The 55,418-nt window shown below is 64.5% G+C and carries 58 protein-coding genes, 1 tRNA gene and 1 pseudogene (1 of these 60 running past the window's edge); 35 read left to right on the forward strand and 25 right to left on the reverse strand.

Translation table 11 applies throughout. The features are described 5' to 3' along the window. Together AC1RQP_RS00005 and AC1RQP_RS00010 are read right to left on the reverse strand one after the other, a co-directional pair. Window positions 1–235 (reverse strand): annotated as a pseudogene (locus AC1RQP_RS00005) (hypothetical protein); the annotation flags it as partial. 649 nt (window positions 236–884) lie between these two features. Further along, window positions 885–1,640: an SDR family NAD(P)-dependent oxidoreductase gene (locus tag AC1RQP_RS00010; protein WP_239623931.1), complete on the reverse strand. Its 756-nt coding sequence runs from the start codon at window positions 1,638–1,640 to the stop codon at window positions 885–887. Between the two features lie 214 nt (window positions 1,641–1,854). Here AC1RQP_RS00010 and AC1RQP_RS00015 point away from each other — a divergent pair, with 214 nt between their 5' ends. Beyond that, window positions 1,855–2,748, forward strand: a complete 894-nt coding sequence (locus AC1RQP_RS00015) for an AraC family transcriptional regulator (RefSeq protein ID WP_492935504.1) — start codon at window positions 1,855–1,857, stop codon at window positions 2,746–2,748. A gap of 66 nt (window positions 2,749–2,814) precedes the next feature. On the opposite strand, the gene chrA is transcribed toward AC1RQP_RS00015, so the two are convergent. Together chrA and AC1RQP_RS00025 are read right to left on the reverse strand one after the other, a co-directional pair. Next, the gene (gene chrA, locus AC1RQP_RS00020; protein WP_492935505.1) at window positions 2,815–4,200 is read right to left on the reverse strand and encodes a chromate efflux transporter; all 1,386 of its coding nucleotides are present in this window, start codon (window positions 4,198–4,200) and stop codon (window positions 2,815–2,817) included. Then, on the reverse strand, window positions 4,201–5,019 hold the full coding sequence (locus tag AC1RQP_RS00025; protein ID WP_492935506.1) for a chromate resistance protein ChrB domain-containing protein: 819 nt from the start codon (window positions 5,017–5,019) through the stop codon (window positions 4,201–4,203). Between the two features lie 196 nt (window positions 5,020–5,215). Between AC1RQP_RS00025 and dmeF the strand changes: the two genes are divergently transcribed. Continuing rightward, window positions 5,216–6,175, forward strand: coding sequence for a CDF family Co(II)/Ni(II) efflux transporter DmeF (gene dmeF / locus AC1RQP_RS00030; RefSeq protein ID WP_492935507.1), 960 nt, complete (start codon window positions 5,216–5,218; stop codon window positions 6,173–6,175). Between the two features lie 99 nt (window positions 6,176–6,274). Beyond that, window positions 6,275–7,153 carry a DMT family transporter gene (locus AC1RQP_RS00035; RefSeq protein WP_492935508.1) on the forward strand — a complete coding sequence of 293 codons (879 nt, stop codon included), beginning with the start codon at window positions 6,275–6,277 and terminating at the stop codon, window positions 7,151–7,153. Here AC1RQP_RS00035 and AC1RQP_RS00040 read toward each other — a convergent pair. Both AC1RQP_RS00040 and AC1RQP_RS00045 read right to left on the reverse strand, forming a co-directional pair. Then, entirely contained in the window at window positions 7,150–7,341 is a 192-nt protein-coding gene (locus AC1RQP_RS00040; protein ID WP_028179050.1) for a hypothetical protein, read from the reverse strand. The two genes, AC1RQP_RS00035 and AC1RQP_RS00040, sit on opposite strands and share 4 nt — an antisense overlap. Before the next feature lie 31 nt (window positions 7,342–7,372). After that, window positions 7,373–8,530, reverse strand: coding sequence for an MFS transporter (locus AC1RQP_RS00045; protein WP_492935509.1), 1,158 nt, complete (start codon window positions 8,528–8,530; stop codon window positions 7,373–7,375). A 171-nt stretch (window positions 8,531–8,701) separates the two neighbouring features. Here AC1RQP_RS00045 and AC1RQP_RS00050 point away from each other — a divergent pair, with 171 nt between their 5' ends. Then, window positions 8,702–9,961: an adenylate/guanylate cyclase domain-containing protein gene (locus tag AC1RQP_RS00050; protein ID WP_239623922.1), complete on the forward strand. Its 1,260-nt coding sequence runs from the start codon at window positions 8,702–8,704 to the stop codon at window positions 9,959–9,961. A gap of 114 nt (window positions 9,962–10,075) precedes the next feature. On the opposite strand, the gene AC1RQP_RS00055 is transcribed toward AC1RQP_RS00050, so the two are convergent. Next, the gene (locus AC1RQP_RS00055) at window positions 10,076–11,320 is read right to left on the reverse strand and encodes an MFS transporter (protein ID WP_492935510.1); all 1,245 of its coding nucleotides are present in this window, start codon (window positions 11,318–11,320) and stop codon (window positions 10,076–10,078) included. Between the two features lie 169 nt (window positions 11,321–11,489). On the opposite strand from AC1RQP_RS00055, the gene AC1RQP_RS00060 reads away from it, so the two are divergent. After that, entirely contained in the window at window positions 11,490–12,842 is a 1,353-nt protein-coding gene (locus tag AC1RQP_RS00060) for an Nramp family divalent metal transporter (RefSeq protein ID WP_492935511.1), read from the forward strand. A gap of 6 nt (window positions 12,843–12,848) precedes the next feature. On the opposite strand, the gene AC1RQP_RS00065 is transcribed toward AC1RQP_RS00060, so the two are convergent. The 4 genes from AC1RQP_RS00065 to hemB form a co-directional block, all read right to left on the reverse strand. After that, window positions 12,849–13,196, reverse strand: coding sequence for a hypothetical protein (locus AC1RQP_RS00065; protein ID WP_492935512.1), 348 nt, complete (start codon window positions 13,194–13,196; stop codon window positions 12,849–12,851). A 65-nt stretch (window positions 13,197–13,261) separates the two neighbouring features. Then, the gene (locus tag AC1RQP_RS00070) at window positions 13,262–14,038 is read right to left on the reverse strand and encodes an arginyltransferase (RefSeq protein WP_239623918.1); all 777 of its coding nucleotides are present in this window, start codon (window positions 14,036–14,038) and stop codon (window positions 13,262–13,264) included. Window positions 14,039–14,157: 119 nt separating this feature from the next. Next, entirely contained in the window at window positions 14,158–14,700 is a 543-nt protein-coding gene (locus AC1RQP_RS00075; protein WP_028179044.1) for an RDD family protein, read from the reverse strand. 296 nt (window positions 14,701–14,996) lie between these two features. Further along, complete coding sequence (hemB, locus tag AC1RQP_RS00080; RefSeq protein ID WP_492935513.1) at window positions 14,997–16,058, reverse strand: porphobilinogen synthase; 1,062 nt, start codon at window positions 16,056–16,058, stop codon at window positions 14,997–14,999. Between the two features lie 122 nt (window positions 16,059–16,180). On the opposite strand from hemB, the gene AC1RQP_RS00085 reads away from it, so the two are divergent. The 13 genes from AC1RQP_RS00085 (at window position 16,181) to AC1RQP_RS00145 (ending at window position 28,748) form a co-directional block, all read left to right on the forward strand. Then, window positions 16,181–16,684: a DUF6163 family protein gene (locus AC1RQP_RS00085; protein WP_035674874.1), complete on the forward strand. Its 504-nt coding sequence runs from the start codon at window positions 16,181–16,183 to the stop codon at window positions 16,682–16,684. Window positions 16,685–17,187: 503 nt separating this feature from the next. Further along, entirely contained in the window at window positions 17,188–17,706 is a 519-nt protein-coding gene (gene ldtR, locus AC1RQP_RS00090) for a transcriptional regulator LdtR (RefSeq protein ID WP_025036696.1), read from the forward strand. Window positions 17,707–17,906: 200 nt separating this feature from the next. After that, window positions 17,907–18,143, forward strand: a complete 237-nt coding sequence (locus AC1RQP_RS00095; protein WP_492936349.1) for a hypothetical protein — start codon at window positions 17,907–17,909, stop codon at window positions 18,141–18,143. 37 nt (window positions 18,144–18,180) lie between these two features. Then, window positions 18,181–18,402, forward strand: a complete 222-nt coding sequence (locus AC1RQP_RS00100) for a hypothetical protein (RefSeq protein ID WP_492935514.1) — start codon at window positions 18,181–18,183, stop codon at window positions 18,400–18,402. A gap of 266 nt (window positions 18,403–18,668) precedes the next feature. Then, a complete protein-coding gene (gene glyA, locus AC1RQP_RS00105; protein WP_028179041.1) occupies window positions 18,669–19,967 on the forward strand; it encodes a serine hydroxymethyltransferase in 1,299 nt (432 codons plus the stop codon). Between the two features lie 15 nt (window positions 19,968–19,982). Further along, window positions 19,983–20,465: a transcriptional regulator NrdR gene (gene nrdR, locus AC1RQP_RS00110; RefSeq protein WP_011087793.1), complete on the forward strand. Its 483-nt coding sequence runs from the start codon at window positions 19,983–19,985 to the stop codon at window positions 20,463–20,465. Then, window positions 20,462–21,610, forward strand: a complete 1,149-nt coding sequence (gene ribD / locus AC1RQP_RS00115; RefSeq protein ID WP_239623915.1) for a bifunctional diaminohydroxyphosphoribosylaminopyrimidine deaminase/5-amino-6-(5-phosphoribosylamino)uracil reductase RibD — start codon at window positions 20,462–20,464, stop codon at window positions 21,608–21,610. The genes nrdR and ribD overlap by 4 nt, the downstream gene beginning before the upstream one ends. Further along, window positions 21,610–22,233, forward strand: coding sequence for a riboflavin synthase (locus AC1RQP_RS00120; RefSeq protein WP_239623914.1), 624 nt, complete (start codon window positions 21,610–21,612; stop codon window positions 22,231–22,233). The genes ribD and AC1RQP_RS00120 overlap by 1 nt, the downstream gene beginning before the upstream one ends. A gap of 181 nt (window positions 22,234–22,414) precedes the next feature. Then, complete coding sequence (gene ribH, locus AC1RQP_RS00125; RefSeq protein WP_492935515.1) at window positions 22,415–22,906, forward strand: 6,7-dimethyl-8-ribityllumazine synthase; 492 nt, start codon at window positions 22,415–22,417, stop codon at window positions 22,904–22,906. A gap of 4 nt (window positions 22,907–22,910) precedes the next feature. Continuing rightward, window positions 22,911–23,408, forward strand: a complete 498-nt coding sequence (nusB, locus tag AC1RQP_RS00130; protein WP_194393592.1) for a transcription antitermination factor NusB — start codon at window positions 22,911–22,913, stop codon at window positions 23,406–23,408. Between the two features lie 154 nt (window positions 23,409–23,562). After that, window positions 23,563–24,564, forward strand: coding sequence for a thiamine-phosphate kinase (thiL, locus tag AC1RQP_RS00135; RefSeq protein WP_492935516.1), 1,002 nt, complete (start codon window positions 23,563–23,565; stop codon window positions 24,562–24,564). Between the two features lie 339 nt (window positions 24,565–24,903). After that, entirely contained in the window at window positions 24,904–27,024 is a 2,121-nt protein-coding gene (locus AC1RQP_RS00140; protein WP_239623912.1) for a sodium-translocating pyrophosphatase, read from the forward strand. Window positions 27,025–27,197: 173 nt separating this feature from the next. Beyond that, entirely contained in the window at window positions 27,198–28,748 is a 1,551-nt protein-coding gene (locus AC1RQP_RS00145) for a peroxidase family protein (protein WP_492935517.1), read from the forward strand. Window positions 28,749–28,797: 49 nt separating this feature from the next. On the opposite strand, the gene AC1RQP_RS00150 is transcribed toward AC1RQP_RS00145, so the two are convergent. Together AC1RQP_RS00150 and AC1RQP_RS00155 are read right to left on the reverse strand one after the other, a co-directional pair. Beyond that, window positions 28,798–29,799, reverse strand: a complete 1,002-nt coding sequence (locus tag AC1RQP_RS00150) for a Bug family tripartite tricarboxylate transporter substrate binding protein (RefSeq protein ID WP_239623910.1) — start codon at window positions 29,797–29,799, stop codon at window positions 28,798–28,800. A gap of 219 nt (window positions 29,800–30,018) precedes the next feature. Beyond that, window positions 30,019–30,504: an outer membrane protein assembly factor BamE gene (locus AC1RQP_RS00155; RefSeq protein WP_239623909.1), complete on the reverse strand. Its 486-nt coding sequence runs from the start codon at window positions 30,502–30,504 to the stop codon at window positions 30,019–30,021. A gap of 98 nt (window positions 30,505–30,602) precedes the next feature. On the opposite strand from AC1RQP_RS00155, the gene AC1RQP_RS00160 reads away from it, so the two are divergent. The 7 genes from AC1RQP_RS00160 (at window position 30,603) to AC1RQP_RS00190 (ending at window position 35,329) form a co-directional block, all read left to right on the forward strand. Next, the gene (locus AC1RQP_RS00160) at window positions 30,603–31,166 is read left to right on the forward strand and encodes a ubiquinol-cytochrome C chaperone family protein (RefSeq protein WP_239623908.1); all 564 of its coding nucleotides are present in this window, start codon (window positions 30,603–30,605) and stop codon (window positions 31,164–31,166) included. Continuing rightward, the gene (locus AC1RQP_RS00165; protein WP_492935518.1) at window positions 31,163–31,732 is read left to right on the forward strand and encodes a YceD family protein; all 570 of its coding nucleotides are present in this window, start codon (window positions 31,163–31,165) and stop codon (window positions 31,730–31,732) included. The genes AC1RQP_RS00160 and AC1RQP_RS00165 overlap by 4 nt, the downstream gene beginning before the upstream one ends. Before the next feature lie 296 nt (window positions 31,733–32,028). Beyond that, window positions 32,029–33,090: a phosphate acyltransferase PlsX gene (gene plsX / locus AC1RQP_RS00170; RefSeq protein WP_239623906.1), complete on the forward strand. Its 1,062-nt coding sequence runs from the start codon at window positions 32,029–32,031 to the stop codon at window positions 33,088–33,090. Further along, window positions 33,087–34,067: a beta-ketoacyl-ACP synthase III gene (locus AC1RQP_RS00175; protein ID WP_239623905.1), complete on the forward strand. Its 981-nt coding sequence runs from the start codon at window positions 33,087–33,089 to the stop codon at window positions 34,065–34,067. The genes plsX and AC1RQP_RS00175 overlap by 4 nt, the downstream gene beginning before the upstream one ends. A gap of 133 nt (window positions 34,068–34,200) precedes the next feature. Next, window positions 34,201–34,545, forward strand: coding sequence for an integration host factor subunit alpha (locus AC1RQP_RS00180; RefSeq protein WP_239623904.1), 345 nt, complete (start codon window positions 34,201–34,203; stop codon window positions 34,543–34,545). Window positions 34,546–34,568: 23 nt separating this feature from the next. Continuing rightward, window positions 34,569–35,144: a MerR family transcriptional regulator gene (locus AC1RQP_RS00185; protein WP_492935519.1), complete on the forward strand. Its 576-nt coding sequence runs from the start codon at window positions 34,569–34,571 to the stop codon at window positions 35,142–35,144. 107 nt (window positions 35,145–35,251) lie between these two features. After that, window positions 35,252–35,329, forward strand: a tRNA-Pro gene (locus AC1RQP_RS00190). 123 nt (window positions 35,330–35,452) lie between these two features. On the opposite strand, the gene AC1RQP_RS00195 is transcribed toward AC1RQP_RS00190, so the two are convergent. Further along, entirely contained in the window at window positions 35,453–36,262 is an 810-nt protein-coding gene (locus AC1RQP_RS00195) for a hypothetical protein (RefSeq protein WP_492935520.1), read from the reverse strand. Further along, window positions 36,259–37,344: a tyrosine-type recombinase/integrase gene (locus AC1RQP_RS00200; RefSeq protein WP_492935521.1), complete on the reverse strand. Its 1,086-nt coding sequence runs from the start codon at window positions 37,342–37,344 to the stop codon at window positions 36,259–36,261. The genes AC1RQP_RS00195 and AC1RQP_RS00200 overlap by 4 nt, the downstream gene beginning before the upstream one ends. A gap of 398 nt (window positions 37,345–37,742) precedes the next feature. Between AC1RQP_RS00200 and AC1RQP_RS00205 the strand changes: the two genes are divergently transcribed. Further along, window positions 37,743–38,453, forward strand: coding sequence for a hypothetical protein (locus AC1RQP_RS00205; protein WP_492935522.1), 711 nt, complete (start codon window positions 37,743–37,745; stop codon window positions 38,451–38,453). Between the two features lie 36 nt (window positions 38,454–38,489). Here the strand turns inward: AC1RQP_RS00205 and AC1RQP_RS00210 are convergent, their stop codons facing one another. Beyond that, window positions 38,490–38,675 (reverse strand): hypothetical protein, encoded by a 186-nt coding sequence (locus AC1RQP_RS00210; protein WP_492935523.1) that lies wholly within the window; start codon window positions 38,673–38,675, stop codon window positions 38,490–38,492. Continuing rightward, window positions 38,672–38,839, reverse strand: a complete 168-nt coding sequence (locus AC1RQP_RS00215) for a hypothetical protein (protein WP_492935524.1) — start codon at window positions 38,837–38,839, stop codon at window positions 38,672–38,674. Before AC1RQP_RS00215 ends, AC1RQP_RS00210 begins: the two co-directional genes overlap by 4 nt. 193 nt (window positions 38,840–39,032) lie before the next feature. Between AC1RQP_RS00215 and AC1RQP_RS00220 the strand changes: the two genes are divergently transcribed. Further along, complete coding sequence (locus AC1RQP_RS00220; protein ID WP_492935525.1) at window positions 39,033–39,350, forward strand: hypothetical protein; 318 nt, start codon at window positions 39,033–39,035, stop codon at window positions 39,348–39,350. A 711-nt stretch (window positions 39,351–40,061) separates the two neighbouring features. On the opposite strand, the gene AC1RQP_RS00225 is transcribed toward AC1RQP_RS00220, so the two are convergent. Beyond that, window positions 40,062–40,622 carry a TetR/AcrR family transcriptional regulator gene (locus AC1RQP_RS00225; protein WP_492935526.1) on the reverse strand — a complete coding sequence of 187 codons (561 nt, stop codon included), beginning with the start codon at window positions 40,620–40,622 and terminating at the stop codon, window positions 40,062–40,064. A gap of 185 nt (window positions 40,623–40,807) precedes the next feature. Between AC1RQP_RS00225 and AC1RQP_RS00230 the strand changes: the two genes are divergently transcribed. Then, a complete protein-coding gene (locus AC1RQP_RS00230) occupies window positions 40,808–41,782 on the forward strand; it encodes an alpha/beta fold hydrolase (RefSeq protein ID WP_492935527.1) in 975 nt (324 codons plus the stop codon). Between the two features lie 137 nt (window positions 41,783–41,919). On the opposite strand, the gene AC1RQP_RS00235 is transcribed toward AC1RQP_RS00230, so the two are convergent. Next, entirely contained in the window at window positions 41,920–42,159 is a 240-nt protein-coding gene (locus AC1RQP_RS00235) for a hypothetical protein (protein ID WP_028178804.1), read from the reverse strand. Between the two features lie 419 nt (window positions 42,160–42,578). On the opposite strand from AC1RQP_RS00235, the gene AC1RQP_RS00240 reads away from it, so the two are divergent. Then, window positions 42,579–43,550, forward strand: a complete 972-nt coding sequence (locus AC1RQP_RS00240) for an SDR family NAD(P)-dependent oxidoreductase (protein ID WP_492935528.1) — start codon at window positions 42,579–42,581, stop codon at window positions 43,548–43,550. A gap of 250 nt (window positions 43,551–43,800) precedes the next feature. Beyond that, complete coding sequence (locus AC1RQP_RS00245; RefSeq protein WP_492935529.1) at window positions 43,801–44,913, forward strand: alpha/beta hydrolase family protein; 1,113 nt, start codon at window positions 43,801–43,803, stop codon at window positions 44,911–44,913. A gap of 27 nt (window positions 44,914–44,940) precedes the next feature. Here the strand turns inward: AC1RQP_RS00245 and AC1RQP_RS00250 are convergent, their stop codons facing one another. Then, entirely contained in the window at window positions 44,941–45,447 is a 507-nt protein-coding gene (locus AC1RQP_RS00250) for a MarR family winged helix-turn-helix transcriptional regulator (protein WP_239623898.1), read from the reverse strand. 404 nt (window positions 45,448–45,851) lie between these two features. Here AC1RQP_RS00250 and AC1RQP_RS00255 point away from each other — a divergent pair, with 404 nt between their 5' ends. After that, entirely contained in the window at window positions 45,852–47,375 is a 1,524-nt protein-coding gene (locus AC1RQP_RS00255) for a porin (protein ID WP_239623897.1), read from the forward strand. A 273-nt stretch (window positions 47,376–47,648) separates the two neighbouring features. On the opposite strand, the gene AC1RQP_RS00260 is transcribed toward AC1RQP_RS00255, so the two are convergent. From AC1RQP_RS00260 to AC1RQP_RS00270, 3 genes are all read right to left on the reverse strand, one after another. Next, window positions 47,649–48,128, reverse strand: coding sequence for a GcrA family cell cycle regulator (locus AC1RQP_RS00260; protein WP_239623896.1), 480 nt, complete (start codon window positions 48,126–48,128; stop codon window positions 47,649–47,651). A 74-nt stretch (window positions 48,129–48,202) separates the two neighbouring features. Next, on the reverse strand, window positions 48,203–48,400 hold the full coding sequence (locus tag AC1RQP_RS00265) for a hypothetical protein (RefSeq protein WP_024341172.1): 198 nt from the start codon (window positions 48,398–48,400) through the stop codon (window positions 48,203–48,205). Window positions 48,401–48,600: 200 nt separating this feature from the next. Next, window positions 48,601–49,542 (reverse strand): acetamidase/formamidase family protein, encoded by a 942-nt coding sequence (locus tag AC1RQP_RS00270; protein WP_492935530.1) that lies wholly within the window; start codon window positions 49,540–49,542, stop codon window positions 48,601–48,603. 170 nt (window positions 49,543–49,712) lie between these two features. On the opposite strand from AC1RQP_RS00270, the gene AC1RQP_RS00275 reads away from it, so the two are divergent. Genes AC1RQP_RS00275 through AC1RQP_RS00285 form a run of 3 tightly spaced genes read left to right on the forward strand, consistent with a single transcriptional unit; the run spans window position 49,713 to window position 52,509 of the window. Continuing rightward, entirely contained in the window at window positions 49,713–50,480 is a 768-nt protein-coding gene (locus AC1RQP_RS00275; protein WP_492936350.1) for a YdcF family protein, read from the forward strand. 58 nt (window positions 50,481–50,538) lie between these two features. Further along, entirely contained in the window at window positions 50,539–51,321 is a 783-nt protein-coding gene (locus tag AC1RQP_RS00280; protein WP_492935531.1) for a DUF169 domain-containing protein, read from the forward strand. A gap of 9 nt (window positions 51,322–51,330) precedes the next feature. Next, window positions 51,331–52,509 carry a saccharopine dehydrogenase family protein gene (locus AC1RQP_RS00285; RefSeq protein WP_492935532.1) on the forward strand — a complete coding sequence of 393 codons (1,179 nt, stop codon included), beginning with the start codon at window positions 51,331–51,333 and terminating at the stop codon, window positions 52,507–52,509. A 99-nt stretch (window positions 52,510–52,608) separates the two neighbouring features. Here the strand turns inward: AC1RQP_RS00285 and AC1RQP_RS00290 are convergent, their stop codons facing one another. Beyond that, entirely contained in the window at window positions 52,609–53,805 is a 1,197-nt protein-coding gene (locus AC1RQP_RS00290) for an FAD-dependent monooxygenase (protein ID WP_492935533.1), read from the reverse strand. Window positions 53,806–53,953: 148 nt separating this feature from the next. Between AC1RQP_RS00290 and AC1RQP_RS00295 the strand changes: the two genes are divergently transcribed. Next, entirely contained in the window at window positions 53,954–54,424 is a 471-nt protein-coding gene (locus AC1RQP_RS00295; protein WP_239629796.1) for a MarR family transcriptional regulator, read from the forward strand. On the opposite strand, the gene AC1RQP_RS00300 is transcribed toward AC1RQP_RS00295, so the two are convergent. Further along, window positions 54,399–55,418, reverse strand: the 3' portion of a protein-coding gene (locus tag AC1RQP_RS00300) for an O-antigen ligase family protein (RefSeq protein ID WP_492935534.1). It continues 231 nt past the right edge of the window; the window shows 1,020 of its 1,251 coding nt (coding positions 232–1,251); its start codon lies off the right edge, out of view — the gene reads right to left on this strand; it ends in the stop codon at window positions 54,399–54,401. The two genes, AC1RQP_RS00295 and AC1RQP_RS00300, sit on opposite strands and share 26 nt — an antisense overlap.

Here is a 55,418-nt window from a genome sequence, read left to right on the forward strand (position 1 = left end):
AATTGAAGGTGGCGATGCCAGCCGGGATGATGCTGACATAGAGGCCCCGGCACTTGCGGTCATAGACCTTGGTGCGCTCGGTGACGCGCTTCTGGCAGATGCGGTCGGTGAGGATGACGCTGGTGCGGGCGGGGCGCTGGGCAACTGCGGATTTGTCCGCAGTTGGTTCCGTGGCGATGGTACGTTTGGCAACTGTCTCATCTGAGACAGTTGACTCGATGATGTCGGTCGTCATGTGCTTTGGCTCCTGCTTGGACTAGGGCCCGGCCCTAGATTTGGCGAAACCCGCAGAAACAGCCCGCGACAAGCCTACGCGAAAAGGGCTTGTTTTGTAGGGTTTTCGTTGTCTCCGCTTGTCTCACAGGAGCTCAAAATATAGTCCACACGACTTCTCCGTCCGCGCACGTCTTCGCTGGGAATCCGAGGGGTGGCGTGTGCTCGCCCTCGAAGCCATGCGAAGACGCTGTCAGCGTCGTGTCGTATGCGCGAAGACGATTGCTCACGGTGTCCCGCCCTGCAATGCCCGTTGCGCCCGACGCCGTCGCGTCCATCGCTGCCCGGCCCGCGGTTCGTGACGATCGCGATCCGCCCCTTGTCTCGGGCCAGGGTGTTTCGTTCATACGATAAATCCGAAATTCGGTAAAGTGGAATATTTTTGATCGGCAGGGCTTGACAGACGGCGTGGTCAAACCGACCTGGCTGTTTTGCCCGACGGGGACCGTGCACCGCATGACGCGCTGTCGTGCGAAATTCCGGTTCCGATCTCTTCACCAACCAATATTTGCGGACACGAAACGGACCCGGGGCCGCATAGAGCTTGGCCGACCAAGGCCGCCGCAAGCTCTTGCAGCGACCCTTGCATGTCGTAAGGCAATGTTCGGCGTTCAGATCATCTGCCCGCCTGATACTTCGATCCGTTGCCCCGTAACCCAGCGATTGTCCTCGCTCAGCAGGCTCGCGACCATCGGACCGATGTCATCCGGGACACCAACGCGGCCCAGCGCAGTCATGGCGGCGAATTGCTTGTTCACGTCGGGATTGTCACGTACCAGGCCACCGCCAAAGTCGGTTTCGATCGCGCCGGGCGCAACGCTGTTGACGCGGATGCCGCGCGGCCCAAGTTCCCTGGCCATGCAGACCGCCATCATGTCGGCGGCGGCTTTCGCCATGGTGTAGACGGCGAAGCCCGGATAGGTGACACGCGTCAAGCCACTGCCGATGGTGACGATCGAGCCACTGTCTGCCATCAGCGGCAACAAGGCCTGGGTGAGGAAGAATACGCCTTTGACATGCAGGTTCATCTGCTGATCGAACTGAGCCTCGGTGGTCTCGCCGAGCGGAGCGAAGAGGCCGTCGCCGGCATTGTGCACGAGGTGGTCGAAGCTCTCGCGAGCAAATGTCTCCTTCAGCGTCTGGCCCAGTCTTCGCGCGAAGGAGGGAAATTTGGCGAGGTCGGCGCTGTCCAACTGAAAGGCCACGGCCCGGCGTCCCAGCGCCTTGATCTCGGAAACGGCACTCTCCGCGAGGTCCGCACGGCTCCGGTATGTGATGATGACATCGCTGCCCTTGCGCGCGATGTTGACGGCCATGTTGCGGCCAAGGCCGCGGCTCGCACCGGTGATGATTGCAATTTTTGCCATGTGATGTCTCCTTCGTTTGACACGGCGAAGGTGGCAGACACCGCAGCATTCGAGTTGCCGGATCCTTGAGCCTTCTTGCCTATTCCTCCAAATGGCCGCGAGCGTCGCTCAGGCGGGGCCGACGCTGCGTTGAACGATCAATTCACATGCCCCAAGTTGAAGCAGTCCGGCCATGTCCGGTTGCCGTGGCCCGCGGCTGGTATAAATTCGCGGAATGACGACGACCTTGCTCGAAACTGTTCGCCGCTATGCGGACTTGCATTCCGACCAAAACGGCACGGCCAGGACGCCGATTCCGGGCCTTACGGCCATACGGGCAGCGACGCGGGGCCAGCTCCAATACGCAATCAACCGACCGCTCGTTGCGCTTATCCTGCAGGGCCGAAAACGCGTGACGATGGGAGCGCATACCTTCGATTTCGGCGCGGGAGAGTCGCTCCTGATCTCGGCGGATGTGCCGACGGTGAGCCAGATTACCCGCGCCAGTGCGCAGCTCCCATATTATTCCCTGGTCGTTGAGCTCGACCCGGCGGTGATCGCGAGCCTGATCGTGGAGATGAACCTTGCTCCCGAGCAGCAAGGCATTCCCGTCCGCGTCGATCCGACCGAATCCGAGGTTGCCGATGCCGCGCTCCGCTTGATGCGGCTGCTCGAGCGTCCGTCATCCTTGCCGGTTCTGCAGTCTCAGTTCGTTCGCGAAATCCACTATTGGCTGCTGGCTGGGCGACACGGCGCGGCGATAAGGGCTCTCGGGGTCGCCGACAGCCACGCGCAACGCATCGCGCGCGCCGTGGCGATCATTCGTTCCGACTATGCAAAGCCGCTGCGTATCGAGCGCCTGGCGGAAGCGGCCGCCATGAGTCCTTCCTCGTTTCACCAGCACTTCCGGGCGATTACATCACTCAGTCCCTTGCAATTTCAGAAGCAGCTGCGGCTCATCGAGGCGCGTCGGATGATGTTGTCGGAGGGCTCTGACGTGAGCAGCGCGGCGTTCGGGGTAGGTTACGAAAGCGTCTCGCAGTTCACGAGAGAATATGGGCGCATGTTCGGGCTGTCGCCTGCCAAGGATATCAAGGCTGCGCTCGGTCAACTGGACACCGCAGCCTGAAGCCGAGCCGGGCCATCGACCACCCGGGACATGCGAGGCGGGATGGGTAGCGGCGATCTCCTCTTCCTAGATCATTCCCGCCAGCCTCAGCGCCACCCCCGCCACGCAGCTCCCCGCCAGCACCGTCAGCATCCCCAGCTTGAAGCGGAAGATCGCGGTCGCCGCCGCGATCGCCAGCACGAGCGCCGGCACGTCAACGCTGGTCAGCACCGGCCTATCGAAGTTCAGCGGGAACGCATGTACCGGCACGGTCTCGCGGAACAGCGTGTGCAGCGCGAACCAGATCGAGAGGTTGAGGATCACGCCGACGACGGCGGCGGTGATCGCGCTGAGCGCGCCGGCAAGGCCAATGTGGCCGCGCAGGCGCTCGATATAGGGGGCGCCGACGAAGATCCAGAGGAAGCACGGGGTGAAGGTGACCCAGGTCGCGAGCAGTCCGCCGAGCGTCGCTGCCAGCATCGGCGACAGGCCGCCGGGATCGCGGTAGGCAGCCATGAAGCCCACGAACTGCAGCACCATGATCAGCGGGCCCGGCGTGGTCTCGGCCATGCCGAGGCCGTCGAGCATCTCGTGCGGCTTCAGCCAGTGATAGTGCTCGACCGCCTGCTGGGCGACGTAGGCCAGCACGGCGTAGGCGCCGCCGAAGGTGACCAGCGCCATCTTCGAGAAGAACAGCGCGATCTGGCTGAACACATTGGCCTGTCCGACGAATAACAGCAGCGCGATCACCGGGACCAGCCAGAGCGCGAGCCACAGTGCGCTGAGGCGGATCGCGCGCGCCGTGCTGGGACGCACGTGCTCGGGCACGGCCTCGCCGAGCATGCTGTCGATCGCGGCGCCGCTGCCGCCAGGACCGTGACCGGCCGGCGCGAACTCCGGACGGCCAGCTCGCGCGCCGGCATAGCCGATGATGGCGGCGGCGATGATGATGATGGGGAAGGGGACCGCGAAGAAGAAGATCGCGACGAAGGCCGCGGCCGCAATCGCGATCATGATGCGGTTCTTCAGCGCGCGCTTGCCGACGCGCACCACGGCCTCGACGACGATGGCGAGCACGGCGGCCTTGAGGCCGAAGAACAGCGCCTCGACGAAGCTGACATTGCCGAAGGCGGCATAGATGTAGCTGAGTCCCATGATGGCGATGATGCCGGGCAGGATGAACAGCCCGCCCGCCATCAGGCCACCGGCGGTGCGATGCATCAGCCAGCCGACATAGGTCGCGAGCTGCTGCGCCTCAGGTCCCGGCAGCAGCATGCAGTAGTTCAGCGCATGCAGGAAACGGCCCTCGGAGATCCACCTCTTCTCCTCGACCAGGATGCGGTGCATCACCGCGATCTGGCCCGCGGGCCCGCCAAAGCTGAGGCAGGCGACGCGGAGCCAGACGCGAAAGGCCTCGTTGAAGCTGACGCCGTGACCGGCGTCAGCTCCTGCTTGAACGTTACGCGTGTCCATCTACGCCTTCACCTTGTTGGTCGGCCAGTTGTGGGTCTCGGCGGTGGCGTCGCGGCACCAGCGGTAGAAGGCGTCGTAGAGCAGCATGCCGGCTTCGAGCTGTTCGAGGTCGTCGTCATACATCCGGGACAACCCGAGCGAGGCTGCGAGCAGGCCCGGTGCCTCCGGCGCCAGATCCGGCCGCGCGGTGTCGGCGCCGCGCACCAGCGTTGCGAGGCGAAGCAAAGCCGGCGTTGCGATCCCGAACTCCTCGATCATCACGTCGAAGGTGCAGAGCTCGCCACGGTGGCTCCAGAACACGTTCTCGATATCGAAGGGGGCCGCGCCGAAGCGTTCGCCGACGCCGACCACCTCCGACGGCGCGACATAGAGGAACACCGCATTGGGATCGACGAAACGGCGGATCAGCCACGGGCAGGCGATGCGATCGACCTTCGGTCGCGCCCGCGTCACCCAGACGGTGCGCCCCTTGGCATCGCGCGGCGGCAGCTTGCGGGCATCGACCAGCGGCAGCCTGGCCGCCTTCCAGCCCTCGAAGCCGCCCTCCAGCGTTTCGGCTTGCACGCCGAGCTGGCGCAGCCAGGCCGCAGTGCCTTGCGCGAGCTTCTCGCCGCGGAAGCAGGAGACGACGGCGCGGCGGCCCGCGAAGGCGCCGCCCCAGTCCGTCACATTGTCGTGGCTGAGCTTGACGGAGCCGGGGATCAGCCGCGGGTCGGCGGCAAAATCCTCCTCGGTGCGCACGTCGATCAGCGCAGGCGCGTTCGCCGTTCCGATCAGCCGTGCCAGTTTGTCAGATGAGATGGTCGTGAATGTTGACATGATGCGTCCTCGCAAGAAACGAACGGGACGCGATGCTTGGGCCTGTCGCCTCGTGGGGAGATCGCTCAAATCCCCATGGCACAGATTACAGCGAAACTAAGTTGCACTGTCAATCCGCGGGACGATTGGACCTTAGAAAATTGGTGCCCGCCGTCTATATTGCGCGCCGACAGACCTGAATCTTCCGGAGAATTCGATGCATTCCCATTCCATCGAGCAATGGACCCATGACCACGCGTTCCTGGGCGAGAAGCACGACGAGAACGAACGCCGCACCTGGTTCGTGGTCGTCCTGACGCTGGTCATGATGGTCGGCGAGATTGTGGCAGGCTCGCTGTTCGGCTCGATGGCGCTCTTGGCCGACGGCTGGCACATGGGCACGCATGTGGCGGCGCTCGGCATTGCCGCCTTCGCCTATCGTTTCGCGCGCCGCCACCTGGGGAATGCGCATTTCACCTTCGGCACCGGCAAGTTCGGGGATCTTGCCGCCTTCGCCAGCGCGATCATCCTGGGCCTGATTGCGGTCGAGATCGCCTATGAGAGCGTGCTGCGGCTGTTCACGCCGGTGCCGATCGTCTATGGCGAAGCCATGGCCGTGGCTGCCCTCGGCTTGTGCGTCAATCTCGCCAGCGTGTGGCTGCTGCGCGATAGCCACGATCATCACCATCACGGTCACGACCATGGCCATGCGCATGACCACGACGATCACGGCCATCATCATCACCACCAGCACCACGACAACAACCTTCGCGCCGCCTATGTCCATGTCATGACCGATGCCGCGACCTCTGTGCTGGCGATCGCAGCGCTCGCCGTCGCCATGTATTCGGGCTGGGTCTGGGCCGATCCGGCGGTGGGCCTGGTCGGCAGCGTCGTGATCGCGAGCTGGGCGTTCGGCCTGATCAAGTCATCGGGGGCGGTGCTCCTCGACGTGCGCGCCGACGAGAAGCTGGAGCGGGTGATCCGGGCCCGCATGGAGGTCGGCGACGATCGCGTGACCGACCTCCATCTCTGGCAGGTCGGCCCCGGCCATTGTGCCGTGCTGCTCTCGGTGGTGTCGGACAAGCCGAAGCAGCCGGCCATCTACAAGCGGCGGCTCGCGGGGCTGAAGGGCCTCAGCCACGTCACGGTCGAGGTCGAGACCTGCCCGCATTGACGGGCCGCGCGAACGGACCTGTCGCGTCGTGCTACTGCCACCAGGCTGGCAGCAGCGATGTGCTAGCGCCACGGAGGAACTCCGTGACGGGAGATGGTGGTGGGCGAGTGGGCCGGGGTTGCGATCGCGCTGGCGTCGAGCAGCTTCGGCGGGACCGCTGCGGCCATTACGCGCTATCTCGTCGACGGCGCCGATCCCATCCTGCTCGCGATCCTGCGCTGGGGGATCGGCTTTCTCTGCTTGTTGCCTTGCGCGCTTCTGCTCGGCGTGCGGTGGCCGCAACGGCCCGACTGGCCGGTGGTGATGCTGCTTGGCATCTGCTTCTTCGGCCTGTTCTTCATCCTCTATAACATCGCGGTCTCCTACACGACCGCCGCGCGCGCCAGTCTCGCGCTGGCGACGTTGCCGCTCCACACCATGATGGTCGGCGCGCTGCTCGGCGTGGAGCGCCTGTCCGCGCGGAAGGTCACGGGCGTCGGCATCGCCGTGCTCGGCGTGGCGGCGGCGCTTGCCACAGGCCTCGCGCAGAGCCCGCCCGGCGCCTGGCGCGGCGAGTTGATCATGACCGGCGCCGTGTTCTGCATGGCGTTCTACAACGTGTTGTCGCGTCCGCTGATGCAGCGCTCCAGCGCGCTCGGCTTTCTCACCGTCGGCATGGGCGCGGGTGCCGTGGTGCTGGTGCTCGCGGGTCTGGTGAACGGCAGCTTTGCGGCGCTCTCGCACTTCACGGCGGCGCAGTGGATTGCCGGCGTCTATCTGGGCATTGGCGGCGGCGCGCTCGCCTTCATCCTCTGGGTCATGGCGCTGGCGCGGGCGACGCCGACCCGGGTCGCCAATACGATGACGGTCAATCCGATCGCCGCCGCCCTGCTGGCGGTGCTGCTGATCGGCGAGCCGATCACGGCAAATCTCCTGGTCGGGCTGGTCGCGGTGTTCGCCGGTATCTGGATTGCGACCAGCGAGGCAAAGGCGGCCTAGCTCCGCGGCGCGGTCACCGGCGGCGGGCTCGCTTCGGGGGTCTTCTTTGGCTTCAGCGTGCCGGCATAGAACGAGAGCAGCCACACCAGGAGGACGGCGAGGAGGTAGACGCCCCAGGCCTGCGGCGGCGTGGTCGCCCAGCGCAGGAGGCCTTTGAATGTGCGGGGCGGGCCGGCATCGTCGCTCATGGCTCGCTTCTGCGCGAAAGCGGCTGCGCCGTCAATCCGGCGGCCGCTCGGGGCGGATCAGGAACAGCGCCACGAGCGCCGAAAGGCTGAGCGCAGACGAGACGATCAGCACCTTGGCGCCCATGAGGTCGATCAGCAGGCCGAAGGCGAGCGGCGCCACCGCCTGCGCCATCCGTGCCGGGGCGCCGATGATGCCGAGACGATAGCCAAAATCCTTTGGGCCGAAGATCGACAGCGGCAACGTGCCGCGCGCGATCGTCAAGATGCCGTTGCCGGAGCCGTGGAACAGCGCGAACGCGCTTGCCGCGGCGCCGCCGAAGATCGCAACGATCACCGCTCCGAGAGGGTGGGTGACGCAGGCGAGGCGCGTCGACCACAGCGGATGGAAGCGGCTGAGGAAGCCGGCCTCGAGCATGCGCGCCCCGACTTGCGCCGGGCCGATCAGTGCGCCGGCCGCGATCGCCTCGGCCGGCGTCGCCCCTGTCGCCTCCAGGATCCGCGGGAAATGCGCGGCCATCGCGCCGGTGACGGTCCAGACCGCGGCAAAGATGAAGGCCAGCAGGAGCATGGTGCGGTCGAGCGGCAAATGCGGCTTCTCGGCCGTGGCCGCGGCCTGCTTCGCGCCCTTGATCGCCGGCAGCATGAAGAAATTGAGCGGCAGGCCGATCAGGACGTTGGCGGCGGCCCACGCAAAACAGGTGTCGCGCCAGCCGATATGGGCGATGCCCCAGGCGGTGAGCGGCCAGCCGACGGTGGAGGCGAAGCCCGCCATCAGCGTGATGCCGGTGATGGGCCGGCGTGCCTCGGTGCCGTAGATGCGGCCGAGCGCTGCGAAGGCGGCGTCATAGAGCCCCATCGCCATGCCGATGCCGAGCACGAGCCAGGCGATCGCCATCACCGCGATCGATTGCGAGAACCCAAGGAGCACGAGGCCGGCGGCGATGATCAGGTTCGAGGCCGACAGCACCTGACGGCCGCCGACGAGATCGATCTGCCGTCCGATGCGTGGGCCGAGCAGGGCCGAGATCACCAGCGCGGCCGAAAACGCGCCGAAGATCCAGTTGGAGGAGACGCCGAGGTCGTGTGCCATGGGATCGGCGAGCAGCGCCGGCACATAATAGCTCGAGGCCCAGGCCAGGGTCTGCGTGGTGCCGAGCGCCAGGATGATCGGAAGCTGGCGCTGGGTCATCCGCGCGGGCTTCCGATTTCGGCCGACGAGGTCATCATCGCCGACATTTGCCGTTCGCGCGGCGAGGGCGTCAACCGGCGCTGCGACATATTCGACCTGCAGGGGACGGGAGCCTGGTGCTTACGCGTGTCTGCGCCTTTCGCTCGTCACGAATGCACGCCATAATGGCGCATGCAATTGACCTCCCGCCTTGGGCTGATGAACTGGCTGACCGGCCAGGGGCTGACGGGCCTGCCCGAGAACGAGTTGCTCCGCGGCTTCTGCGAGCGCTGCTGCGCCGAGGGGCTGGAACTGTCGCGCGGGCTCGTCGTCATCGACACGCTGCATCCGATCTATGAGGGTCGTGGCTTCCGCTGGAGCGACCGTCCCAGCAACGAGAGCGATGCGTTCGAATACGGCTCGACCGCCGACGGCGATGCGGCCAGGAGCTGGCGCCGCTCGGTGTTCTTCCACATGCTCGAGAATGGCCACGACGAGATGGTGATCGATCTCGCGGAGGCGCCGTCGATGGATTTCTCGCAGATCGGCGAGCTCGCGGAAAAGGGCCACAAGCACTATCTCGCCTTCGTGCATCGGTTCGGCGAGAATGGTGCGCTCGGCCTGATGGATTGCCTCTATTCCTGCTGGACCACCCGCCGCGAGGGCGGTTTCTCCGGACTGGAGCTGGAGGCGCTGCGCGATCTCGTGCCGGTGCTGGGTCTCGCGATCAAGTCGGCACAGCAGGTCGACATCGTGCGCACGCTCGGCCGGGTCTATCTCGGCCGCGATGCCTCCGAACAGGTTCTGCGCGGACGCATCTCCCGCGGCGTGACCGAGCGCATCAACGCGGTGCTGTGGTATTCGGACCTGCGCGGCTCGACCGGGATCAGCGAGAGCATCGGCCCCGACGAGATCATTCCGTTCCTCAACGACTATGCACAGACGGTGATCGACGCGATCCACCACGCCGGCGGCGACGTGCTGAAGCTGATCGGCGACGGCGTGCTTGCGATGTTCTGGGGCGAGGATATGGCGGATGCGCGGCGGGCCGCGCTGCGGGCCGAGCACCTGTTCCGCAAGAATGTCGCTGCGCTGAACAAGCGGCGGGCGGCGGAGGGCCGTCCGACCACGTCGGCCTATGTCGGCCTGCATGTCGGCGAGGTCTTTTACGGCAATATCGGCAGCGAGGACCGGCTCGATTTCACCGTGGTCGGCCCGACCGTCAACGAGGTCAGCCGCATCGCCTCGATGAGCCGGTCGGTCGACCGCGAGCTGCTGGCCTCATCCGAGTTCTATGGTGGCCTCGATGCCGCCGGCCGGCGCTATCTCGTCTCCACCGGCCGCTACGCCCTGCGCGGCATCGGACGCGCGCAGGATCTCTATACGCTCGATCCGGAGGTCGACGCGAACGAGCCGGTCACGGGGAGCTACGAGAGGTATCTTGCGGGTTAGGCCTCGCTGCTTCGACATACTCTGTCATTGCGAGCGCAGCGAAGCAATCCAGCATCTTTCCACGGAGGGATTCTGGATTGCTTCGTCGCTACGCTCCTCGCAATGACGGCGTGGCTAGCATTGCGCCGCCGCTTCGTCCCCCACCATGTCCGGCTGCCGGTCCAGCGTCACTGCCGGTGACAGCAGGATCACCAGCGCCTGCAGGCCGAAGACGGCGGCGGCGAGATAGAGGCACGCTTCCGCGCTCCAGACGCCGCCGACGATCGCGCCCAGCGCCGAGCCGAGCGGACGGGCGCCATAGCTCATGATGTTGATGGCGGAGACGCGTCCCAGGAGGCGCGGCGGCGTCACCGACTGGCGCAGCGTCGTGGTCGAGATCACCCACAGGATCGGACCGACGCCGAGCAGGAAGAAGCTCAAGGCCGCAAGCCACGGCGAGGGCAGCAGCACCGTCAGCGCCATCACCAATGCGGCGACGAAGCCGGTGACGGGGCCGAGTCCGACGACGGTGCCGAATGCAATGCGCTGCATCACGCGCGTGGCGAGGAGCGCGCCGATCACCATGCCGACACCGTACATCGTCAGCACCGCGCCGACACCGGCCGCCGTCAATCCGAGATGACGCACGGCATAGGGCACGAACACGGCGATCTGCAGGAACCAGCCGGTGTTGAAGATGAACTGGGTGATGAACACCGGCCGCAGCAGCGGATGGTGGAACACGAAGGCCGCGCCCTCGCGGATCTCCTGGAACGGATGGCGCCGCGGCGCCGGCCCGCGCGCGGGCTCGTAGATGCCGGAGAGCAGCACGACGGCGATGGCCGAGAGTGCCGCGGCAAAGCCGAAGGCCGGGCTGGCGCCCCACCATCCCACCAGCGCGCCGCCGAGCGCAGGGCCGCTGGCGAAGGCGATGGTGCGTGCGAGCTCGATCCGCGCATTCGCCGCCGGCAACAGCTCCGAGCTCACCAGCGAGGGCACCAGCGCCGGCGCGGCGACGCTGTAGACGACGGTGCCGCACACGGCAGCGAAGCCGAGCAGGGCCAGCAGCGGCAAGTCGAGGGCCCCCAGCGCCAGCAGGAGCACGATGGCGGCGAGCGCGGCGGCCCGCAACGCCTCGGCGCCCGCCATCAGCCGGCGCCGGGAGATGCGGTCCGCGAGCACGCCGGCGGGAATGGCGAACAGGACGAAGGGCAAGGTGAGCGCAGTCTGGAGCAGGCCGGTCTGACCTTCGGCCACTCCGAGCGTCAGCACGGCGACGATGGGCGCAGCGGCGAGCGCGATCTGCTCGGCCGATTGCGCCGCGAGATTCGACCAGGCGAGGCGATTGAAGGTGTCTGGGAGACGAGGGGGCGTTGACATGGCTCATATCCTGCAAAGGCGAATTGGCGCCAATGTCCACCCTGACGACCACCGGACCCACCCGCTTCCCGACAACAGGCGGGGCCGCCAACAGGCTGGGCGTGAACGGTGCGGCTAGATGCAGTTGCAAATGAGTTGCAATAAGAAAGAACTTGGGTATTGTGCCGGCATGGATGCCCTATCGCCTCACCTGAACCCCGATTCCGCCGGCTGGCGTGCCGACGCGCCCACCACCAAGAGCCTCGCTGAGGTCAATGCCACGGTCGCAGTTCCGCGAGCCGGCCATTGGTCACGGCGGCTGCTCGCCTTTGTCGGTCCGGGCTATCTCGTCTCGGTTGGCTACATGGACCCCGGCAATTGGGCGACCGACCTCGCCGGCGGGTCGAAGTTCGGCTACACGCTGCTCTCCGTCATCCTGCTCTCGAACCTGATGGCAATCCTGCTCCAGTCGCTGGCCGCGCGGCTCGGCATCGTCACCGACCGCGACCTCGCGCAGGCCTGCCGCGCCACCTATTCACCGGCAGTGAACTTCCTGCTCTGGATCGCCTGCGAGGCGGCGATCATCGCCTGCGATCTCGCCGAGGTGATCGGCACCGCGATCGCGCTGAAACTGCTGTTCGGCATTCCCCTGATCGGCGGCGCATTGCTCGCCGCGCTTGACGCCTTCCTGCTGCTGCTCCTGATGAACCGCGGCTTCCGTTTCCTGGAAGCCTTCGTCATCGCGCTGCTGGCGGTGATCGCGGTCTGCTTCGCGATCCAGATCGTGGCTGCGGCGCCGCCGGTGGCGGAGGTCCTGCGCGGCTTCGTGCCGAAGAGCGAGATCTTCACCAACTCCGACATGCTCTACATCGCGATCGGCATCATCGGCGCGACCGTGATGCCGCATAATCTCTACCTGCACTCCTCGATCGTGCAGACGCGTGCCTACGAGCGCGACGACACCGGCCGCCGCGAGGCGATCAAATGGGCGACGACGGACTCCACCATCGCCCTGATGCTGGCGCTGTTCATCAACGCCGCCATCCTCGTCGTCGCTGCCGCGACCTTCCACAAGAGCGGCCATTCCGACGTCGCCGAGATCGGTCAGGCCTTCGAGCTCTTGTCGCCGCTGCTCGGCCTCGGCATCGCCTCGACGCTGTTCGCGGTGGCGCTGCTTGCCTCCGGCCTCAACTCGACGGTGACGGCGACGCTCGCCGGCCAGATCGTGATGGAGGGCTTTCTCGACCTGCGCCTGCCGAGCTGGGCGCGCCGCCTGCTGACGCGCGGCATCGCCATCATTCCCGTGATCATCGTCACGGCGATCTATGGCGAGCGCGGCACGGCGGATCTGCTGGTGTTCAGCCAGGTCGTGCTGTCGATGCAGCTGCCTTTCGCCGTGATCCCTTTGGTGCGCTTCGTCTCCGACCGCCGCAAGATGGGTCAGTTCGCGATACCCAAGTCCGTCGCCGCGATCGCCTGGATCGTGGCGGGTGTCATTGTGGTTTTGAATCTGAAGCTGCTCGCCGATACGCTGTTCGGGTGAGAGGGATCACTGCCCGAGGCGACGTCGCGGCGCGTAGGGGCTGAGCGGATTGACGTCGAGATCGACGTCTTTCACACATTGCTGACGTTCGCGGTGAATTGAGCCCGCGTGCCACTCTCCTGCGCGAAGCTCGACCTTTCTCATCTCTGCGATCTTTAGGCATTTCCACTCGCCTGTGCGGGGAAGCCCCTTGCTGGAGCCACCAGCGAACTGGAAGGCGAGCGTGTATTCCTCGCCGTTCGTGTGCCCCAGCAATGCCGGGCAGATCGCGCGCCGGTAACCCTGATAGAGACAGTGGACCTGTTGTCGTTCGATGATCGCGCGTGCGATCAAATCGTAGGTTTGGCTCGCCAAGGATACCTCCGTATCCACTCGCCCTCTACGGTCTTGGGACGACGCAAGCGAGACGGCTGTGCTCGTCAATCCTGCGGCTCGGATGCCACGTCGCCCTGCGCGTCGATGCGCAGCCAGCCTGAGGGGGCGAGGCGCTGCTGCGGCAGGAAGCGGGCCTTGTAGTCCATCTTCTTGGAGCCTTCGATCCAGTAGCCGAGATAGACGTAAGGCAGGCCTTGGCGGCGGGCGCGCGCGATGTGGTCGAGGATCATGAAGGTGCCCATCGAGCGGCTGACCTGGTTCGGCTCGAAGAACGAATAGACCATCGATAGGCCGTCGCTGAGCACGTCGGTGAGGGCGACCGCGATCAGTTCCTCGCCGCGGCCGGTGAGGCCGCTGTCGGGGCCGCGCTTGCGGTACTCGATGATGCGGGTCTCGACGTGGCTGTCCTCGACCATCATGGCGTAGTCGAGCACGGTCATGTCGGCCATGCCGCCGTGGCGGTGGCGGGCGTCGAGATAGGCGCGGAACACCGAATATTGCTCGGAGGTGGGCACTGCGCTGCGCTGCTCGCCGATGATGTCGGCGTTGCGCGCCATCACCTTCCGGAAGTTGCGGGAGGGCCGGAACTCGTTGGCGATCACCCGGACCGAGACGCAGGCGCGGCACTGGTCGCAGGCCGGCCGGTAGGCGATCGACTGGCTGCGGCGGAAGCCGCCGTGGGTCAGGAGGTCGTTGAGGTCGCCGGCGCGGTCGCCGACGAGGTGCGTGAACACCTTGCGCTCATGCCGGCCGGGCAAATAGGGGCATGGCGAGGGCGCCGTGAGGTAAAATTGGGGGGTGTCGCGCGAGTGCTGGGTCAAGGGACGTCGTGGGCCTCCGAACTGAGCATCAGCATCGCGCTACGAAAGCCCCTGGTCAATCGGTCTGCTCGGCAGGTCAGATCACTCAGCTTAGTCGGTCCTGGTTGATAGGTTCTTGATCAGTACGGTCTTGCCGCCTGAGGCACGGGAGCGCGGACGGAATTGTTGATCACGACCGTGCCCAGCACGAAATCGTGCAGCAGGCGACGGCGGCCGTTGAACAGGCCGACCAGCACCACGAAGGGCGACAGGAACGAGACCGTGATCCAGAACAGCACAGCATGGGTGGCGCCGAGCACGAAGTAGCCGGGCGCGCCGTACCAGGTGCGCAATTCCAGGTCCATGACCCGCATGCCGATCGTCGCCGACGACGGACCGCCGATGCAGGCGCCGTAATAGACGATGGCCCAGATGACGGAGGCCGGCCAGGCGATCCAGAACAGTGCCCAGCCGATGCCGAGGGTGACCACGCCGAACAATGCGATGAAGACGTAGCCGAGGATCACGGGCACCGAGATCACGACCATGTCGATCAGGAACGCGAACACCCGCCGCGTCGCCACGCCGCGGAACAGTTCCGGATGCAGGTAGGGGTCGTAGGCGTGCGGCTGCACCCCGCCGTCATTGCGCCAGACGCCTGAATCACTCGAGTCATACGACATCGTCCGTCCTCCCGGGAGGAAAACCCCTCGTGTCACGACATGGGAGCAGACCATGCCCGTGCCAAGGGCGCGCGGGCGTCAGCAAACCGAAATATTCCGGCGATTCGGGGGCGGGGCCTTGGTGGTGACCGGCGCAGCTATTGCCGCGAATTCCCACTTCTTTCGGCGTTCGCCGGGGCGACGAAGGAGAGGCAGCCGTTGGGTGGGCAAAGGCGCATGAGCGCCGTGCCCATCATCATTCCGCGATTGCTAGCCGGGAGGATGGGCGCGCTTCGCTCTGCCTACGCTGCGATGCCTTAAGCTTGGTTTCGCAGCTTCTCCGCTGCCTTCGGCGCGAAATAGCTCAGCACGCCGTCCGCGCCGGCGCGCTTGAAGGCGAGCAGGCTCTCCATCATGGCACGTTCGCCGTCGAGCCAGCCGTTGTTCGCGGCGGCCGCGATCATCGCGTATTCGCCGGAGACCTGATAGGCGAAGGTCGGCATCGCGAATGTATCCTTCACGCGGCGGATCACGTCGAGATAGGGCATGCCGGGCTTCACCATCACCATGTCGGCGCCCTCGGCGATATCGAGCTCGACCTCGCGCAGCGCCTCGTCGGTGTTGGCGCTGTCCATCTGATAGGTGCGCTTGTCGCCGGTCAGCGTCTTGGCCGAGCCGATGGCGTCGCGGAACGGGCCGTAGAAGGCGGAGGCATATTTGGCCGCATAGGCCATGATCTGCACGTCGAGCAGGCCGTTGCGGTCCAGCCCCTCGCGGATCGCGGCGACGCGGCCGTCCATCATGTCGGAGGGCGCAATGATGTCGCAGCCGGCCTCGGCCTGCACCAGCGCCTGGCGCACCAGCACCGCCACCGTCTCGTCGTTCAGGATCTTGCCGTCGGAAATCAGGCCGTCATGGCCGTGGCTGGTGAATGGATCGAGCGCGACGTCGCAGAGGATGCCGATCTCCGGAAACTCCTTCTTGATCGCGCGCACCGCCTGGCAGACCAAGTTGTCGGGGTTGGTGGCTTCCGAACCTTCCTCGTCGCGCAGGGAGGGGTCGGTGTAGGGAAACAGCGCGATGCAGGGGATGGTCAGCTTCATCGCGCGCTCGGCCTCGCGCACGGCCTGGTCGACGCTGAGGCGGTCGACACCCGGCATCGAGGCGACCTGCTCGCGCTTGTTGTGGCCGTCGATCAGGAACAGCGGCCAGATCAGATCGTCGGTGGTGAGGATGTTCTCGCGCACCATGCGCCGGGCCCACTCGGCCTTGCGGTTACGGCGCGGACGGACGGTCAGATCGAGGGCATGGGGCACTGCCGTGCTATCCCGGCGCGAAACCTCGCGCAATTCGATCGGACGCCCGTATTTGATCGCCATCACTCTTCCTCCGGCTGGAATTATTCTTATACCAGCTCGCACGGTTCCCGTCACCGCGGCTTGACCTGCCGCAAGGGATGGCAGCCGATTGATTTTGCGGGGCGAAGCAGCCAGAAGGGGCCATGTCCGAGATCTCCACCCGCGATGCGGCCCGCGACGGCGCCCAGGCCAGGGACGCCGCCCGAGACAATGCCAGAGAGAGCGCGTTGTCGGTGGCGGCGATCTCGTCGGAGCGCACCCAGTCCGATGACAATGTCTGGACGCGCAGGCTGGTGCTGTTCCTGCGGGTGATGGCGCTGCTCTCGATCCTGAAGGGTCTCTATCACTGGGCCCAAGTGACGGGGTTCGTCGGCGGCGAGGACGAGGCATTCGAGAACCAGTCGATGGCCTGGCAGGCCGCGACCGTCTACTTCGCCGTGATCGAGCTCGTGGCCGCGGTCGGCCTCTGGCTCGCCACGCCCTGGGGCGCGGTGGTGTGGCTCACGACCGTGGTGTCGATGGCCGTGATCGAGCTGATGTTCCCCGGAATCTACGGCGGCAGCCTCGTCGTGGTCGGCGTCGAGGTCTTTATGCTCGCCGCCTATCTCGCGCTCGCCTGGATGGCCGCGCGCGAACGGCCGCCGTAGCGGCGTTTCTCGACGCGCGAGCACTCGTGCCCCGGACGCAGCGCAGCACGTAGTGATGCACTGCTGGGCCGGGGCCCATTTCTCCGTGACCTCACTTGCGACATCCGGATCCCGGTTCTGCGCTCCGCTTCGCGGCGCTGGTCCGGGACCTGAGAGTGTTGCTCTTGGTTGACCGTTGGTTGCGTAAAATTCGACGTAAGTTTTCGCTAACCAGCCGCTTTCGCCACAGCTCTTACGCGCGCGTTTCGAAACGGGGCGGGGCTGTTCTGGAATGCGACAACAGGGGCGGACGGAGGGTGAACAGGACCTTGCGAAGGTCAACAGAGGGTTGCGAAAAGTGCTTGTGGCACAGGCTTAATCCGCAATTCACTGTCTTAAATTCATGATCTCTTTATTCTCTTATTTAAGCCGATCTTCAAACGCGCCCCTTAAGTTGCACCTATCAGGCGGGACACAAGTTTCGTCGAATAAGTGTCGATAAAAACGACAACAGGGGAAGTGTCATGATGAAAGCCGTCGCAACTGCGGCAGATACCGCAGAGCGCGTCTCCGGCCAGCAGGGTTCGGTGCAGTCGCTCTATCTGGAAGCTTTGACTCTGGTGGAGCGGCTGCATCGCCGGCTCCTCGACGTGATCAAGGATGAATTCGATCGTCGCGGCCGTGCGGACATCAACTCGGTCCAGGCGCTCCTGCTCTACAACATCGGCGACAAGGAGCTGACCGCGGGCGAGCTGCGCACGCGCGGTTACTATCTCGGCTCCAACGTCTCCTACAATCTGAAGAAGCTCGTCGAGCTCGGCTTCCTCGATCATCAGCGCTCGCGCGTTGACCGCCGCTCGGTGCGCATCCGCCTGACCCCGCAGGGCCAGGAAGTCCGCCGCATCGTCGATGCGCTCTACCAGAAGCACGTCAAGACGGTGGAGCAGGTCGGCGGCATCTCCGGCGACGAGTTTGCGACCCTCAACAAGTCGCTGCACCGCCTCGAGCGGTTCTGGACCGACCAGATCCTCTATCGCCTCTGAGTTTTCCGAAGGGATCAAGGCCAAGCCGGCCCGCAACAAGACCGGCAGCCTTCCCGAACGTGCCTGACCTCCCCAAGCGCGCCGGCCCGGATTTTCCGGACCGGTGCGTTTTGTGTTCTCGCACCTGCGAAAAAAAGCGCCGGCCGTGAGGAACCAGTTCCGGGCTGGGCGCTTATCTCCTTCGGATCGGAGAGATGTCGATGCTGGTCGAGCGCGGGCTTCGGGCGATGAACGTGGAACTCGTCAGCGAGGCCTATGGCATCGCCGCGAATTACCTTCGCCGTTCCGGCGCGATCCCCGACTCGCTCGTCACTGACGAACGCCTGCTCGGCCTCATCGTCAAGCTTCTCGATCAAGGCGAATTCAACAAGATCAGGCTGGCCAACAAGGCGATTGCCCGGTTCCAGGCGCAGATCGAGGCCAAGGCGGTTGCCTGATCGAAACTCCCAAAATCGCGACCAACCAGAGGATGCCATGGAAGCTGCCATCGACCGCATCATGCAGACTTATGACCTGCTCGCCAACCGCACCGCCGCGGCGAGCGCGGAGGCCCGGGCCAAGGTCACGAACTATCTCAATACGTTGATGGAAGCCGGCGAGAAGGACCCTCACAGGTTGACGGTTTGCGGCCTGACCTATCTGCGCCAGCTCGACGGCAGCGTGGATCCGGTGAAGGCGGGGTATACCGGGCTGTGAAACGCCGCCGGCTCGAGCCGGTGGCTGTTGGCGGAGATGAGGCCCGCAGCGGCCCGTCGAGACAGTGCAGAGGAGTGGTTCCATAGAACCGCTCCCGCGCTCAAAACATCCAATCCGCCACCACATCTTGCATAAATATCAGGCTCGACCCGCAAATGCTTGGCCTGTTGCGGGCGATGTGGTAGATCGCGCTCGCCGCTTCCGATCGCCACACCAGACCCGTCCGTAGCCCGCCACAAGGCTGCGGCGGTGGAGATATTCGCAAGATGACCGCACCCAAAACCGCTTCCGCGCCCGATTCGTTTTTCACCGCCTCGCTCGAGCAGGCCGATCCGGAAATCGCCGCCGCCATCAAGGGCGAGCTCGGCCGGCAGCGCCATGAGGTCGAGCTGATCGCCTCCGAGAACATCGTCAGCCGGGCCGTGCTGGAAGCGCAGGGTTCGGTGATGACCAACAAGTACGCGGAAGGCTATCCGGGGGCGCGCTATTACGGCGGTTGTGAGTGGGTCGACGTCGCCGAGAACCTTGCGATCGATCGCGCCAAGAAGCTGTTCGGCGCCAATTTCGCCAATGTGCAGCCGAACTCCGGCAGCCAGATGAACCAGGCGGTGTTCCTGGCGCTGCTGCAGCCCGGCGACACCTTCATGGGGCTCGATCTCGCGGCCGGCGGCCATCTCACTCACGGCTCGCCCGTCAACATGAGCGGCAAGTGGTTCAAGGCCGCGCACTACACCGTGCGCCGCGAGGACCAGATCATCGACATGGATGCGGTGGCCAAGCAGGCCGAGCAGGTCAAGCCGAAGCTGATCATCGCCGGCGGCTCGGCTTATTCGCGCGCCTGGGACTTCAAGCGTTTCCGCGAGATTGCCGACAGCGTCGGGGCGTACCTCCTGGTCGACATGGCGCATTTCGCCGGGCTCGTCGCCGGCGGTGTGCATGCTTCGCCGGTGCCGTATGCGCACGTCACCACGACGACGACGCACAAATCGCTGCGCGGTCCGCGTGGCGGCCTCATGCTGTGGAATGACGAGACGCTGACCAAGAAGCTCAACTCGGCGATCTTCCCGGGCCTTCAGGGCGGTCCCCTGATGCACGTGATCGCGGCCAAGGCGGTCGCCTTCGGCGAGGCGCTGCGTCCGGACTTCAAGGTCTACGCCAAGAACGTCGTCGAGAACGCCAAGGCCCTGGCAGAGACCCTGAAGGGCCATGGTCTCGATATCGTCTCCGGCGGCACCGACAATCATCTGATGCTGGTCGATCTGCGGCCGAAGGGCCTCAAGGGCAACGTCTCTGAGAAGGCGCTGGTCCGCGCGGCCATCACCTGCAACAAGAACGGCATTCCGTTCGACCCCGAGTCGCCCTTCGTCACGTCGGGCATTCGGCTCGGCACGCCGGCGGCGACCAGCCGTGGCTTCGGCGTGGCCGAATTCCAGCAGGTCGGCGGCATGATCGCCGAGGTCCTCAATGCGATCGCGCAGTCCTCCGACGGCAAGGCGCCGCTGGTGGAAGCTGCGATCAAGGAACGGGTCAAGGCGCTCACCGACCGGTTCCCGATCTACCAGTAAGGCTAGGCCAGGCGGATGCGCTGCCCGAACTGCAACAGTCTGGATACGCAGGTAAAGGACTCGCGTCCGACCGAGGACTCGTCCGTGATCCGCAGGCGGCGCGTGTGCGTCGCCTGCAATTTCCGCTTCACCACCTTCGAGCGCGTGCAGCTGCGCGAGCTCACGGTGATCAAGCGCAACGGCCGCCGCGTGCCGTTCGATCGCGACAAGCTGATGCGATCGGTGCAGATCTCCCTGCGCAAGCGGCAGGTCGAGCCGGAGCGGGTGGAGAAGATGGTCTCCACCATCGTGCGCGAGCTCGAGACCGGGGGCGAAGCCGAGATCTCCTCCGAGGTGATCGGCGAGACCGTGATGGAGCATCTGCGCACGCTCGACGACGTCGCCTATGTGCGCTTCGCTTCGGTCTACCGCAATTTCCGCGAGGCCAAGGATTTCGCCGACGTGCTCGGCGAACTCTCCGGCGAGGAGGAAGCGCGGCTCGCCGCGATCCGCAAATGATCTTCCGCATCCTGGAGGATCAGTTCGCGCAGAAGGCCCGCGAGGCCAAGGACGCTGATCGCCGATTCATGGAGCTGGCGCTCTCGCTGGGCAAGCGCGGGCAGGGGCGGACCTGGCCCAATCCGGCCGTGGGCGCCGTCATCGTCAAGGACGGCGTCATCGTCGGCCGCGGCTGGACGCAGCCCGGAGGACGGCCGCATGGTGAGCCTGAGGCGCTGCGGCGCGCGGGCGAGGCGGCGCGCGGTGCCACGCTCTATGTCACCCTGGAGCCATGCTCGCATTTCGGCAAGTCGCCGCCCTGCGCCGATGCGGTGATCGCAGCGGGCATCAAGCGGGTCGTGGCGGCCATCGAGGATCCCAATCCCGAGGTCGCAGGCCAGGGACATGCGCGTCTGCGCGCCGCCGGCATCAATGTGGATGTGGGTCTTTGCGCGGCGGAGGCTGCCTTCGACCATGCCGGCCATTTCCGCCGCATCCGCGATCACCGCCCGCATGTGATCCTCAAGCTCGCGGTTTCGCCCGACGGCAAGATCGGCGCGGCCGGCGGAAAGCCGCTCGCGATCACGGGTGAAGCCGCGCGCGACCGCGTGCATCTTCTCCGCGCGCGCAGCGATGCGATCCTGGTCGGCATCGGGACGGTGCTGGCGGACGATCCGCTCCTCACCTGCCGCCTGCCGGGCATGGCGGCGCGCTCGCCGGTGCGCGTGGTGCTCGACCAGAGCCTGCGCATTCCCGCATCGAGCCAGCTCGTGCGATCCGCGCGCGAGACGCCGCTCTGGGTGGTGGGGTCCGAGCTCGCCGAGGCTGCCGCCGCCATGCGGCTTGGCGCGGCCGGTGCGCAGCTCATTCGCGTGTCGCCGGGGGGCGCGTCCGGGCTCGATCTTGCGGCCGTGCTGCGCGCGCTCGCCGAGAAAGGGATCACGCGGCTGATGGTCGAGGGCGGCAGCCGTGTCGCCGCGTCCTTCGTTGCGGCCGATCTCGTGGACGAGATCTGGCTGTTCCGCGGGGCGGAAACGGTGGGCAGCGGCGGCGTCGATGCGCTCGATGCATTGCCCCTGTCGAAAATCACGCAGTCGCCGGCCTACAAGGTTCATGCTAGCGAAACCTTCGGCAAGGATACTCTCACCATCTACGAGCGCGCGTAATGTTCACCGGCATTGTCACCGATATCGGCGAGATCGTCAGCTTCACGCCCACGGCGCAGGGGCAGCTGCACCGCCTGCGCATCGCCTGCCGCTACGATCAGAGCACGATTGCCGACGGCGCCTCGATCGCCTGCAACGGCGTCTGCCTGACGGTGGTTGCCTCGGGCGTGGAAGGCGGCAAGGGCTCTGCTCAAAGGACCTGGTTCGACGTCGATACCGCCGCCGAGACGCTGGCGTTGACGACCGCCAAGCACTGGAAGGTGGGGACGAGGCTCAATCTCGAGCGCGCACTGAAGATCGGCGACGAGCTTGGCGGGCACATCGTCGCCGGCCATGCCGATGGCGTCGCGACGCTTCGCAGCCGCGAGGATCTGCCCGACATGGCGCGGTTCGAGCTCTCCACCACGCGGGAGCTGGCGCGGTTCATCGCCACCAAGGGCTCGATCACGCTCGACGGCGTGTCGTTGACGGTCAATACGGTCAAGGACGTGAGCTTTTCGGTGCTGATCATCCCGCACACGCTGACGGTCACGACGATCGGCGACTGGAAGGCGGGGGACGAGGTCAACATCGAGGTCGACCTGATGGCCCGCTACGCGGCGCGGCTGACGGAAATGAAGTGACCGGCAAAGCCGGTCATTCCAGTATGGTCCGAAGGACCAGACCACAGGTGCGCAATTGCGCACCGGGGAATCTCGAGATTCCGGGTTCGCTTCGCGCCCCGGAATGACAGTGTCTTTCAACTTGGCTAACCCGCCGGCGGCGACTACATAACGCGCCGACGACTGTAGAACGGATTGAACGATGGCAGACGCGCGGCGCGCACCCCTGAAGGACCAGACCGACATTTCCGGCGCGCGCGCGCTGATTGTCGAGGCGCGGTTCTATGACGATCTCCAGGACGCGCTTCTGGGTGGCGCGGTGGCCGAGCTGAAGGCGGCCGGCCTGACGCATGACGTGATCACGGTTCCCGGCGCGCTGGAAATCCCGGCCGCGGTCGCCATCGCGGTCGATGCCGCGGCGGCGAACGGCAAGCCCTATGATGCGGTGATCGCGCTCGGCTGCGTGATCCGCGGCGACACCATTCATTTCGAGATCGTGTCGCAGGAATCCTCGCGCGCGCTGATGGACCTCGCAGTGGCGCGAAAGCTGCCGCTCGGCAACGGCATCCTCACCGTCAACACCGAGGCGCAGGCCTGGGCGCGGGCGCGCGCCAGCGAGCTCGACAAGGGCGGCGATGCCGCGCGCGCCGCGCTGGCGATGCTGCGCATCAAGCGCCGCCTGGCGCAGGCCTGAAGCCATGGCCGACAACACCAGAAAGCCGCCGCTCGGAACCGAGAAGAAAGCGAACCGGCGCGGCGCGGCGCGGCTCGCAGCCGTACAGGCGCTGTATCAGATGGATATCGCCGGCGCCGGTATCAACGACATTTTCGCCGAGTTCGAGAGCCATTGGCTCGGCAACGAGGTCGAGGGCGACACTTACCTGCCGGCCGAGGCCGCGTTCTTCCGCGACGTGGTCTCGGGCGTCGTGCGCGACCAGAAGAAGCTCGATCCGCTGATCGACGAGGCGCTGTCGAAGGGCTGGCCCCTGAAGCGGATCGAAGCCATCCTGCGGGCGGTGCTGCGCGCCGGAGCCTATGAGCTCCAGCATCGCAAGGACGTGCCGGGCCGGGTGGTGGTTTCGGAATATGTCGACGTCGCCAATGCCTTCGTCGACCGCGAGGAGACCGGCATGGTCAACGCAGTGCTCGACCAGATCGGCCGGCAGTTCCGTGGCGACGAGTTCGGGCGGGGGTAATTGAGACGACGACTTCCGCCGTAGCCGTCACCCTGAGGTGCCGGAGCGAAGCGGAGGCCTCGAAGGGCGGCGGCGTGCCGCTGAGGTCGCACCTCGGCCGTCCATGCTTCGAAGCTCGCAAGGGCTCGCACCTCAGGATGACGGGTCGGCTATCGTGACACAGGACAGAACACAGCCCTCCGCCGAAGACGCCCTCATCGCGCGGTATTTCAAGCCGCTGGCGACTGACCCCGGCGCGTTCGGGCTGGTCGATGATGCCGCGGTCCTGTCCTCATCCGGCGACGACATCGTCGTTACCACCGATGCCGTCGTCGAGGGCGTGCATTATCTTGCGGACGATCCGCCCGGGACCATCGCGCGCAAGGCGCTGCGGGTGAACCTGTCCGATCTCGCCGCCAAGGGCGCGCTGCCGGCCGGCTTCGTGCTGACGCTGGCGCTGCGCAGCCAGGAGGATGCCTGGCTCCGTCCCTTTGCGGACGCGCTGGGCGAGGACGCGAAGAATTTCGCTTGTCCTCTGCTCGGTGGCGACACGGTGTCGACGCCGGGCCCGCAGATGATTTCGATCACGGCCTTCGGCCGTGTGCCGCGGGGACGGATGATCGGCCGTACCGGCGCAAGGCCGGGCGACCGCATCCTGGTGACGGGCACGATCGGCGATGCCGCGCTCGGCCTCGACGTGCTCAAAGGGGGGCCCGCCGCCGGCGCGCTGATATCCGATCCTGCTGCACGGGATTTTCTAGTCTCACGCTATCGGGTGCCGCAGCCGCGCAACGTGCTGGCGCAAGCGGTGCGCGATCATGCGACCGCAGCAATGGACGTCTCCGACGGCCTCGCTGGCGATCTGGCCAAGCTCTGTGCAGCGTCCGGGGTCTCGGCTTCCGTCGATGCGGCAAGCGTGCCGCTCTCGGCCGCGGCGGCCGGCCTGCTCGCCGGCAAAGTCGTTTGCGTCGAGACGCTGCTTGCGGGGGGCGATGACTACGAGGTGCTGTGCACCGTTCCGCCGGCGCAAAGCGAGGCGCTGATGGCCGCTGGGCGGGCCGAGGGCGTTGCGGTGACCATGATCGGCGCGATCGTGGAGGGGCAGGAGCGGCCGCGCTTCCTGGACGGGCAGGGCCAGGAACTGCTCTTGAGGCGGCTGTCCTACAGCCACTTCTAAGGCGCGATGCGATCAGGATGAATCGTCATCGCGCTTTAGATCACTGTTTGAGCATGACCTTTTCGGAGAAACCGCTGCACGCTTTTCCGGATCATGCTGTAAGAATCGCTCCAAACCGGCATCTTAGTTCTCAGCACTTGGTCCTAAATACCTGCCGAGATCGGCGGTTTCGGCCTTATCCGGCGTTGCACCCTCAATTTGATTTTGGCAAGCTTGCGACCGACTGAGGCCGCCCCTTTTTGGGCAAGGGGGCGGCCTTGTTCGAAATCAAGGCGCCGCACCGCACGACGGACAACAAAAGGCGCCGGGGGTACATCAAGGATCTGAGGCAGAAATCAAATGACAGCATTATGGTTGATAGTGCTCTGCGGAGTGCTTTCCGTCGTCTACGCGATTTGGGCGACGTCTTCGGTGTTGAGCGCGGATGCGGGGTCGCCGCGCATGCAGGAGATCGCAGGAGCCGTGCGCGAAGGCGCACAGGCGTACCTGCGGCGCCAATACACCACGATCGGTCTCGTCGGCATCGTCATCTTCGTGCTGCTTGCCTATTTCCTCGGGCTGTATGTCGCGATCGGTTTTGCCATCGGCGCGATCCTGTCCGGCGCTGCCGGCTTCATCGGCATGAACGTCTCGGTCCGCGCCAATGTGCGCACGGCCCAGGCCGCAACGAAATCGCTTGCCGGCGGCCTCGAGCTCGCCTTCAAGGCGGGCGCCATCACCGGACTTCTGGTCGCCGGTCTCGCGCTGCTCGGTGTGACCCTCTATTTCGGCTTCCTGGTCCACTCGCTGAAGCTCGCGCCAGATAGTCGCGTCGTGGTCGATGCCCTGGTGGCGCTCGGCTTCGGCGCCTCGCTGATCTCGATCTTCGCCCGTCTCGGCGGCGGCATCTTCACCAAGGGTGCGGACGTCGGCGGCGACCTCGTCGGCAAGGTCGAGGCCGGCATTCCCGAGGACGATCCGCGCAACCCGGCGACCATCGCCGACAATGTCGGCGACAATGTCGGCGACTGCGCCGGCATGGCCGCCGACCTGTTCGAGACCTATGCGGTGACCGCGGTCGCCACCATGGTCCTGGCGGCGATATTCTTCGCGAAGACGGCGATCCTCTCCAACATGATGACGCTGCCGCTCGCGATCGGCGGCATCTGCATCATCACCTCGATCATCGGTACCTTCTTCGTCAAGCTCGGGCCGAGCCAGTCGATCATGGGCGCGCTCTACAAGGGCCTGATCGCGACCGGCATCCTGTCCCTGATCGGCATCGCGCTGGTGATCTACTACCTGATCGGCTTCGGCAAGCTCGAGGGCGTCGACTACACCGGCATGGCGCTGTTCGAATGCGGCGTGGTCGGCCTCGTCGTCACCGCGCTGATCATCTGGATCACCGAATACTACACGGGCACCGACTACCGTCCGGTGAAGTCGATCGCCCAGGCCTCGGTGACCGGTCACGGCACCAACGTGATCCAGGGCCTTGCGATCTCGATGGAAGCGACCGCGCTGCCCGCGATCGTGATCATCGCCGGCATCCTGGTCACCCACAGCCTCGCCGGCCTGTTCGGCATCGCGATCGCGACCGCCACCATGCTGGCGCTGGCCGGCATGATCGTCGCGCTCGATGCCTTCGGCCCCGTCACCGACAACGCCGGCGGCATCGCCGAGATGGCGGGCCTGCCGAAGGAGGTGCGCAAATCGACCGACGCGCTCGACGCGGTCGGCAACACCACCAAGGCGGTGACCAAGGGCTACGCGATCGGCTCCGCCGGTCTTGGCGCCCTGGTGCTGTTCGCGGCCTACAACGAGGACCTCAAGTTCTTCGTTGCCGGCTCCGCGCAGCATCCCTACTTCGCCGGCGTCAAGCCGGACTTCTCGCTCAACAACCCCTATGTGGTGGTGGGCCTCTTGTTCGGCGGCCTGTTGCCGTATCTGTTCGGCGCGATGGGCATGACCGCCGTCGGCCGCGCCGCCGGCGCCATCGTCGAGGAGGTGCGGCGTCAGTTCCGCGAGAAGCCGGGCATCATGCAGGGCACCGACAAGCCTGACTACGGCAAGGCGGTCGACCTGCTGACGAAGGCGGCGATCAAGGAGATGATCATCCCGTCGCTGCTGCCGGTGCTGTCGCCGATCGTCGTCTACTTCTTGATCTATGTGATCGCGGGCGGCGGCGCGGCCGGCAAGTCGGCGGCGTTCTCGGCCGTGGGCGCAATGCTGCTCGGCGTGATCGTGACGGGCCTGTTCGTCGCGATCTCGATGACCTCGGGCGGCGGCGCCTGGGACAACGCCAAGAAGTACATCGAGGACGGTCATTTCGGCGGCAAGGGGTCCGACGCCCACAAGTCGGCCGTCACCGGTGACACCGTTGGCGATCCCTACAAGGACACGGCGGGCCCTGCGGTGAACCCGATGATCAAGATCACCAACATCGTGGCCTTGCTGCTGCTGGCGATTTTGGCGCACTGAACGGCGTCACGAATTTGCAAGACGAGCCCCGCGGCGTGAGCCGCGGGGTTTTTTGCTTCACGATATCGTGCCTTCGCGGCGGCTTTGTTGCAGGGGAACTGTGACGTCAATTACAAAGTGTCTTCCCTCCGGGGACTACCGTGCGGTTGCTGTCTCACCCACTGGAGGGAAGAATGACGCAAGCTGCAAACCTGAATCCAAGACACGGGAAAGCCGGACGCCAGCCGACCAGGGCCGGTTTGAAACCGCCCAGCGCCAATGCAGATCCCGGCTTGTTCGGCCGGATGTTTGACCTGCCGGCATTCACGGCGCCGGAGGCTGCGTTGCAGGCGCTTGCCACAGCAATGAAGGACGCCGGGCCGGACGATGTGACCGGTGACAACTCCAACATTCCGTCGGGCTTTACCTATCTCGGCCAATTCGTCGATCACGACATCACGCTTGATCTTACGTCGCTTGCCGAGAAGCAGGAGGATCCCAAAGCCACCACAAACTTCCGCACGCCGAGGCTCGATCTCGACAGCATTTACGGTCTGGGACCGGATGGCAGCCCCCAACTCTACGCTCGCGACACCAACAACGTCTCACAGCCCGGGCCGAAGTTCTTGCTCGGCAAGACAGAGCCCACGCCGCGCGCGGCGGGCGTCTTTCCGAATGATCTGACGCGGAATTCGGAAGGGCGGGCCCTGATCGGCGACCACCGCAATGACGAGAATCTGCTGGTCGCACAGACGCACCTTGCGTTCCTGAAATTCCACAACAAGGTCGTCGACATGCTCGCGGCCGGGCCCAACGCGCCGGCGCCCGACCAGCTCTTCTCTGAAGCACGAAAGCTGGTGACTTGGCACTATCAATGGATGGTGCTGCACGATTTCGTCGAGCGCTTGACGGAGAAGGGCATCGTCGCCAGGATTCTGCACGAGGGCCGGAAGTTCTATCGATTCCAGAAGGTGCCCTACATGCCGGTCGAGTTCTCGGCGGCAGCCTACCGGCTCGGACACAGCATGGTTCGCGAGACATACAGCCACAACCATGTGTTCACGAAGCCCGGCGGCTTTGCTGCGGCGACCCTCAACCTCGAGTTCTTCTTCTCCGGGCTCTCCGGCCGCATCCTGGGCGAAATTGCCGGTACCACTCCCAACGCGCCCAATTCCCCGCCCAACGTGAGCACCTTGCCCACGGATTGGATCATCGACTGGAGCCGCTTCTACGAATTCGATCCGGCGATCGCGCCGACGCCGAACTTCCTGTTCAACCATTCGCGCAAGATCGATCCATTCCTCATTCCGAAATTGCACGATCTTCCAGGTGGCGGCGGCAGCCTGCCGCTCCGCAACTTGCAGCGCGGAGTCAATCTCGGATTGCCGTCGGGTCAAGATGTGGCTCGTGCGATGGGGATCCCAGTGCTCAAGCCAGCGGAGATCGCAACCGGCACCGACGGCGCCGTTGCGGCCGCGCATGGCTTCGATCGAAAGACGCCGCTCTGGTACTACATCCTCAAAGAGGCCCAGGTGAAGACCGGCGGTCTTCGGCTCGGTCCGGTCGGCGCGCGTATCGTGGCCGAGGTGTTCATTGGCATCGTCGCTGGCGATAACCAATCCTATCTCAGCCAGCGGAACTGGAAACCGACGCTGCCGGCGAAGACTCCGGGCACTTTCCTGATGAGCGATCTCTTGCGCTTCGTCGGAGATATCAGTCCGATCGACGGGGTCACGACCGGATAGCAGTCGCTCAAGTCCCGGATGCCGCAGGCGGCATCCGGGACACGAGAAACTACTGGACGTCCATTTGCAGCCCTTCCTTCTGGATGATGCCGGCGAACTTCTTCGTCTCGGCCTCCACGAAGGCGGCAAATTGCTGCGGGGTGCCGTAGTCGGCGCGGGCGCCCATGGCGGCGATCTGCTTCTTGATGTCCTCGCGCTCCAGCATCGCCTTGATCTGGAGATTGAGCGCGTTGAGCACCTCGGGTGAAACCCCCTTCGGCAGGAATACCGAGAACCAGGACGAGATGTCGAAACTCGCCAGCTCCGGCGCGCTCTCTCGCATCGTCGGCAGGTTCGGCGCGAGGTCGCTGCGCTCGGTCGTGGTGACGCAGAGACCGTTGAGCGTGCCGTTCTGCACCTGAGGCAGGCTCGGATAGAGATTGTCGAACAGGATCTGGATGTCGCCGGCGAGGGCCGCTTGCAGCGCGGGTCCGGCGCCGCGGAACGGGATGTGCGTCATCTTCAGGCCGGTGAGCTGGAGGAACCAGGCGCCGGTGAGGTGAGGGCTCTGGCCGACGCCCGAAGAGGCGTAGCTGAGCTTGTCCGGATTGGCCTTGAGGTAGGCGATCAGCTCGGGGATCGACTTGATGCCGGTCTTCGGATGCGCCGAGACGATGTTCGGGATCCGGATCATGTTCGAGACCGGCTGCAGCTGGTCGGGCTTGTAGGTGAGGTTCTTGAAGATGCTGTAGGCGATCGCGTTCGGACCGGGATTGCCGACCAGGATGGTGTGACCATCAGGCTTGGCGCGGACCACCTCGGCAGTCCCGATGGTGCCGCCGCCGCCCGAGCGGTTTTCCACGACCGCCGACTGGCCCCAGGCGGTTTGCAGATGCGCGGCCAAGAGCCGGCCCATCACGTCGGTCGATCCGCCGGCCGCAGCCGGTACGACGAGGCGAACGTTTTCGGTGGGCTTCCAGTCGGCGAGGCTCGATCGCGGCAGTATGGCTGCGGCTGAAAGGCCGGCAGCGCCGGTGAGCACGCGACGGCGGGACAACAAAGGCTTAGGCACGAATCCACTCCCTGCTTCTTTCTTTGCAGGGACCGTACGGAACCGCTCGTGCGACCGCAAGTCGCGTGCGAGGGCAAGTGGCGTGCGCAGAGCGGCACGACGCCGCAGCTCAGAGCGATTTACCTTCCGACGGAATTGGAAGGGCTCTGGCAGCGTGTTGGCCGCGCTTTTTTCTTTGCGCGAACCGTTATCGACTCCGCGCGAAAGCGCTGTGAAGTCTCAGTTGAAGCTGAGCAGCTTGAACAGCGGCGTGAGGTAACTCATCTCCTGGCCCGACGTCGGCGTCGTACGGCTGATGAAGTCGAAGATCTTGCCGTCCTGCAGACCGTAATTCGCAAGCCGGCGCACGCGCCGGTTCTTGTCGAAATAGATCGCGATCACGCGCTGGTCGACCACCTTCTGGTTCATGAAGGCGACCGGGCGCTCCGAGCGTTGCGAGATGTAGTAGAACACCTCACCGTCGAGGGTCGCGACCGTGGAGGGGGTGCCCATCACGATCAGCACCTGGTCCTGGCTCGCGCCGATCGGAATCTGCTCGAGCGCGCCGGGCGGCAGGATGTAACCCTTCTGGAACTGCTCGCCCGTACAGCCCGCAAGAGCCGCGCCGACCACGGCGGCAGCTGCGAGCATGCGCAAGCCGCGCCAGCATGCGTGGAGGCCGCGCCGCTGATCCGCGCGCAGGCTGGTCTGGTTCGTTGTCGTCATAGCGGAACTGATTCCGTCCCCTTGCGTCGCGCGAGGCGCTGAAGTACCGGGCGGAGGCTCTGAATGCAACACGCGCGCGCCCGCTTGCGGAAACCACAATGCTTTGGCCGTTCAATCACTTCAGGAAACCCCGACTAACCCCGCCGGGCACCATTGAAGCCATCTATGGCATGATCGTGACGCAGGCGCGAGAACCCATATTTTACCGTGACTTGGGCGTGCCCGATACGGTTAACGGGCGTTTCGACCTGTTGCTGCTGCATCTCTGGCTGTTGCTGCGCCGCCTGCGCACGGTCCAGAGTGCCACCGGAGGCGCCACGGAGCTGTCGCAGGCGCTATTCGATCGCTTCTGCGAAGACATGGACGACAATCTGCGCGAGATGGGGGTGGGCGACCAGACCGTGCCAAAGCGGATGCGGGCCTTCGGCGAGGCGTTCTACGGTCGCGTCCAGGCCTATGACCAGGCCATGGAAGGCGGCGGCGAGGCGCTGGCATCGGCGATCTGCAAGAATATCTTGAACGGGACCGGCTTCGGTCAGGCGCAGCAGCTCGCGGCCTATGCCCGGGCCAGTGAGGCCGATCTTGGCCGGACCGATGAGGCCGCGCTGCTGCGCGCCTCCTTCAAGTTTCCTCCAGCACTCCCCGAGGATGTCACGCCATGAGTCGACCGAATGCCGGATCCGAGCCCGATCCCTGGCGGGCGCCCGTCATCGTTGCGCAGATCCCCGAAGCAGGCCTGCATCGCGAGCTCGAGGCCTCAGCGGCCGAGCGGCAAACCATGGCGGCGCTCGCGGGCGTGCGGGAGATCCTGTCCGCGCATGCCAGCTTCGATGTCGTGCCGAAAAGCGGTGGGCGGGTTCACGTCACGGGGCTTGTTCGCGGCCGGGTCGGCCAGACCTGCGTCGTCACGCTGGATCCAATCGAGAGCGAGATCGAGGAGGAGGTCGACTTGATGTTCGCCCCCGAGGCCGAGGCGCGGCGCCTGGCCGATCTGATCGAGGAGGGGCAGGACGATGAGGGACCGTCCGAGGTCGCCGATCCTCCCGAGCCGATCGCTGGTGGCATCATCGACCTCGGCCGGCTCGCCACCGACGCCCTGTTCCTGGCCATCGATCCCTATCCGCGCAAGGAGGGGGCCGTATTCGAGGCGGAGGTCACCGCCCCAGATCCCGACGACAATCCCTTCGCGGTGCTGAAGGCGCTTCAAGACAAGAAGAAGGGCCAATAGGGCATTTCCCCTTGTGCCCGCCTTGCGAGGAGACGCGAGGCATTTCCCCTGATGGTTTGAAAGAAGCATTTATCCTTCTGATTTCGATGTCTTTCCTGCTCAATCCGGGGTTCGTGGCCGCATCGCCCCAAATGCAAAAGGCTGGGGGCAAGAGGTTGTTTCGGGGTAACAAAACGCTATTGTCGCGCCCCGGTCCGGGTGCGGCGTGGCGCCTGGCCGATCGCCATGTCCGTGGCGAGCCCATTTCGCGGCCCCGCTAGCTCAAGACCGCACCAGACCAGGTTTCCAGGACTTTCATGCCAAGCAAGGTTCGCATCGCGCTGGACGCCATGGGGGGCGATGTCGGCCCCGCCGTGGTCATTCCGGGCGCCGCCATCTCGCTGGGCAGGCATCGCGATACCGAGTTCCTGCTGGTCGGCGACCGCGCCAGGATCGAGCCCGAGCTCGACAAGCACCCGAAGCTGAAAGCCGCCTCCAGGATCGTCCATACCGACGTCGCCGTCAGCATGGAGGACAAGCCGAGCCAGGCGCTGCGGCGCGGCCGCAAGACCTCGTCGATGTGGCTGGCGATCGATGCGGTCAAGAAGGGCGAGGCGGATGTCGCGATCTCCGCCGGCAATACCGGCGCGCTGATGGCGATGGCGCGCTTCCACCTGCGGACGCTGCCGGGCATCGACCGTCCGGCCATCTCCGCGATATGGCCGACCATGCGCGGCGAATCCGTCGTGCTCGACCTCGGCGCCACCCTCGGCGGCGATGCCCACCATCTGGTCTCGATGGCGGTCATGGGCGCAGCCAAGGCGAGCGTGCTGTTCAACAAGAAGCGGCCGACGGTCGGCCTGCTCAACATCGGCGCCGAAGAGATCAAGGGCCACGAGGAGATTCGCGAGGCCAGCGAGATCCTGCGGGCAAGGAACCTGCCGGAGCTCGACTATATCGGCTTCGTCGAGGGCGACGGTATCGGAAAGGGGCTGGCCGACGTCATCGTGACCGAGGGCTTCAGCGGCAACATCGCGCTCAAGGCTGCCGAGGGAACCGCGCGCCAGATGGCGGAATTGCTCCGTAACGAGATGCAGCGGAGCTGGCTCTCCAAGCTCGGCTATGTCTTCGCCCGCAGCGCCTTCCAGGCCCTGCGCGACAAGATGGACCCCAACAAGTCCAATGGCGGTGTGCTGCTGGGACTGAGGGGGGTGGTGGTCAAGAGCCACGGCGGAACCAACGCCGAAGGCTTTGCCTATGCGATCGATGTTGGCTATGAGATGGCTCACTACGATCTCCTGAACAAGATCAATCAGATGCTCAACCGCGAGGGTGGTGCACTCAGTTCCGTGCAGCCCGCGCCGGAGGATGTTTCGTGACTCAAATTCGTTCGGTCGTGCTTGGCTGCGGCTCTTATCTGCCGGAGCAGGTGGTGACCAACGCCCAATTGGCGGCCCGCATCGACACCTCCGACGAGTGGATCGTTCAGCGCACGGGCATTCGCGAGCGGCACATCGCGGCCGAGGGCGAGTTCACCTCGCACCTGGCGATCAAGGCCGCGCAGGCCGCGCTCAGCGATGCCGGCATGGACGCGCAGTCGATCGACCTCATCGTGCTGGCGACCTCGACCCCGGACAACACCTTCCCCGCGACGGCTGTCGCCGTGCAGCACGGGCTCGGCATCAATCATGGCGCGGCCTTCGACCTCCAGGCGGTGTGCTCGGGCTTCGTGTTCGCGCTTGCCACCGCCGACAATTTCCTGCGCACCGGTGCCTTCAAGCGCGCGCTGGTGATCGGCGCCGAAACCTTCTCGCGCATCCTCGACTGGAACGACCGCGGCACCTGCGTGCTGTTCGGCGACGGCGCCGGGGCGGTGGTGCTGGAGGCGCAGGAGCAGCCCGGCAATGCCGCGACCGACCGCGGTATTGTGACCACGCATCTGCGCTCCGACGGCCGCCACAAGGCAAAGCTGTTCGTCGATGGCGGTCCGTCCTCGACCCAGACCGTCGGCCATCTGCGCATGGAAGGCCGCGAGGTCTTCAAGCATGCGGTCGGCATGATCACCGACGTCATCGTCGATGCCTTCCAGGCGACCGGGCTCAATGCCGAAAGCATCGACTGGTTCGTGCCGCACCAGGCCAACAAGCGAATCATCGACGCCTCCGCACACAAGCTTCACATCGCGCCGGAAAAGGTGGTGCTGACGGTGGACCGTCACGGCAACACCTCCGCCGCCTCGATCCCGCTGGCGCTGTCGGAGGCGCGCAAGGACGGCCGCATCAAGAAGGGTGACCTGATTCTCCTGGAGGCGATGGGCGGCGGCTTCACCTGGGGCTCCGCGCTGCTGCGCTGGTAAGCCACAGTCGATAAAATTTTGCCGGAATTCGCGCCGATAATCGATGCGTCTGCATTGATGAGCGCTGTTGACCGCCGTATCGTAACCTCATAATTTCAGACAACAATTGTTCGCCGTGATGTGGGGCAGGGCGATGACCGAGACCAGCAAAACCGTAACGCGAGTTGATCTGTGCGAAGCCGTCTACCAGAAGGTGGGGCTGTCGCGCACGGAATCGTCCGCCTTTGTGGAACTCGTGCTGAAGGAGATTACCGACTGCCTCGAAAAGGGCGAGACGGTGAAATTGTCCTCATTCGGGTCCTTCATGGTGCGCAAGAAGGGTCAGCGCATCGGCCGTAACCCGAAGACCGGTACCGAGGTGCCGATCTCGCCGCGCCGCGTCATGGTGTTCAAGCCGTCGGCGATCCTGAAGCAGCGGATCAACGGCCAGCACCGCGCCAATGGCGACGCCACCAGCAAGGCTCAGCAAGAGGCATAACCCTTTCGCAAAGGATTTGGCATTTGGACAAGGCGCCGGATGCGTTCCGAACCATCAGCGAAGTAGCGCAGGAACTCGACATTCCGCAGCACGTGCTGCGGTTCTGGGAGACCCGGTTCTCCCAGATCAAGCCGATGAAGCGCAGCGGCGGCCGCCGCTATTACCGCCCCGACGACGTCGACCTGCTCAAGGGCATCCGCCGGCTGCTCTACGGGGAGGGCTACACCATCCGCGGGGTGCAGCGGATCCTGAAGGAGCACGGCGTCAAATCGGTGCAGGGCTTGGCCGACAGCGCCGCCGCGGTCTCGTTCGGCGCCATCGAGGACGCCATCGGCGCGAGCCTGATCGAGCCCGAGGACGAGGCGCCCATCAAGGGCGTCACCGACACCGACGATGACGACTACCAGGGCGACGAAGAGGAAGGCATCGACTTCCGCTTCAGCGAGATCGACGACGAGGAGATCCTCACCACCTTCCGCAAGGGCGCCACTGCCGCGCCCGCCGGCCCCAGCGCGCTGGACCGCGAGCGCCTCGGCCGGGCGCTCGCCGACCTCGTCGCCTGCCGTGAGATGCTGGATCAGGCGCTGAAGGACGGGTAGGGGCGGGGCCCACCGGCTTGGCAGTTCCGCGTGCTTTGGGCGGATACACCAAAATGCTGCGGCCTCGCCTTGCGCAAAGCGGCGATCCTAGCTAATGGAACGACGTTCGGAGCGTGGCGCAGCCCGGTTAGCGCACTAGTCTGGGAGACTAGGGGTCGGAGGTTCAAATCCTCTCGCTCCGACCATTTCTCTCAATGGAATCAAAGTTGTTGCTGCGGTTAGTTTGCAACGTTCCGCCCGTTTGCAGATAGTTTGCAATCTTGTTCGTGCGCTGTTCTGTTAGGGGCCTGCTCGCTCGCCGTGGACGGTTACCCGGCGCGATTCCTCGGCGGCAGCTGTCTTATGAAATTAGGCATGAAATTCATGATGTCGTCAGCGTCGCGATCCGAAAGGACGGTGACGGGCATTGTGACGAGGGGGGTCTCGATCGGCCAAATCCGAGGCATCAGCTGCCGAAACCAATCGGGAAATTCGAAAGCTCCTGCGCGCAGGTTGCTCACAGAGAATGAGAACAAGTTGCCGTAGCTGAGAATTGTGAACTGAGCGTTGATCGGCCGCGCGCCACGAGGAGGATGAATGCCTCCTTCGCTCAGATAGTATGTGTAATGGTGATAGCGGCTCTTCCAATCTTCGCCGCGGTAGCGACCGATGTAAATCTGCCACTTAGCGAGTGGCGTGCGGGTGCTAAAAAATTCGTCCCGCTCGGCTGTAGTCACAGCGACGTTTTTCAAGTCGGAGTATTCCGCCGTGATCGCCTTCATTGTAAGCCATTTTGCGATCGTGACCTGCTGGTCTTCCGAAAGTTGAGTGGTGCGGCCCACAATTATCGGGGTCAGGATTGGCTGCGCTTCATCTTCAATGTCTCGCATCCATCCTTCGTTGCAGGACTTACAGATCTTGACCGTGCGATGTATCGTTAGGCCCGGTGCGCGTCTGTTCTCAAGCAAGGGACGTTTCTCGGGTATTCCTCGCTGATCGATGTGCCAATTCTGATCGGGATGCTCTACGAGATCATGCATCCACTGCGAGAAAATATGCTCTTTACTAATCCGAGACCATCCTTTGTGACCGGGCGAGCCTATAAAAACGCAGTCGCGCTTTAATTGCTTTATCTTCATGCGGTCTGCCCGAACTGGTCACTTGAAGAGTCGGTCGCGAGCGAGGTCCTATCCCGATGGTCCTCAAGCTTCTTGATCGCATTGGCTGCCGGCACACCCCTGCGAGCCAAATAATCGTCAATAATCCGCTGGGCCTTATCCACGGTCCAAGTTAGCGCCTCCGCAATCTCCGGTGCGGTAGCGCCCGCCTCCGCGAGCAACGTGGCGGCTGTGCCTCGGTTGTCGTGGAAGTTCAGGTTGCCGGCTCCGGCTGCGTCCGAGTCTTCCCGCCAGTGATCGTTGAAATAACGCTTGGTGTAAGCCTTCCTGGTCGGCGTCAGCATGACCAGCGCGCCGACACGGGGCAGGGCGTCCAGATGCGCCTTAAGCTCGCGTGTGGCCGGAATCCAAAGCATCTTGCCGGTCTTGCTGGATCGGATTTGGACGCGCTGCCCGTCGTATCGCGTCCAGGCGAACTTCCGGACGTCGCTGGCGCGCATTGCGGTGTTGCGGACCAGGATCATGGCCGTTGCCATCGCCGGCCGTGCTGTCTTGATGAACTGCTGCTGTAGCTCCTCCGACCACGTCTTGTCGGCCCGATCGCTCTTGTAGAGCCGGTGGAAGGTCGGAATGGGGTGATGCTTGATGCGGCGTTGCTCTTTCGCAAACGAGAGCACGCGGCAGAGCGCCGACATAAGGTTGTCCGCCGATCGGCGCGAGGTCTTGCCTAGCTCCTGATGCCACGCGAGTGCGTCCGCCGCGAATGCGTCGGCATCGTCTGGGTTGTTGAACGTGTCCTCGGGGACGGTGCCCCACTTCTGTTCGATACGCTTGAGCTTCCAGGGATACTGCTTGCGCGATTCCTCGCTCAGCGCGGCGTAGGTGCTGGACGTATCGAAAAGCCGAATGAGATCGGTTAGCGTCTTTTCGCTTTTGCGACGGGTGCGCTTCTCAGCCTCCGCGTAGGTCTCCGCGAGGCGGTCAGGGTCCAGGCGGATGCCGGTGGCGCGGCGGTAGAGATAGATTTTGACCGTGCCATCTGCCTGACGCTTGGGAACGCGGTTGATGCCCTTGAGCTTAAGCGGCTTGGGTCTTACGCGCATTCTCAGCCTTCCAACGCTGGTATGGGGTCATTCCCGGGGCAGATTCTGTCACAAGGCCCGAAGCCCGGTCTAGGGCAGAGTCAAGGGCCTTGAGGTCCCAGCGGTTGGTCCCCGCCATTGCCCTGGGGATAAGTCCCTTTTGCATCCAGCGGTCGAACGCAGCCAGGGTATTGCAGCCGCAGTAATCGGCCGCCTCCTGCTTTGTTAGACACCGCTTTTGCACGTCCGTCGTTCCCATGACCGAGCTATGAGACAGATATAGCGGGCGGATGATGGGATGCGCTGTATTTCGCGCGATGGCCCCAAAATGTCCGCGGCATCGCGCGGCGATAACTGAAGCGGTAGTGTTTGACGGCAATGCCCGCTAAGGTAAGCGGGGATTCAATCTTGAGGGGCCAATGGCGATTGACGCTGACAACATTTTTGATGGTCTGTCTTCAGACCCTCACTTGGCAAGTTACGAACTACTCATTCGACTAGAAAAAGCGCTGGGTTCATCGCCGGGCGTCTCGATGTTCACTGAGGTATGCGGAATCCTAGAGGCGTTTTACGAAGCTCAAGGTTGGAAACTGCCCAACCCATTAAATCCGTCGGGCTACCAAGGCACTGATCCGATCGAAGGCGCTGCTAGCTTGTTGCGCGCGCGTCCGCGTCTCCAATACGAGGCCTATGCCGGTCAGATCATGCAAAATTATCGGCATGTGACGAAGGCAAAGGCAGCGAGCGCGCTCAGCGCGCGAATAGCGACCGAACCCGGTTACGCGGTTTTCGAATCCGAAGAGAAGGCGGAGCTGCACGAGCATCTGGACAAGATCCGGAGCATCGTTGAAAAATCGTCGCTCGATGACAGGAAAAAGAACAGCCTGTTCGAGCGCATAAATGAGCTCGCTAAGGAAATCGACCGAAACGGCACAAGGACGGACAGGTTCTTTGCGTTCGCAGGAGAGTTGAGCTTCTATCTGGGCGAGTTTGCGAAGAATGCAAAACCTGCAATTGAAGAGGCGAAGTCAATCTTGAAAATCATCTGGCGAGCCCGCGAAAGGCACGACGGGACTAAGTTGCCACGGCCAGACGACGTGTTGCTGTTGCCTGACCCCGGACGCGAATGAACAAAAGGGCGCGGTGTGATCCGCGCCCTTTCTAATTCACTTGGTTTTGGCCGTTCGCATCAACTCGCCAGCCAGCATCCGGGCAATGACGAGTGGAGGTGATCCGCCAACCTGGGTCGCTTTCGTCCCGAATTCCGTGATGACCCGCACCATGCCGGAACGAACTTCGTAAGTGCCGGTGCGACGATCATTGTCATAGGTGAAGGCAACCACCTTAGTCATGCCGCGTCCTCACTGCTCGCCGGATAGATATCGGCGGCGCACAATGCGACCTGAATCTGGGTCTCTACCCAATTGCGCCCCATAACAACGTAATAGTCCGAGCCGGCACGAGAGTCGGTAAGCGTCTTCAAGAGAGCGAAATAGCGGTCGTCGGCAATCAACATGGCATTCCCTTCTTAGCCCCACCATTGTCGGTGTGGCGCCATAAGACTCATTATTCGCTAAGTGGCGTCAAGTAATTGACTCTATTTAAGATTGTAAGTCAGGACTGACTTGCAAAGTGCCCATTGACGCTAGGCAACCCAACGCATTTTAAAAGGTTGCTTTGGATACAGCATCGATCAGTAAGGAATGCCCGTGATCACATCGCCGGACTTTGCGACAGAATTCTACACAATCGAACGGACAGTCGAGGTCGTAGTGAACCTTGAGGTCTTTCGAATCGAGGTTATGCAATCGAGCGACGGCAACAAGCCATTCAGCACTCGCGTCTACGAGCGGGAAGACATTGTGGCCCAGCCCGCATATCCTTCGGAGGAGAATCCCGAACGAAAGCCTGAGACCTACCCGGTGTGGAAACCACTCGATATTGGCTGGACGGCTAGGGAAACAGCCGAAGGGGCCCTCAGCCAAGCCCTTGGATTTTTGGGCGAGCGGTTCCCGGATGCGAGTTGAGTCATGAGCTGGCCGGGAGGTTGGCGCGTGACCGGGAAGCAGGCCCGGGCCTTGGAGACGTTATCTTTGCCGAAGACATTCCCATCTCCGGAGACGGGATTAAAAAGCCGGCCGCAGGCCGGCGGGGGTTCGGGGGCGGCAGCCCCCCGGAGCGAAGCGACGGAGCGGAGCGAGGGAGACCGCGAGTTTCGCTGTCACGTTTCCTAAGGGAGCTTCGCTCCCGCTTTTTGTGACACCTCACTACTAAGCTACTTCCAGCAAGCGTGACAAAACGGGATCGCTCTAACCGATTCAATCGAAAGGGTTTTTCGATTTTGGGGTGCAACAAAAACTCTCGAATCTGTTGCGCCCTTGTTGCACCCTGTCGGCGTTAGAGATCGCTCCAGGGCCGCCCGGGTTCGCGCAATCGCCCAATCCGCTGGCGCATGCGGTAGACTTGATTTCGCGTCATCGCCGCGCCGGTCTCGCTCTCATACTCGTTCGCCAGCACGGCATCGGATATGGGGCCGGCCTTCGCCAAGATCAGCGAGGCCGCGTCGCCACGCGTCTGCTGCTACGAGCTACCTTTGCGTTCTTCATACGTTCCAGTAATTATTTCTTGGAGCAACTTTGGGGCACATGGCTCTGGAATCAATCGGGAGTGAAGCCCCTAGCGAGAAGGCTCTGTTGCAGGGCGACGATAGATGAACAGGGCAGTTCGCTCCTTGGGGCCTACCTCAAATACCCCACCACCATCCGCGTCGTCTCTTCTATCAGCGTCCGCACCATCTTCTCCGACAGCGTCTCGGCGTGGTTCAGCACCGTGTTGTGCGCGACCGACTCGATCGCGCTGACGCAGATGAAGGTCGCGACGTCGAGGTCGACCTTCCGCATCTCCTTGCGCCGGCTTTCGAGATAGGCGCGCACGAGAGCGTGGACCTCGCGGTTGAGTGCTTCGACATCCCTGAGCTGGCCAGTGCGGGGGATCTGCTCGGCGAGCACACAGTGCAGTTTCGGGTTGATGCGGTGGGCGTCGATGGCGACGGTGACGAGTTGTCGCACGGCCTTGTCGATCGGCAGGTCGGCGACCTCCGTGAGCGCGGTGCGGACGATGGCCATGATCTCCTCGTTGTGACGCTCGATCACGGCGGCGACGAGGGCTTCCTTGCTTGGAAAATATTGGTAGAGCGAGCCGACGCTGACGCCGGCGATCTCGGCGATGTGATTGGTGCTGGCCTTCTCGAAGCCTTCCTTGACCAGAATGCGAGCAGTTGCCTCGACCAGCGCGTCCACCGTGGCGCGGGATCGCTCCTGCGAGGCATTTTTTCGGGGTGTTGTGGGCGGTTTGCGGGCCACGGCCTTGTGATCTGAATGCGAGTAGGAAAAGCGAGTGAATGCTCGCATTATATCGGCAAGTGGCGGCGGGCCGGCAAGCCTCTTTGTCGCCGTATCGGAAAGAGCCAGATGGGGATGTGGCGATGAGCGTTGCCAGGATCGTGTCGGCCTTGCAGTTCTGCCCGGGCGGCTGCGTGTTCGGTGCGCGAGCCTCGCGCGATCCCGCGCCGAGCCTGCAGAGCCGCGCCTTCAACCTGCTGCTCGGGCTGCTTCCGCACAAGGAGCGGTTGGCCTCAGTCGAGGCCGTGCAGGCGCATGTGCAGAAGCTCGCCTTGGAGCCGGCCTCGTTCGAGCCGCCAAATCTCGGCGGCGGCGTCGAGGTGATCCTGACCAAGATGGGCGGATGGCCGGTCTACTACACCGCGCCTTCGTCGGGCCATGAGGGCTGCAACTACGTCATGTTCCTGCACGGCGGCGGCTACATCAACGAGATCGTGCCGGCGCATTGGCGCTTCGTTGGCCAGATGACGCGGCAGGCGCGCGTGTGCTGCGTCGTGCCGATCTATCCGCTGGCGCCGCGCGCCACCGCGAAGGATGTGGTGCCGGCGACGGCCGAGCTGCTGCGGATGTTGCTGGAGGATGCGGGACCGGCGAAGGTCACCGTGGTTGGCAATTCGGCCGGTGCGGGCCTCGCGCTCGCCGCCTGCCAATGGCTGCGAGATCGCGGGCACCGGCAGCCGAACCGGATGGTGCTGATCTCGCCGGCGGCTGATGCCTCGGTCAGCCGCCCGGAGCAGATCGAGATTGCGGCGCGTGATCCCATTCAGGACATTCCGGGGATTGTCGAAGCGGGACGGCTCTATGCCGGCGAGCTCGATGTCGGCCATCCCTTCGTCAGTCCGCTCAACGGCGCGTTTCGTGCGCTCGCGCCGATGACGATCTTCGCCGGCACGCGCGATCTGCTCTACCCTGACAGCGTCGATCTGGCGGAAAGGGCGAGGGCGTCGGGCGTGGCGGTCGAGTTGCATCTGCTGCGCGACCAGCCGCACAACTACGCATTGATGCCGACGCCGGAAGGGCGGCAGGCGCGTGCGATCATCTTGCGTGAGGTGGCCTAGGGATGTGGCGTGATCATCGTCACAAAGCGCGCCGCCGCGATCGGTCCGGCGCTTGCGGTGCCCGCGTGGAGGGATAAGGCGGCCTCCGGGGCGTTTCCTCGATCCGTCGTGTTCGGATCAGTAGTTTTGCGGGGCCGTCAGGCGTGGCCCTTGATCTCGTAGTGGCCCGGCACGCATTTGTAGCGCTCGAGGCGCCAGTTGGCGTGATAGATCGGATGCTCGCCCATCCATTTCGCGAGCGGGGCCTGTGCGCCGACCGCGCATTGCATCATCGAAATCTCGGGCGTCATGTTGCTGTCGGTCACGATTTCCTCGACGCAACTGCCTGAGCTGGCTGCGCCAAGCCGGCAAAGTACGGCAACGACGGTCACGAACATTCCTGTCACCTCATCGGTTGTTTCTGACCACGAGGAGGATGCAAGCGGAGTGCCAGAGCCTGTTGCGCGCAAGCGACACGCTGGCCTGGCCGAAACAACCCGGTGTCCCCCCGATCCGACGATTCGGATCGTAAGAGAAATGCTCTTAACCCGAAGCCGGGCAAAATACGGGAGCCGGGGCAGTCATCCCCGGTTGCGGGATCAGCTCCGCGCGGGCGGCCTTCCGTGAGGCGGGCCCGGCGTACGGAGGCGGCCGCGCTTTGACGCAGCGGAATAGTCCGTCGGCCGAAATAAGCGATGTCGAAGCTGACGGCGCGCGGCTTTTACCTGCGGATGCGGCGCTGCTACAGTTTTGCGGGCGTCCGGTGAGCGGCGCCGTGACGAAGAAACATACCGACAAGGGGAGGGACCGAAGTCCCATGAAGGATTTTGCTGGAAAGATCGCGGTCATCACCGGCGGCGGCACGGGAATGGGGCGCGAGCTCGCGCGGCAGCTCGTCGCCGAAGGCTGCAACGTCGCGATGTGCGACGTCTCGGAGGCCGCGATGGCCGAGACCAAGCGGCTCTGCGAGACCGAGAAGCTGCCGCAGGGCCTGCGCGTCACGACGCATGTCGCCGACGTCGCGATCGAGGATCACCTCAAGCGTTTTCGCGACGAACTCGCCGAGCAGCAGAAGACGGACAAGATCCATCTGCTGTTCAACAATGCCGGTATCGGCGGGGGCGGCAGCCTGTTCACCAACACGCGCGAGCAATGGGAGCGCACCTTCAACATCTGCTGGGGCGGGGTCTATCTCGGCGTGCGCACCTTCCTGCCGATGCTGGTCGCCGCGGACGAGGCCCACATCGTCAACACCGCGAGCGTCAACGGCTTCTGGGCCTCGATCGGCATGAACCAGGCGCACACCGCCTACAGCTCGGCCAAGTTCGCCGTGAAGGGATTTACCGAAGCGCTGATCAACGATCTCCGCCTGCACGCGCCGCACGTCAAATGCTCGGTGGTGATGCCCGGTCACATCGGCACCTCGATCGTCTCCAATTCGCGCAAGGTGCAGAGCGCGGACGGCTCGGAACGGCTTAGCGACGACGAGGTGGCGCTGACCCGCAAGCGCATGGTGGCGGCCGGCGTGCCGGATGCGGACAAGATGTCGGACGAGGACATCCAGGCGGTGTTCGCCGAGCGCGCCCGCAGCTTTCTGGAGGATGCGCCGACGACGGCCGCGCAGGCGGCGAAGATCATTCTCGACGGCGTCAAGGCGGAGCGCTGGCGCATCCTCGTCGGCGAGGACGCAAAACGTCTCGACGAGCGCGTGCGCGCCACGCCGGAGCAGGCTTACGACCGCGCCTTCTACGAAACTCTCGTGCAGGAGGTCGGCTGGCGGCTTGGTTGAGACAGTCTCCGAGCGGGCGCGAAAATATGGTATGATGATCGTCATGGCAAGAGATGCGCAGGCAATCTTGCGTGCCACCTCTTGCCAATGTTCGCCCGCTCCATGACCTATTGGAATGTCACGCATGCGACATGACGATGTTCAAGCGATGGTGATCTGAAACGCCTCTCATCGGGCGCTCGGCCGCTTGGTTGGCGGACTGAAATCGTTTAATTAATGGGAGTAACGCGACGATCGAGCGTAGCTCCCGATGATGCCAGCATGCCTCTCCGACGACTGGACCCTTTGCCCGGAACGAGAGGACATTTCCGCTGAGTTCACGCGGCTGCTCACTGCGGCCCAGGAGGGCGGCGCCACGATCGCGGAATGCCTCATGATCGCGCGACAGCTGAAGCGGGGCGACGACCGGTCCTGGCATCGCGAATGGAAGAAGCTGGCGCAAACCAATCGGCAGCGCGCCGAAGCCGCGTTCGCGGAGGGCCACATGGCGAGCGCGCAGCGCAATTGGCTGCGCGCGATGAACTACTATGGTGCCGCGGCGATGCCGCTCGATCCGGCGGATGAGCGCCGCTGGGTCGCGGTGCTGGCGATGCAGGACTGCGCCCGCCGCTATCTCGCCGCGCGCAGCCCGGCCGGCGAAGTCGTGACGATACCCTGGCTCGACGGGCATTCGCTGCAGGGCTACTTCCTTCCTGCGCCGTCAGCCGGCGGGCGGGCTCCGACCGTGATCTGCATCGGCGAGCCCGGTCACCGCAAGGAAGAGTTCCTGATCAAGCTCGTGCCGCATGCGCGCGAGCGCGGTTTCTCGATGCTGGCCATCGACCTGTTCGGCGACCAGCGCGACGATTTTCTCGACGCGCTGTTGCGGCGCCGGGATCTCGAGAGCGCGATCCCTGGCGTCATGGACTATCTGGAGACGCGCGGTGACGTCGACTTCGCGCGCGTCGGGATCATCGCCGATGGCTGGGGCTCGTCCTTCGTCTCGCGCGCGGTGTTGCAGGAGCCGCGGCTTGCCGCCGCCGTCTGCGACGGTGGCCTGTGGGACCTGCACGAGCGAGCGTTCTTCGCCAGCCGGTTCGCGATGAGCGACGTCAGCATCGTCCCGGTGCCGCATGCGCCGCTCATGGCCTCGAGCGCCGAGTGCCCGGTGCTGATCACGCTCGGCGAGGACGGTTGGCTCAAGGCCGATCGGGCGCGTCAGATCGTCCGGAACTCCAGGCTCGGCGGTTCGGACGTCATGCTGAAGGTGTTCACTGCGGCCGAGACCGGCGCGGCACAGGGCCATGCGGACAATCCCAGCCTTGCCAACGAATACATCTTCGACTGGCTCGAATCGCGGCTCGGTGCCGCCGGGCGCATCTAGCGGCGGTTGCCCGGATCGGGCCGGGCGTCAGAAGTCCAGGCTCAGACGGACGCAGGCCTTTTCGAGACGGCCCTTCAGCGTCGCGAGCTTGGTGGTGAATTCGGTGAGCTCGGCCTCGTCGAATTCCTGGAAGACGAATTCCCTGATGGTCTTGTACTGCTCAGTGAGGCTCGCCAGGTGCTTCTGCGTCTTATCGGTCAGGGACAGCCGGACCACCCTGGCGTCGGTCGGCGAGGGGCGGCGGCGCAACAGGCCCTTTTTTTCGAGCAGCTTGGACTGGGTGGTGACGAAGGACGGATCGACGTGGAGGAGCTTGGACACGACGTTGACCGGGATGCCGTCGTCCTTGTCGAGGTCGGAGATGGCCATCAGGATCAGCCATTGCGGCCCGCTGATGCCGAGCGTCCTCGCCCAGAACTGACGCAGCTCCTCGAGATACAGGTTGATCGACGATATCTCCCAGGTGAATCGCCTGATGATATCCAGGTTGCCGATGGTGCGCAGGCGCGCTCCCTCTTTCCTCGTCGCGGACACAGCGTCACTCCGTGAACCGGTTGTTCAGGTCGGTGTTCGTGGAACGTCATAGTCCACGCAAGCCTGCTCTGACGCAAGTGCAGAGCAGGCTAATTTTGTCACCAGAACCACAAAGATGACTGGCTCAGCAGATTCGCCCGGCCCCGGTGTTGCCCCCGGGGCACAGGTTTAGCGAAACCAGTAACCTGAGCTAATAAACTATTTTAATTAGCGGAACAGCGCAGGCATATTGACCGCGACGGTGGGGGGTACTCTATCGTCCCGTTGCAGGTGGTTCGCTCACGTCCCTCGCCTCGAAAGCGGGTGGGTCCGAAAGCGCAAAGCGGCCGAGCGGATTTGAGAGACGGGGATCTGGGGGGCCTCACGGTCCGGTCTCCGCAAAATGAGCAACTTGGAGGTTTTAAATGAAAGTGGTGAAGAGCCTTTTGCTCGGCACTGCGGCGGGTCTGATCGCCGTCGGTGGAGCCCAGGCGGCCGATCTTCCGGTCAAGGCCAAGGCGGTCGAGTACGTCAAGATCTGCTCGCTGTACGGCGCGGGTTTCTACTACATCCCGGGCAGCGACACCTGCATCAAGCTGGGCGGCTACCTGCGTGCCGAAGTGGCGCTGAACGCCGGCGGCAACTACAGTGCCCAGTACAACGGCGTGTTCGCGGCCAACAACCGCCTGACCAACTACTACTCGATGCGCGCTCGTCAGGATCTCAACATCGACACGCGCACCGCGACCGAGTACGGCGTCGTCCGCACCTATTTCGACGCGGTCTTCACCTGGACGACCGGCAGCTATGTCGGCACCGGCTCTGGCACGGGCGCGACCGCCTACAGTGCCACGACGGCCGGCACGTCCAACCTCAACCCGACTGACGGCGGCATCTCGGGCGGTTCGCTCGGCGTCTACTACGCCTTCATCCAGTTCGCCGGCTTCACCCTGGGCAAGTCGGTGTCGCAGTTCGACGCGCCCTGGATCAACTATCCCGGCAACAATTTCGACCAGCTCGTCGGCGGCAGCGGCACCACCAACGGCGTCCCCCAGGTCAGCTACACGGCCGATTTCGGCCAGGGCGTGACGGCGACGGTCTCGGTGCAGGATCAGACGCAGATTTTCCAGACCAACATCTGGAATACCGCGGGCATGACGACCTCGGGCGTTCTCGGCGGCGCCTACGGCTCGAGCGATTTCGGCGGCACCCGGTCTCCCGACATCGTCGGCGCGGTCCGCGTCGACCAGGCCTGGGGCCTGTTCCAGGCGTCGGTCGCTGCGCACGACAACCATACCGGCTATTACGGTGCGACCGAAGTCACCGGTCATCCCGAAGACAAGTGGGGCTGGGCGGTTCAGCTCGCTCTCTCGATCAAGAACATTCCGACCGGCGCCGGCGACGTGATCAACGTCTCGGGCGTCTACACCGAAGGCGCGAGCCGCTACAACTTCCAGGAGCTGGCCGCGACCAGCTACTCGATGTTCGGCAGCTCGAACGCCGCCTACCAGAGCATCGGCTTCGCCGGCGTCTCTGACGCGGTGTTCGGCCCGGGCGGCCAGCTCGAGCTGACCAAGACCTACGGCTTCCGTGGTGCCTACACCCACAACTGGAGCCCGTACTGGAATACGGCGCTCTACGGCGCGTGGGCTGCTGTCAACTACAACAGCACGGCGAAGGGCCTGATCTGCGGCAGCGCCGCGTTCGCGACCCTGACCGGCACCTGCAATCCGGACTTCAACATCGGCCAGGTGGGCGTCATCACCCGCTGGACGCCGGTGAAGAACCTGACCTTCTCGGCCGACTTCGTCTACAGCCATCTCGACCAGAAGTATTCGGGCGTGATCACGACGCCAGCGCTGACGAGCGTCGCCAAGCCGGGTGCGACCTACGAGCTGAAGGACCAGGACACCTACAGCCTCCTGCTGCGCGCCCAGCGCAACTGGTAAGCTCGAAGGTTTTGAACTTGATGAAGCCCCGGCGGGAAACCGCCGGGGCTTTTTCGCAAGGAAGGGCATTCGGAAAATCGGATGGCCTTTGCAGAGGACGAAGACGAGCCATGCGATTCGATCGTCTCAAACTTATTTACTTACCTGAGTTACTAAGCTATATACCGACCAGCCAAATACGAAAGTTGCGGCTCTTAGCTTCACGCTAAGCCTCCAGAAACCTCCGGTGATGCCCCGCCGGAGGTTTTTTGTTTTCTGGAGCACGGCGCGGCATCAGCCGCGCATCACGCGAGCGCGCGTGTTCGGCCGGTAGGCGAGGCGGCTGTGACCGGCGCAATAGGGCTGGCCGTCGGGAGCCGTGTTGCCGCAGAAGCAGAAATCGTCTTCGCCCGGCGTCGAGATCGGCCATCGGCAGCGGTTCTCGGACAACTCCAGCAGAGAGCAGCGATTGGCCTCGTCGATGGGGCACGCGGCCGCGGGGCCATCGCTCTCGCCATAGATCGTGGCGAGCATCTCATATTGCAGCCGCGGCACGGCCCTCCGCGTGCGCGCCGGCGCAAAGCCCCTGTCCTGGTCCTTGCGGTCGTCGACCGCCCGGCCGCGCGTCAGATTCAGCCGGGACAGCTTGCCGATCACGGCGTTGCGGCTGACGCCGATGTCGGCGGCGATCTCGCGGCAGGAGAGGCCGGCCTCGAAGTGTCGCTTCAGCAGTTCAATGCGTTCGTCGGTCCAGGTTGGTGAGAGAGCAGGCATGTGTAACGATCCCAGGTTGCAGATGTCGGCCATCCGCCCTCTCGAGATCCGTCCGCCTCACGTCCGGCGCGCACTCACGTCCTGCCATTGTCGCGGATCGACAAGAGCCCGTCCTTGATGGCGAGACGGATGCCTTCCTCGATCAATGTCCGTGCGACGCCGGGAACGCTGGTGCCGTGGGTGCCCTGTCTCACCAGCTTCTCCAGATAGGCGATGGTCGAGAGCGCCAAGGTAACGGGAATGCGGTCAGTCTCGGCTTTTTCGGTGGCCATGGCCGAACGCTAGCCTCTTACTCGGGTACATAAAAGTAACGATTAAGACTCTATTTAGGTTCGGGGGTGGAAGTCAAATCAGCGCCGGGGCAGCCGCTCACCTTGTTGGAATCGCTTGAGAATCGAATACGCCGCGGCGCGCCGCGGGGAAGACCGGGCGGCGGCTTGATGTCGGCAGGTCGGGGAAGGCCCCGGCGGGCTCAGCCGTGCACGATCGCCTTTTCGATCATGCAATGGATGCCCTTGGCGCCGTTGACGGTCTGGGTCACCCGCAAATCGGCCGCCAGGCTGCACAGCGTGTAGGCGTCCTCGCGCGACAGATTTCGCGTCTCGCCGAGCAGCGCAATCATGTCGCGCAGCGCGCGCACCACGCATTGGTCGAGGTCGGGGTCCATGGCCATGGTCATGTAGTGCGTCGCCGTCTCGGCGCGGGGATAGTCGAACCTGAGGTCCTTGCGCAGCGTCAGGCGGAAGCGGCCCCGGAGCGCGGTCTCGATCGCGGTGACGCAGACTTCGCCGTCACCCTGCACGCCATGGCCGTCACCGCAGGAGAACATCGCGCCCGGCACGAACACCGGCAGATACAGCGTCGCGCCGGCGCCGAGCTCCTTGTTGTCGAGATTGCCGCCCATCGCGCGCGGGATCAGCGAGGAGATGCGGCCCCAGGCCGGCGGCGGCGAAACGCCCATCACGCCGAAGAACGGCTTGAGAGGCAGGTCGAGGCCCCACGGCATGCGGCCGGTCATCCTGGTACGGTCGAGCGGGATGTTGAGAATGCGAGTCTCGTGGAAATCGTCGGGCAGGGTCCCGGACAGCGGCTTGATCATGTTCCAGCCCCAATCCTGCCGGAGCTGGACGTCGAGGACCTCGACCGCGAGCACGTCGCCGGGCTCGGCCCCCTCGACCGCGATCGGACCGGTGAGGATGTGGCCGGGCAGCATGCGCTCGTTCTTCGCATGAACCTCGTGCATCTCGGGCGGAATGTGAAACTTGTCGCGGTCGGGCAGCATGTCGGGTCCGCCACTGATGGTGTCGACCGTCACCTCGTCGCCGCTGGCGATGGTGAGAACGGGCCGAAGCGCGGCTTCGAAGAAGCCCCAATGGCAGGTTTCGGGGCTGGAATGCAGGTGATGATGGGTCATTTGCCGCGTCCGCTTGGTTTCATCGGCCGCGGGCTTGACCCGACGATCGATCCTCTTTCAAGAAGATTTCTGAAGATGGCGGGGCCGGTCAAGCCCTGCACAGACAGGCACGATGATTTCAGCGAGGCTCCCCTCTGTTCTTTGTTCTTTCCAAGACCCTCGGCGTCGCGCTGCTCCCGATCAATCTCCTGGTCGAGCTCGGGATCCTGTCCGTCGTGCTGATGGCGACGCGCTTTGCCGCGCTTGGCCGCAGGCTTGCTGTGATCACGCTGGTGGTGCTGGGGCTCGCTGCATTCTCGCCGCTCGGCAATCTCCTGATCTATCCGCTGGAGTCGCGCTTTCCGGCGTGGGATCCGTCGCGCGGCGCGCCCGACGGCATCATCGTGCTCGGCGGCTCCGTCGACACCGATCTGTCGGCGGCGCACCGCACGCCCGTCGTCGCGCATGCGGCCGATCGTCTGTTCGCGCCGGCCGAGCTCGCGCGGCGCTATCCGAACGCGCGCATCGTCTTCACCGGAGGCTCAGCGAACCTGGTTTCGACCGAGGCGAAGGAGGCCGACTACTCCGCGCCGATCCTGGAGAATCTCGGCATACCGAAGCAACGCCTGATCCTCGAACGCGACTCCCGCAACACCTGGGAGAATGCGATCTTTACCAGGAAATTGGTATCGCCAAAGCCAGGCGAGCGCTGGCTCCTGGTCACCTCGGCCTTCCACATGCCGCGCTCGATGGGGATCTTCCGCAAGGCCGGATTTGACGTCGAGGCCTATCCCGTGGACTGGCGGATGGGGGGACGAGACGATCTGTTGTCCTTCACCAATGTCGGAGCGGACGGGCTGGGCCGAACCGAAGTGGCCGTCCGCGAGTGGATCGGCCTCGTGGCCTACCGTCTGATGGGCCGGACCGGCGAGTTGCTTCCGGGACCAGGCAAGGACTAGAACGAGGGTCGCAAAACAACAACACACGGCGCGCGATCGCCGGCCGGGAGGGACCGCCATGCAGGAGCAGAGCGCAGAGAGGATCGATCTTGCCGGCCTCGTCGCCGACCTCAACAGCCTGCTGCGGCTGAAGACGACGGTGATCGGCATGAAGCTGTTCGCAACGGCCGCGGAGATGGAGGCGATCCCGAAGGTCCGGCGTCCGAACGCAATTCACACCACCGATCAGATCGTCAGCATGGCCGCGCGCCTCGGATGGACCGTCGGCATCACCGCCGACGACCTCGTCGGCGCGCAATGCCGCGCGGTAATCGGCCTTGCGCCGCAGGACGAGAAATGGCTCGCCGGCGAAAACTATGTCGGGGTCTGGCACGGTACCGCAGAGGATGCGCGCAGGCGCCAGGAGGCGCTGGATGTGGTTCCGTTCGGGAAATATCAGGCGCTCGCCGTCAGTCCGCTGGCGAGCGGCCGGCTCGATCCGCCCGACATCTGCCTCGTCTATGCGACGCCGGGGCAGATGATCATCCTGATCAACGGGCTGCAATATACCGGCTACCGGAAGTTCGAATGGGGCGTGGTCGGCGAGACCGCGTGTGCGGATTCCTGGGGGCGGGCGCTCAAGACCGGGGAGCCCAGCCTGTCCTTGCCATGCTATGCCGAACGGCGCTATGGCGGCGTGCCGGACGAGGAGATGCTGATGGCCTTGAAGCCGTCGCATCTCGCCAAGGCAGTCGAAGGCATGAAGGCGCTGGCCAGGAACGGCCTGCGCTATCCGATCCCGCCCTATGGCATTCAAAGCGACGTCCGTGCCGGCATGGGCGTGAGTTACGCGAAGAAGTAAAGGCCGACCATGAGCTCTGCGAAATTCGACATCGTCGTCTACGGCGCGACCGGCTTCACCGGCCAGCTCGTCGCCGAATATCTGACGGCGCACTACAAGGACGACAAGTCCCTGACATGGGCGATGGCGGGCCGCAGCCTCGACAAGCTGAAATCGGTGCGAGACGCGATCGGTGCGCCCGCCGATACGCCGCTGATCGTGGCGGATGCGTCGGATGCGGCGTCGCTGAAGGCGATGGTCGCTCAGACGAGGTCGGTGATCACGACGGTGGGGCCGTACCAGTTCTATGGCGAGGACCTGCTCGCGGCCTGCGTCGCTGCGGGCGCGGATTATTTCGATCTCTGCGGCGAGCCGGTCTGGATGCGGCAGATGATCGACAAGTACGAGGCGGCGGCCAAGGCGAGCGGCGCGCGCATCGTGTTCTCCTGCGGTTACGACTCCGTGCCGTTCGAGCTCGGCACGTTCTTCGTGCAGGAGGAAGCCAGGCGCGTGTTCGGCGCGCCGGCCGCGCGCGTGAAAGGCCGCGTGCGCGACATGCGCGGCACGCTGTCAGGCGGCACAGCGGCCAGTGCGAAGGCGACCTTCGATGCGGTCGCCAAGGACCTCAGCCTCGTCGCCATTCTCAACGACCATTTTGCGCTGACGCCTGATTTCACCGGCCCGAAGCAGCCCAAGGGCAACAGGGCGGCTTACGAGGAGGATCTGCAATCCTGGGCCGCGCCGTTCATGATGGCGCTGATCAACACCCGCAACGTCCATCGTTCCAACATGCTGATGGGCTTTCCCTACGGCAAGGACTTCGTCTACGACGAGATGGTCCTGACCGGTCCCGGAGAGAAGGGCGAAGCCAACGCCAGGCGCGTGATGGCGGTCAACGCCGAGAAGACCGGTCCTAACGCGCCGAAGCCGGGCGAAGGGCCGTCGAAGGAGGAACGCGAGAACGGCTTGTTCGATCTGCTCTACGTCGCGATCGCACCGGACGGACGCCAGGTCCGCGCCGGCGTCACCGGCGACCGCGATCCCGGCTACGGTTCGACCTCCAAGATGATCTCCGAATGCGCGATCTGCCTGCTGCGTGATGCGACGGATGTTCCGGGCGGCTTCTGGACGCCGGGCGCAGCGATGCAGCACAAGCTGATCAAGCGGCTGCAGGACAATGCGGGGCTGACGTTCAGGGTGGAGAGCTAGGTCGGCTCTCGTAGGGTGGGCAAAGGCGCAATGCGCCGTGCCCACCATCTCTCAGTGGTGGGCATGTTGCGCTTTGCCCACCCTATGGCACCGTCTCTGTCACACCGCCCGCGCGTCATACGCGTACATGAACTCCATGCCTTTCGCCCCGAGCGGCAGCAGCCATTTCATCATCTGATTGCGTATCCACGCGCCGGTGGCGCTGAACTCGCGCTTGCTGTTGCCGTTGCGACGCGCCATCGCGACGATCTTCTCGGTGCGCGGACGGCGCTCGGCCTCGAAGGCCTGGAAGGTGGCGCCGAGCTCCTGGCCCTCCTGCATCAGCCGCGCAAGGCGCATCGCATCTTCGAGAGCCAGCGCGGCGCCCTGGCCGGCATGGGGGCTGGTCGCATGCGCGGCGTCCCCGATCAGCAGCGAACGCTTGCGCGACCAGGTCGGTAGGGTTGCGACGTCGAGCGTGTCGGTGACGACGATGTTCTCGGCGGCCTCGATGATATCGGGAATCGGATCGTGCCAGCCGCGGTGGAAGCCGCGCAGACGCTGCTTCAGCGCGGCGTGATCGAGCGCGCGGAACATCGCAGCGTCCATGCCGTGCGCGGGCTGGGTGCTCCACCACATCACCCCGTCGGTCGGATCGGGGCTGCAATAGCCGTAGCCGAAGAAGCCGCTCTGGCCGAACGTGGTCTCGACGTGCCGGCCGATCGGCCTGCGGGCGAGGACGGTGTGCGGCACGAAGCCGCCGAAGCCGATCAGTCCGGTGTTGAACGGCTGTGGCCCGTCCGGAATTACCTGGCGGCGCACGACCGAGTGCACGCCGTCGGCGCCGATCAGGAAGTCGCCTTCCGCGGTGGTGCCGTCGGCGAAGTAGGCGATGATCGGCTGGTCGCCGCGATCCTCGATCTTGATCAGGCGCTTCTCGAAATAAAGCGAGACGCAGGCGCACCAGGCCTTGTCGATCAGGATCTCGTTCAGCGTGGCGCGGGAGATGTTGACGGCCGGCTGGCCGAAGCGCCGGGCCATGTCGCGGTTGATCGAGCCGAGTTTCTCGCCGTCCTGCGAATAGAAGTCGAAGGCTTCCGCGACCGAGCCGCGGCTGATCAATTCGTTCGCAAGCCCGATCTCCTCCAGGACATGCATGCCGTTCGGCGCGATCTGAAGGCCGCCGCCGATGCCTTTCGAATAAGGCCAGGCCTCGTAGATCGCGGACTCGATGCCGGCGCGGCGCAGCAGGATCGCGACGACGGGCCCGGCGATGCCGGCGCCGATGATCAGGGCCCTGCGGGGACGGTGGGTCATGGCTTGCTCCCGACTTTTCCATGGTGCTAGGGAGAAATTACGGTTACTAAATATCTTAGTAACTAAGATATAAACCGAGTAAGAGAAGAGGCCGATCTTGTCAAGGACGAAGGGGCGCGCGGCATTGCTGCAGGAGCTGGAGGAAGCGATGCGCAGGTCGTCCGCGCAGGGCGTGCTCTACGGCCAGACCGTTGCCAACGTTGCCGGAATTGCCAATTCCGACCTTGAATGCATGGACATCCTGTATCTCGAAGGCCGTGTCACCGCGGGCCGGCTCGCCGAAGTCACCGGCCTGACGACTGGTGCCATCACCGGCGTGGTCGATCGGCTCGAAAAGGCCGGCCTGGTGCGTCGTGAGCGGGACGAGAAAGACCGCCGCAAGGTGTTCATTTCCGTCGTACCGGAGAAGGCCATGAAGATCGGTGAGCTCTATGTGCCGATGCAGCAGGCGATGGAGAAGGTTTTCGGCGCCTATTCAGACGAGGAACTGCGCTTGCTGCTGCGCTTCGCCAATGAGGGCTACAAGGGCGTGCTGACGGCAACCGAGGCGCTCAAGAGTTTGCTCGATACGCCGCCGGAGAAGCGGCCGGCACTCAAGCTGAAGAAGCTTCGTCGCTAGCGGTTTTGATCTTGTAGGCCTGTGCGGCCGCGATCATGCCCCACATCGCGCCCAGCATCATCCAGAAGTGCCGCCAGTGATCGGTGTCGATCACGAAGCTTTCGCCGACGGTGCCGAGGAACGCGGAGAAGACCGCGAGATAGGCGCGCTGCCATGGCACGCGGACGAAGATGTGCCGGAAGCCCATGATGACGGTGGTGAAGACCAGCGCGGGATAGCACACGCCGGAAAGCCAGCCGCCGGACATGAAGGCGTTCAGGTAGGAGTTGTGCGTGTCCTCGGGGAAGTAGCGGTGGAATTGCAGGGGGCCGATGCCGAACGGCAGGTCGAGCGCCATCTCCGCGCCTAGGATGTGCCGGCCGAACCGGCCGAAGCGGCCTTCGTCATAGCTCTGATCGAAGCTCGCGCGCTGCTTGAACATCTCGGCGGTGGAATCGAACGACAGCAGCACCGCGATCAGCGCGAGGCCCAGCACAGCGGCGACGATCGCCATGACGATGATGCGCGAGCGCTGCGCATTGGTGCGGCTGGTCAGCACCATCAGCGCCAGCATGAAGGCGGAGGTCAGCACCAATCCGCCCCAGGCTGCGCGAGAGAAGGCGAGCAGGATCGCCAGCGACATGAGGCCGAAGGCGACGACGTTGCGCAACGCCTTGGCCAGCCTGTCCGAGACCACGCTCTGGAGCGCGAACAGCGCCGGCAGGATCAGGAAGGCGCCGAGCACGTTGGGGTCCTTGAACGTGCCGCGCGCGCGTCCGTAGAGCGTCAGGAGGTCGTTGCCGCCGGGAACCAGGTGGAAGTAGCCGGCGACCGCCAACAGCGAGGCAACCATCGCGCCGACCACGAGCCCGCGGCGGAGCATGTCGAGCCGGGCCGCCGTGTCTTCCGAGGTGACCATCGCGAAGAACACCACGGTCACCGCCATGTACCAGGAGGTCGCGATCCAGGTCACCACCGCGGACTGCTCGAACAGCGGGATCGCGCTGATCGTATA

This window comes from Bradyrhizobium sp. GW821-FHT13H06, from assembly GCF_058803975.1.

Coding starts and splice junctions, on each gene's coding strand:
- AC1RQP_RS00010 (WP_239623931.1), bottom strand. CDS start 1,640: ATGGCAAAAATTGCAATCATCACCGGTGCGAGCCGCGGCCTTGGCCGC.
- AC1RQP_RS00015 (WP_492935504.1), top strand. CDS start 1,855: ATGACGACGACCTTGCTCGAAACTGTTCGCCGCTATGCGGACTTGCAT.
- chrA (WP_492935505.1), bottom strand. CDS start 4,200: ATGGACACGCGTAACGTTCAAGCAGGAGCTGACGCCGGTCACGGCGTC.
- AC1RQP_RS00025 (WP_492935506.1), bottom strand. CDS start 5,019: ATGTCAACATTCACGACCATCTCATCTGACAAACTGGCACGGCTGATC.
- dmeF (WP_492935507.1), top strand. CDS start 5,216: ATGCATTCCCATTCCATCGAGCAATGGACCCATGACCACGCGTTCCTG.
- AC1RQP_RS00040 (WP_028179050.1), bottom strand. CDS start 7,341: ATGAGCGACGATGCCGGCCCGCCCCGCACATTCAAAGGCCTCCTGCGC.
- AC1RQP_RS00045 (WP_492935509.1), bottom strand. CDS start 8,530: ATGACCCAGCGCCAGCTTCCGATCATCCTGGCGCTCGGCACCACGCAG.
- AC1RQP_RS00050 (WP_239623922.1), top strand. CDS start 8,702: ATGCAATTGACCTCCCGCCTTGGGCTGATGAACTGGCTGACCGGCCAG.
- AC1RQP_RS00055 (WP_492935510.1), bottom strand. CDS start 11,320: ATGTCAACGCCCCCTCGTCTCCCAGACACCTTCAATCGCCTCGCCTGG.
- AC1RQP_RS00060 (WP_492935511.1), top strand. CDS start 11,490: ATGGATGCCCTATCGCCTCACCTGAACCCCGATTCCGCCGGCTGGCGT.
- AC1RQP_RS00075 (WP_028179044.1), bottom strand. CDS start 14,700: ATGTCGTATGACTCGAGTGATTCAGGCGTCTGGCGCAATGACGGCGGG.
- hemB (WP_492935513.1), bottom strand. CDS start 16,058: ATGGCGATCAAATACGGGCGTCCGATCGAATTGCGCGAGGTTTCGCGC.
- AC1RQP_RS00085 (WP_035674874.1), top strand. CDS start 16,181: ATGTCCGAGATCTCCACCCGCGATGCGGCCCGCGACGGCGCCCAGGCC.
- ldtR (WP_025036696.1), top strand. CDS start 17,188: ATGATGAAAGCCGTCGCAACTGCGGCAGATACCGCAGAGCGCGTCTCC.
- AC1RQP_RS00095 (WP_492936349.1), top strand. CDS start 17,907: ATGCTGGTCGAGCGCGGGCTTCGGGCGATGAACGTGGAACTCGTCAGC.
- AC1RQP_RS00100 (WP_492935514.1), top strand. CDS start 18,181: ATGGAAGCTGCCATCGACCGCATCATGCAGACTTATGACCTGCTCGCC.
- glyA (WP_028179041.1), top strand. CDS start 18,669: ATGACCGCACCCAAAACCGCTTCCGCGCCCGATTCGTTTTTCACCGCC.
- nrdR (WP_011087793.1), top strand. CDS start 19,983: ATGCGCTGCCCGAACTGCAACAGTCTGGATACGCAGGTAAAGGACTCG.
- ribD (WP_239623915.1), top strand. CDS start 20,462: ATGATCTTCCGCATCCTGGAGGATCAGTTCGCGCAGAAGGCCCGCGAG.
- AC1RQP_RS00120 (WP_239623914.1), top strand. CDS start 21,610: ATGTTCACCGGCATTGTCACCGATATCGGCGAGATCGTCAGCTTCACG.
- ribH (WP_492935515.1), top strand. CDS start 22,415: ATGGCAGACGCGCGGCGCGCACCCCTGAAGGACCAGACCGACATTTCC.
- nusB (WP_194393592.1), top strand. CDS start 22,911: ATGGCCGACAACACCAGAAAGCCGCCGCTCGGAACCGAGAAGAAAGCG.
- AC1RQP_RS00140 (WP_239623912.1), top strand. CDS start 24,904: ATGACAGCATTATGGTTGATAGTGCTCTGCGGAGTGCTTTCCGTCGTC.
- AC1RQP_RS00145 (WP_492935517.1), top strand. CDS start 27,198: ATGACGCAAGCTGCAAACCTGAATCCAAGACACGGGAAAGCCGGACGC.
- AC1RQP_RS00155 (WP_239623909.1), bottom strand. CDS start 30,504: ATGACGACAACGAACCAGACCAGCCTGCGCGCGGATCAGCGGCGCGGC.
- AC1RQP_RS00160 (WP_239623908.1), top strand. CDS start 30,603: ATGCTTTGGCCGTTCAATCACTTCAGGAAACCCCGACTAACCCCGCCG.
- AC1RQP_RS00165 (WP_492935518.1), top strand. CDS start 31,163: ATGAGTCGACCGAATGCCGGATCCGAGCCCGATCCCTGGCGGGCGCCC.
- plsX (WP_239623906.1), top strand. CDS start 32,029: ATGCCAAGCAAGGTTCGCATCGCGCTGGACGCCATGGGGGGCGATGTC.
- AC1RQP_RS00180 (WP_239623904.1), top strand. CDS start 34,201: ATGACCGAGACCAGCAAAACCGTAACGCGAGTTGATCTGTGCGAAGCC.
- AC1RQP_RS00195 (WP_492935520.1), bottom strand. CDS start 36,262: ATGAAGATAAAGCAATTAAAGCGCGACTGCGTTTTTATAGGCTCGCCC.
- AC1RQP_RS00200 (WP_492935521.1), bottom strand. CDS start 37,344: ATGCGCGTAAGACCCAAGCCGCTTAAGCTCAAGGGCATCAACCGCGTT.
- AC1RQP_RS00205 (WP_492935522.1), top strand. CDS start 37,743: ATGGCGATTGACGCTGACAACATTTTTGATGGTCTGTCTTCAGACCCT.
- AC1RQP_RS00210 (WP_492935523.1), bottom strand. CDS start 38,675: ATGACTAAGGTGGTTGCCTTCACCTATGACAATGATCGTCGCACCGGC.
- AC1RQP_RS00215 (WP_492935524.1), bottom strand. CDS start 38,839: ATGTTGATTGCCGACGACCGCTATTTCGCTCTCTTGAAGACGCTTACC.
- AC1RQP_RS00230 (WP_492935527.1), top strand. CDS start 40,808: ATGAGCGTTGCCAGGATCGTGTCGGCCTTGCAGTTCTGCCCGGGCGGC.
- AC1RQP_RS00235 (WP_028178804.1), bottom strand. CDS start 42,159: ATGTTCGTGACCGTCGTTGCCGTACTTTGCCGGCTTGGCGCAGCCAGC.
- AC1RQP_RS00240 (WP_492935528.1), top strand. CDS start 42,579: ATGAAGGATTTTGCTGGAAAGATCGCGGTCATCACCGGCGGCGGCACG.
- AC1RQP_RS00245 (WP_492935529.1), top strand. CDS start 43,801: ATGATGCCAGCATGCCTCTCCGACGACTGGACCCTTTGCCCGGAACGA.
- AC1RQP_RS00255 (WP_239623897.1), top strand. CDS start 45,852: ATGAAAGTGGTGAAGAGCCTTTTGCTCGGCACTGCGGCGGGTCTGATC.
- AC1RQP_RS00260 (WP_239623896.1), bottom strand. CDS start 48,128: ATGCCTGCTCTCTCACCAACCTGGACCGACGAACGCATTGAACTGCTG.
- AC1RQP_RS00265 (WP_024341172.1), bottom strand. CDS start 48,400: ATGGCCACCGAAAAAGCCGAGACTGACCGCATTCCCGTTACCTTGGCG.
- AC1RQP_RS00270 (WP_492935530.1), bottom strand. CDS start 49,542: ATGACCCATCATCACCTGCATTCCAGCCCCGAAACCTGCCATTGGGGC.
- AC1RQP_RS00280 (WP_492935531.1), top strand. CDS start 50,539: ATGCAGGAGCAGAGCGCAGAGAGGATCGATCTTGCCGGCCTCGTCGCC.
- AC1RQP_RS00285 (WP_492935532.1), top strand. CDS start 51,331: ATGAGCTCTGCGAAATTCGACATCGTCGTCTACGGCGCGACCGGCTTC.
- AC1RQP_RS00290 (WP_492935533.1), bottom strand. CDS start 53,805: ATGACCCACCGTCCCCGCAGGGCCCTGATCATCGGCGCCGGCATCGCC.
- AC1RQP_RS00295 (WP_239629796.1), top strand. CDS start 53,954: ATGCGCAGGTCGTCCGCGCAGGGCGTGCTCTACGGCCAGACCGTTGCC.